The organism is Ruegeria sp. BG6 (genome assembly GCF_056538465.1).
In genome coordinates, this window is record NZ_JBQFTB010000009.1 from 56952 (window position 1) to 114622 (window position 57671).

Annotated in this window: 53 protein-coding genes (2 of these 53 cut by a window edge); 20 read left to right on the forward strand and 33 right to left on the reverse strand. The window is 57.0% G+C overall.

The genetic code is table 11. The features are described 5' to 3' along the window. From xylA to xylF, 4 genes are all read right to left on the reverse strand, one after another. A protein-coding gene (gene xylA / locus ACR0JW_RS15905) for a xylose isomerase (protein WP_480714171.1) crosses the window boundary here: on the reverse strand, positions 1–121 show its beginning. Its footprint begins 1187 nt before the window's first position; 121 of the gene's 1308 nt are visible here — the first part of the coding sequence; it begins with the start codon at positions 119–121; the stop codon falls past the left edge of the window. A gap of 9 nt (positions 122–130) precedes the next feature. Then, positions 131–934, reverse strand: a complete 804-nt coding sequence (locus tag ACR0JW_RS15910; RefSeq protein ID WP_170680399.1) for an ATP-binding cassette domain-containing protein — start codon at positions 932–934, stop codon at positions 131–133. After that, positions 934–2232, reverse strand: coding sequence for a sugar ABC transporter permease (locus ACR0JW_RS15915; protein ID WP_170680401.1), 1299 nt, complete (start codon positions 2230–2232; stop codon positions 934–936). The genes ACR0JW_RS15910 and ACR0JW_RS15915 overlap by 1 nt, the downstream gene beginning before the upstream one ends. Positions 2233–2294: 62 nt before the next feature. Further along, complete coding sequence (xylF, locus tag ACR0JW_RS15920; RefSeq protein ID WP_480441309.1) at positions 2295–3278, reverse strand: D-xylose ABC transporter substrate-binding protein; 984 nt, start codon at positions 3276–3278, stop codon at positions 2295–2297. Between the two features lie 187 nt (positions 3279–3465). Between xylF and ACR0JW_RS15925 the strand changes: the two genes are divergently transcribed. Both ACR0JW_RS15925 and ACR0JW_RS15930 read left to right on the forward strand, forming a co-directional pair. Beyond that, complete coding sequence (locus tag ACR0JW_RS15925; protein ID WP_480714172.1) at positions 3466–4683, forward strand: ROK family protein; 1218 nt, start codon at positions 3466–3468, stop codon at positions 4681–4683. After that, a complete protein-coding gene (locus ACR0JW_RS15930) occupies positions 4673–6184 on the forward strand; it encodes a CRTAC1 family protein (protein ID WP_170680405.1) in 1512 nt (503 codons plus the stop codon). The genes ACR0JW_RS15925 and ACR0JW_RS15930 overlap by 11 nt, the downstream gene beginning before the upstream one ends. On the opposite strand, the gene ACR0JW_RS15935 is transcribed toward ACR0JW_RS15930, so the two are convergent. From ACR0JW_RS15935 to ACR0JW_RS16000, 14 genes are all read right to left on the reverse strand, one after another. Then, on the reverse strand, positions 6185–7486 hold the full coding sequence (locus ACR0JW_RS15935; protein ID WP_170680407.1) for a cytochrome c peroxidase: 1302 nt from the start codon (positions 7484–7486) through the stop codon (positions 6185–6187). Then, positions 7476–8435, reverse strand: a complete 960-nt coding sequence (locus ACR0JW_RS15940; RefSeq protein WP_480714173.1) for an aldose epimerase family protein — start codon at positions 8433–8435, stop codon at positions 7476–7478. Before ACR0JW_RS15940 ends, ACR0JW_RS15935 begins: the two co-directional genes overlap by 11 nt. Further along, positions 8432–9889, reverse strand: a complete 1458-nt coding sequence (gene xylB, locus ACR0JW_RS15945; protein WP_480714174.1) for a xylulokinase — start codon at positions 9887–9889, stop codon at positions 8432–8434. The genes ACR0JW_RS15940 and xylB overlap by 4 nt, the downstream gene beginning before the upstream one ends. A gap of 264 nt (positions 9890–10153) precedes the next feature. Then, the gene (locus ACR0JW_RS15950; RefSeq protein WP_480714175.1) at positions 10154–11248 is read right to left on the reverse strand and encodes an alpha-hydroxy acid oxidase; all 1095 of its coding nucleotides are present in this window, start codon (positions 11246–11248) and stop codon (positions 10154–10156) included. Next, positions 11248–11802, reverse strand: a complete 555-nt coding sequence (gene comE, locus ACR0JW_RS15955; RefSeq protein WP_480714176.1) for a sulfopyruvate decarboxylase subunit beta — start codon at positions 11800–11802, stop codon at positions 11248–11250. The genes ACR0JW_RS15950 and comE overlap by 1 nt, the downstream gene beginning before the upstream one ends. Next, complete coding sequence (comD, locus tag ACR0JW_RS15960) at positions 11799–12305, reverse strand: sulfopyruvate decarboxylase subunit alpha (RefSeq protein WP_170614597.1); 507 nt, start codon at positions 12303–12305, stop codon at positions 11799–11801. The genes comE and comD overlap by 4 nt, the downstream gene beginning before the upstream one ends. Before the next feature lie 62 nt (positions 12306–12367). Then, entirely contained in the window at positions 12368–12778 is a 411-nt protein-coding gene (locus tag ACR0JW_RS15965) for a universal stress protein (protein ID WP_170680417.1), read from the reverse strand. A 27-nt stretch (positions 12779–12805) separates the two neighbouring features. Beyond that, positions 12806–13786: an alcohol dehydrogenase catalytic domain-containing protein gene (locus ACR0JW_RS15970; RefSeq protein WP_170680418.1), complete on the reverse strand. Its 981-nt coding sequence runs from the start codon at positions 13784–13786 to the stop codon at positions 12806–12808. Further along, on the reverse strand, positions 13783–14544 hold the full coding sequence (locus ACR0JW_RS15975) for an SDR family NAD(P)-dependent oxidoreductase (RefSeq protein WP_480714177.1): 762 nt from the start codon (positions 14542–14544) through the stop codon (positions 13783–13785). The genes ACR0JW_RS15970 and ACR0JW_RS15975 overlap by 4 nt, the downstream gene beginning before the upstream one ends. Continuing rightward, positions 14537–15844, reverse strand: a complete 1308-nt coding sequence (gene hisD / locus ACR0JW_RS15980) for a histidinol dehydrogenase (protein WP_170680422.1) — start codon at positions 15842–15844, stop codon at positions 14537–14539. The genes ACR0JW_RS15975 and hisD overlap by 8 nt, the downstream gene beginning before the upstream one ends. A gap of 12 nt (positions 15845–15856) precedes the next feature. Then, the gene (locus tag ACR0JW_RS15985; RefSeq protein ID WP_170680424.1) at positions 15857–17185 is read right to left on the reverse strand and encodes a TRAP transporter large permease; all 1329 of its coding nucleotides are present in this window, start codon (positions 17183–17185) and stop codon (positions 15857–15859) included. An 11-nt stretch (positions 17186–17196) separates the two neighbouring features. After that, positions 17197–17709 carry a TRAP transporter small permease gene (locus ACR0JW_RS15990; RefSeq protein ID WP_170614591.1) on the reverse strand — a complete coding sequence of 171 codons (513 nt, stop codon included), beginning with the start codon at positions 17707–17709 and terminating at the stop codon, positions 17197–17199. Between the two features lie 112 nt (positions 17710–17821). Next, complete coding sequence (locus tag ACR0JW_RS15995) at positions 17822–18967, reverse strand: TRAP transporter substrate-binding protein (RefSeq protein ID WP_170614590.1); 1146 nt, start codon at positions 18965–18967, stop codon at positions 17822–17824. Between the two features lie 22 nt (positions 18968–18989). After that, the gene (locus ACR0JW_RS16000) at positions 18990–19175 is read right to left on the reverse strand and encodes a hypothetical protein (RefSeq protein WP_170614589.1); all 186 of its coding nucleotides are present in this window, start codon (positions 19173–19175) and stop codon (positions 18990–18992) included. Between the two features lie 130 nt (positions 19176–19305). On the opposite strand from ACR0JW_RS16000, the gene ACR0JW_RS16005 reads away from it, so the two are divergent. Then, a complete protein-coding gene (locus ACR0JW_RS16005; protein WP_480714178.1) occupies positions 19306–20340 on the forward strand; it encodes a LacI family DNA-binding transcriptional regulator in 1035 nt (344 codons plus the stop codon). 504 nt (positions 20341–20844) lie between these two features. On the opposite strand, the gene ACR0JW_RS16010 is transcribed toward ACR0JW_RS16005, so the two are convergent. The 4 genes from ACR0JW_RS16010 to ACR0JW_RS16025 form a co-directional block, all read right to left on the reverse strand. Further along, positions 20845–21894, reverse strand: a complete 1050-nt coding sequence (locus tag ACR0JW_RS16010) for a hypothetical protein (RefSeq protein ID WP_170680428.1) — start codon at positions 21892–21894, stop codon at positions 20845–20847. A 22-nt stretch (positions 21895–21916) separates the two neighbouring features. Beyond that, on the reverse strand, positions 21917–22228 hold the full coding sequence (locus tag ACR0JW_RS16015) for a MocE family 2Fe-2S type ferredoxin (protein WP_170680430.1): 312 nt from the start codon (positions 22226–22228) through the stop codon (positions 21917–21919). Further along, complete coding sequence (locus ACR0JW_RS16020) at positions 22228–23388, reverse strand: fatty acid desaturase family protein (protein WP_480714179.1); 1161 nt, start codon at positions 23386–23388, stop codon at positions 22228–22230. The genes ACR0JW_RS16015 and ACR0JW_RS16020 overlap by 1 nt, the downstream gene beginning before the upstream one ends. A gap of 78 nt (positions 23389–23466) precedes the next feature. Next, entirely contained in the window at positions 23467–24495 is a 1029-nt protein-coding gene (locus ACR0JW_RS16025) for a LacI family DNA-binding transcriptional regulator (protein ID WP_170680434.1), read from the reverse strand. A gap of 175 nt (positions 24496–24670) precedes the next feature. On the opposite strand from ACR0JW_RS16025, the gene ACR0JW_RS16030 reads away from it, so the two are divergent. The 13 genes from ACR0JW_RS16030 to ACR0JW_RS16090 all read left to right on the forward strand — a co-directional run bounded on the left by ACR0JW_RS16030 (position 24671) and on the right by ACR0JW_RS16090 (position 39994). Next, positions 24671–25399 (forward strand): SDR family NAD(P)-dependent oxidoreductase, encoded by a 729-nt coding sequence (locus ACR0JW_RS16030; RefSeq protein ID WP_480714180.1) that lies wholly within the window; start codon positions 24671–24673, stop codon positions 25397–25399. Between the two features lie 12 nt (positions 25400–25411). Further along, positions 25412–26566, forward strand: a complete 1155-nt coding sequence (locus tag ACR0JW_RS16035; protein ID WP_480714181.1) for a Gfo/Idh/MocA family protein — start codon at positions 25412–25414, stop codon at positions 26564–26566. A 10-nt stretch (positions 26567–26576) separates the two neighbouring features. Further along, complete coding sequence (locus ACR0JW_RS16040) at positions 26577–27491, forward strand: sugar phosphate isomerase/epimerase family protein (RefSeq protein WP_480714182.1); 915 nt, start codon at positions 26577–26579, stop codon at positions 27489–27491. A gap of 45 nt (positions 27492–27536) precedes the next feature. Further along, positions 27537–28574, forward strand: coding sequence for an ABC transporter substrate-binding protein (locus tag ACR0JW_RS16045; protein WP_480714183.1), 1038 nt, complete (start codon positions 27537–27539; stop codon positions 28572–28574). Positions 28575–28649: 75 nt separating this feature from the next. Further along, the gene (locus ACR0JW_RS16050; RefSeq protein ID WP_170680444.1) at positions 28650–30134 is read left to right on the forward strand and encodes a sugar ABC transporter ATP-binding protein; all 1485 of its coding nucleotides are present in this window, start codon (positions 28650–28652) and stop codon (positions 30132–30134) included. Beyond that, on the forward strand, positions 30131–31072 hold the full coding sequence (locus tag ACR0JW_RS16055) for an ABC transporter permease (protein WP_170680446.1): 942 nt from the start codon (positions 30131–30133) through the stop codon (positions 31070–31072). Before ACR0JW_RS16050 ends, ACR0JW_RS16055 begins: the two co-directional genes overlap by 4 nt. Then, positions 31069–32076, forward strand: a complete 1008-nt coding sequence (locus ACR0JW_RS16060; protein ID WP_480714184.1) for an ABC transporter permease — start codon at positions 31069–31071, stop codon at positions 32074–32076. The genes ACR0JW_RS16055 and ACR0JW_RS16060 overlap by 4 nt, the downstream gene beginning before the upstream one ends. A 12-nt stretch (positions 32077–32088) precedes the next feature. Then, positions 32089–33165 (forward strand): Gfo/Idh/MocA family protein, encoded by a 1077-nt coding sequence (locus ACR0JW_RS16065; protein WP_170680448.1) that lies wholly within the window; start codon positions 32089–32091, stop codon positions 33163–33165. Beyond that, a complete protein-coding gene (locus ACR0JW_RS16070) occupies positions 33162–34277 on the forward strand; it encodes a Gfo/Idh/MocA family protein (protein ID WP_170680449.1) in 1116 nt (371 codons plus the stop codon). Before ACR0JW_RS16065 ends, ACR0JW_RS16070 begins: the two co-directional genes overlap by 4 nt. 232 nt (positions 34278–34509) lie before the next feature. Then, positions 34510–36042, forward strand: a complete 1533-nt coding sequence (locus tag ACR0JW_RS16075; RefSeq protein WP_480714185.1) for a phospholipase D family protein — start codon at positions 34510–34512, stop codon at positions 36040–36042. Positions 36043–36099: 57 nt separating this feature from the next. Next, positions 36100–36465 (forward strand): cupin domain-containing protein, encoded by a 366-nt coding sequence (locus ACR0JW_RS16080; protein ID WP_170680453.1) that lies wholly within the window; start codon positions 36100–36102, stop codon positions 36463–36465. A 168-nt stretch (positions 36466–36633) separates the two neighbouring features. Then, a complete protein-coding gene (locus tag ACR0JW_RS16085) occupies positions 36634–38028 on the forward strand; it encodes an alpha/beta fold hydrolase (RefSeq protein WP_170680454.1) in 1395 nt (464 codons plus the stop codon). 76 nt (positions 38029–38104) lie between these two features. Next, complete coding sequence (locus tag ACR0JW_RS16090; RefSeq protein ID WP_170680456.1) at positions 38105–39994, forward strand: amidohydrolase; 1890 nt, start codon at positions 38105–38107, stop codon at positions 39992–39994. A 146-nt stretch (positions 39995–40140) separates the two neighbouring features. On the opposite strand, the gene ACR0JW_RS16095 is transcribed toward ACR0JW_RS16090, so the two are convergent. The 8 genes from ACR0JW_RS16095 to ACR0JW_RS16130 form a co-directional block, all read right to left on the reverse strand. Then, a complete protein-coding gene (locus ACR0JW_RS16095) occupies positions 40141–40593 on the reverse strand; it encodes an SRPBCC family protein (RefSeq protein ID WP_480714186.1) in 453 nt (150 codons plus the stop codon). Positions 40594–40699: 106 nt separating this feature from the next. Beyond that, positions 40700–41512, reverse strand: a complete 813-nt coding sequence (locus ACR0JW_RS16100) for an XdhC family protein (RefSeq protein WP_170680461.1) — start codon at positions 41510–41512, stop codon at positions 40700–40702. Positions 41513–41524: 12 nt separating this feature from the next. Continuing rightward, on the reverse strand, positions 41525–42712 hold the full coding sequence (locus ACR0JW_RS16105) for a vWA domain-containing protein (RefSeq protein ID WP_480714208.1): 1188 nt from the start codon (positions 42710–42712) through the stop codon (positions 41525–41527). Next, entirely contained in the window at positions 42712–43578 is an 867-nt protein-coding gene (locus tag ACR0JW_RS16110) for an AAA family ATPase (protein WP_170680463.1), read from the reverse strand. The genes ACR0JW_RS16105 and ACR0JW_RS16110 overlap by 1 nt, the downstream gene beginning before the upstream one ends. Positions 43579–43631: 53 nt before the next feature. Then, positions 43632–46049, reverse strand: a complete 2418-nt coding sequence (locus ACR0JW_RS16115) for an aerobic carbon-monoxide dehydrogenase large subunit (RefSeq protein ID WP_170680466.1) — start codon at positions 46047–46049, stop codon at positions 43632–43634. Next, positions 46046–46540, reverse strand: coding sequence for a (2Fe-2S)-binding protein (locus ACR0JW_RS16120; protein WP_093963851.1), 495 nt, complete (start codon positions 46538–46540; stop codon positions 46046–46048). The genes ACR0JW_RS16115 and ACR0JW_RS16120 overlap by 4 nt, the downstream gene beginning before the upstream one ends. A gap of 14 nt (positions 46541–46554) precedes the next feature. After that, positions 46555–47388, reverse strand: a complete 834-nt coding sequence (locus ACR0JW_RS16125; protein ID WP_170680468.1) for an FAD binding domain-containing protein — start codon at positions 47386–47388, stop codon at positions 46555–46557. Between the two features lie 139 nt (positions 47389–47527). Beyond that, positions 47528–48628, reverse strand: coding sequence for an MHYT domain-containing protein (locus ACR0JW_RS16130; RefSeq protein WP_170680469.1), 1101 nt, complete (start codon positions 48626–48628; stop codon positions 47528–47530). Positions 48629–49234: 606 nt separating this feature from the next. Between ACR0JW_RS16130 and ACR0JW_RS16135 the strand changes: the two genes are divergently transcribed. Continuing rightward, entirely contained in the window at positions 49235–50455 is a 1221-nt protein-coding gene (locus ACR0JW_RS16135; RefSeq protein WP_170824837.1) for an amino acid permease, read from the forward strand. A 45-nt stretch (positions 50456–50500) separates the two neighbouring features. Beyond that, positions 50501–52117: an MFS transporter gene (locus ACR0JW_RS16140; protein WP_170680472.1), complete on the forward strand. Its 1617-nt coding sequence runs from the start codon at positions 50501–50503 to the stop codon at positions 52115–52117. Here ACR0JW_RS16140 and ACR0JW_RS16145 read toward each other — a convergent pair whose 3' ends face one another. After that, entirely contained in the window at positions 52118–53710 is a 1593-nt protein-coding gene (locus ACR0JW_RS16145) for a S1 family peptidase (RefSeq protein ID WP_170680473.1), read from the reverse strand. Positions 53711–53929: 219 nt separating this feature from the next. Then, positions 53930–54433, reverse strand: coding sequence for an Hsp20/alpha crystallin family protein (locus tag ACR0JW_RS16150; protein WP_321253913.1), 504 nt, complete (start codon positions 54431–54433; stop codon positions 53930–53932). A 292-nt stretch (positions 54434–54725) separates the two neighbouring features. On the opposite strand from ACR0JW_RS16150, the gene ACR0JW_RS16155 reads away from it, so the two are divergent. Then, the gene (locus tag ACR0JW_RS16155; RefSeq protein WP_170680486.1) at positions 54726–56030 is read left to right on the forward strand and encodes a ferredoxin reductase family protein; all 1305 of its coding nucleotides are present in this window, start codon (positions 54726–54728) and stop codon (positions 56028–56030) included. Positions 56031–56340: 310 nt separating this feature from the next. Beyond that, the gene (locus tag ACR0JW_RS16160) at positions 56341–56892 is read left to right on the forward strand and encodes a flavodoxin domain-containing protein (RefSeq protein ID WP_170680487.1); all 552 of its coding nucleotides are present in this window, start codon (positions 56341–56343) and stop codon (positions 56890–56892) included. 83 nt (positions 56893–56975) lie between these two features. Here the strand turns inward: ACR0JW_RS16160 and ACR0JW_RS16165 are convergent, their stop codons facing one another. Beyond that, positions 56976–57671 carry the 3' portion of a universal stress protein gene (locus tag ACR0JW_RS16165; protein WP_480714187.1) on the reverse strand. It continues 150 nt past the right edge of the window, so 696 of the gene's 846 nt are visible here — the last part of the coding sequence; its start codon lies off the right edge, out of view; it ends in the stop codon at positions 56976–56978.

The following is a 57671-nucleotide window of genomic DNA, read 5'->3' on the forward strand; positions in this document are numbered from 1 at the left end:
CTTCCATGCGTTTGCCCATGACCATCTCGTCCGGATCATAGTGCCGGAAGGCCAGCGGGTTCGTGCTGCCTACGCCTTCAAACTGGATCCGCTCGATCCCTTCAAAAAATCCGCTTGGCATTTCTGCCCCCTACTCTGCTTTTTGTGCTGGCTGCTTGCCGAGAATGATCATCGACAGAAGGTCGTCATCGGTGACATCTGCGATATCGACCGTTCCAACCAGTTTCCCATTCTTCATGACCGAGGCGCGGTCACACAGCTCCATGACGGCATGAACATCGTGATCGATCAGGAAGATACCGATACCTTGCGCCTTCAACTGGTGGATCAGATCCGCCACCATCTGCGTTTCATGCGGCCCAAGAGCCGCTGTTGGCTCGTCCATAATCAGAATGCGTGCGTTGAAGTAGACGGCCCGGGCAATTGCCACGGATTGCCTTTGCCCCCCCGACAACGCGGAAACCGGGTCATTGAACTTCTGAAAATTGGGGTTCAGCTGCGCCATGATCTTGCGGCACTCGGCCTCCATGGCTGCATCGTTGACCAACCCGAAAGGCGTCGTCATCTCGCGCCCCAGGAAAAGGTTCGACGTTGCATCCAGATTGTCGGCCAAGGCGAGCGTTTGGTAGATCGTTTCGATGTTGTTCGCGCGGGCATCGCGGGGGTTTCCGATCTCGACACGTTTACCGTCGATCAAAATTTCGCCCTGATCCATTTGATAGGCACCGGACAGAACCTTGATCAAAGTGGATTTCCCGGCCCCGTTATGCCCGAGCAAACCAACCACCTCACCGGGATAGAGATCGACAGACACATGGTCGACGGCCTTGATCCCGCCGAAGGAGATCGAGATATCGCGCATCTCGACCAAGGGCGGCGCGCCGGTTCCACGGCCAGCATTGGTTGGTGTTTTCTGCGTGTCCTGAGCTTGCATCACTTTGCCCCCAGTCGCTTGCGGTAGACGATGTCGATATAGACGGCCAGTACAAGAACGCTACCGACCACGATGTTCTGAAACGGTGCATCGACGCCAACCATGGCCATGCCAGATTGCAGCGCTTGCATGATCAATGCGCCAAGGATCGCGCCGTATATGGTGCCGATGCCACCGGACAACGCGGTTCCACCGATGACGGCGGCGGCAATGACCCTCAGTTCATCCAGCGTGCCAATGTCGTTCGAATGGTTGGCCAGACGGGCCGAGGCGACCACGGCCGAAACAGCGCACAGAAAGCCCATCAGTGCAAAAATCTTCACGGTCAGCAGACGTGTATTGATGCCCGAAAGTTCTGCCGCATCCGGGTTGCCACCAGTGGCAAAGATGTAGCGCCCGAACCGGGTTTTTCGCGCCACGACCGTAAGTGTCACCGCCACGATGATCAGGATGAGGACAGAAATCGGTATGCCGTATCCGACGACCAGCCCTTCGGGCATCGTCTCTCCGCGCGCTTCGAACATGCGCTGCAATCGGCGCGTCGGAATGGCGTAGCTGTTGACGATGTAGACGTAGCCAAGGATGGCAATTGCGATTATCCCGGCCAGGGTGGCCTCGGCCCAAACAGGCTTAACGGGGAAGCCATGCGCGGCTTTTGCGCGACGGCCGCTCCACAAGGCCCAGATGGCGATCCCGGTGGCAAACAAGCCAAACAGCCAGCTTGTCGTTGCCCCCAAGGTTCCGTTGGTTCCGCCAAACATCAGGAACGTACTGTCCAGAGGACCAATGGTCTGGCCGCTGGTCAAATACCATGCCACGTTCCTCCAGACCAGAAACCCGCCTAGCGTGACGATGAAGGCCGGTATCGTCAGGTACCCGACCATCCAGCCGTGAAAAGCACCGATCAATGTGCCGACAAACAACCCCACGACTATGGTAATCGCCCAGGTTGCCGGGTTGTTCAAACCCATCCCGAGGACCTGTGGCAAAAGTTCGGTTTGCGTCATTGCCATCACGGCCGAAGTCGTTGCCAGCAAGGCGCCGACCGACAGATCAATGTGACGCGTAACGATGATGAACACCATCCCGCAGGCCATGATTGCCACCGAAACCGTCTGAATTGACAGGTTGAACAGGTTGCGAGGTGTCAGGAACCGCCCATCGGTGACGATGTTGAACCCGATGCACAGGATGACAAACGCGCCGATCATTCCCAAAAGCCGCATATCCAGTTCCAATTGCTGGAACAGGCTGGGTTTCGCTTTTTCAGGTACCGGCTGAGACGAAGTTTCGGTCATTTCCGATCTTTCATAGTCAGCAATAGTCCCCGGCCCCCAAAAAGGGCCAGGGACTTTAGGTTTTAGTTACAAGGAGCCGGGCCGTTTTCGACGCCCTGGCACAAGTCTTCCAGCGGAATCCATCCGGCATCCACCACGACAGTCAGGTTGTCTTTGGTGATCGGTACCGGCGCCAGGAAGACCGAGTTCATCGCAGTGCCACCCGGCGAAGTCCAGCTGACCGCGCCTTCAACATCTGCAGGACTTGTGCCACCGCTCAGCGCCAATGCGATTTCACCAGCCGCTTTACCCAATTCACGGGCATCTTTCCAAACCGAAACAGTTTGAGTGCCCAGTGCAACCCGGTTCAGCGCTGCGTGGTCGCCATCCTGTCCCGACACCGGAATGCCTTCCATGCCCTGTGCCGTCAGGGCCGCAACAACACCGCCTGCAGTTCCGTCATTCGAAGCGACAACCGCGTCCACCTTGTTTTCATTTGCGGTCAGGATCTGCTCCATGTTCCGCTGTGCGTTCGCAGGAAGCCAGCCATCCGTATAGGCTTCGCCGACAATTACGATGTCACCACTGTCGACGGCCGCTCCGATGATTTCTTGTTGGCCGCCCCGCAGGAAGTCAGCGTTTGGATCGGTCGGCGAACCTTTGATCATGACGTAGTTGCCCTTGGGCATGGCCGCAAAAACGGCCCGGGCCTGCATTCTGCCAACCTCGACGTTGTCAAAGGTCAGGTAAAACGCACGGTCGTCCTCGATAAGGCGGTCATAAGCAATGACCGGGATGCCTTCGTCAGCTGCCGCCTGAACCGCCGGTCCGATAGCCTGTGCGTCCTGCGCCAGAATGATAAGGGCGTCGACACCCTGGGCGATCAGGCTTTCGATATCCGAAAGCTGCTTTGCGGAAGACGATTGCGCATCTGCCGAAATGTACTCGGCGCCCCCTGCTTCCAGCGCCGATTTGATGGCCGCTTCGTCCGTCTTCCAACGCTCTTCCTGAAAGTTGGACCAGCTTACACCGACCACCGGCTCTGCGAATGCAACCGTGGCCAGCATAGTGGCCGCAGCTGAAAAGCTGAGAATTCGTTTCATGATTTCCTCCCATATGCCGAGCAATCGCTTCTCGATTCGCGGCTCTCACAATTTTGAATAGCATATTTATTTCAGTCGGTAAAATATTTACTCTATTAGACGAACTGAAATTCAAATAAGTTGAGCCAACGGTGAGATTCGCGAGGACAAGATGCTGAAAAGCAAAGCCTCTCCGGTTTCTTTGGAACAAAGAAATGCAACCCGGCTACGGGTGTTGGAGCACATCAGAACAAAAGGATCCGTCTCGCGGATCGATATCGCTTCGGCCCTGCAAACCAGCCCTGCGACGGTAACGGCGGCGACAGCAGATCTCATCTCGGCCGGATTGATCAAGGAAACCCAAAGTGAAGCGCAGCTGAAATCCGGGAAAAGAGGCAGACCAAGGGTTTTGCTGCAATTGGACGGTCAGTCTTACCTTGTGGCAGGGCTCAAGGTCGCGCGTCAGGTGATCTCGGTCATTCTGGTCGACTTCCAAGGCAATGAGGTGGCTTCACACAAGTATGCGCTGGAATCCGCCAGAATGTCGTCGACGGATTTTGTGCTGGCGATCCGCGAGGCACTCGAGGAGACCTGCGGAAAGATTGATGCCTCTATCGGCGACCTTGCTGGCGTCTCAATCGGGGTGGCTGGTCTCGTTGATGCCAGGGGAAACTTCGTGCACTGGTCATCTTCGATTGCCGAAAGAAACATCGATTTCAATCGCCTGCTGTCAAAAGAACTGTCCTGCCCTGCTTTCGTGGATAACGACGCGAACCTTGTTGCAAAGGCTGAACAGTTGTTCGGACTTGGCAAGGGGCTGAGCAACTTCCTTGTTGTCACGATCGAACATGGGGTCGGTCTGGGTATTGTTCTGGACGGAAAGCTATATCGAGGAGAGCGCGGCTGCGGAGCTGAGTTCGGGCACACCAAGGTACAGCTTGACGGCGCATCGTGCCAATGCGGTCAACGCGGATGTCTGGAAGCCTATGTCGGAGATTATGCCCTGATCCGTGAAATGACGGTTACAGGTCATTCCAATGAAATGCAGGCTGTTTCCGACATTCATGATCTTGCCGATTCTGGAGATGAAAGAGCGTCTTCCGTGTTGGCCCGTGCTGGTCAGATGTTTGGCCTTGGGGTTTCCAATCTGATCAACCTTTTTGACCCAGAATGCATTATCGTCTCGGGCACGCAAAAAAGCTTTGAGCATCTGTGTTCAAGCGAGGTTATGACCCGCATCCGAAGCGGCGTCGTGAATGTCGATGCGCCGCTGCCGGACATCAAAGTTCACCATTGGGGCGATTTGATGTGGGCCAAAGGCGCCGCAGCATACGGAATCGAACAGATTTCGATCCTAAAGGTCAAGGAACTCTCGGCAAATGCGTCCTGAGTTTGCTGCCCTCGTGGTTCTTGCCACCACTGCAAATGCCGGGCCGAACGTGCCCGAGTTCGTTGGCATCGAGGTGCCGGAACATATTTACGATGGCGGCTGGGAGCATTTTGTCGGCGGCGGTGTCGCCGTGTTCGATTGCAACGGAGATTCTTTGCCCGAACTGTTCGTGGCCGGCGGATCGAACCGGTCGCAACTGTTCCACAACACCTCGCAGGGCACGATTTCTTTTAAGGTCGAGACGCCTGATGAATTGTCCCTGACCGGCGTAACCGGCGCGTACCCGCTGGACATAGACAGCGACGGTCTGATGGATCTGGCGGTTTTGCGTGTTGGTCCGGACCTTCTTCTCAAAGGCCGCCCAAATTGTCGGTTCGGCCCTTTTGATAACCTTGGCTTCTTGTCGGAAGACCACTGGACCACAGGTTTTTCAGCCACTTGGGAAGATGGGCAGTCCTTGCCGACGCTGGCATTCGGGACTTATGTTGATCGGTTCGATCCCGACGGCCCTTTTGAAACTTGCGGACCTACCCTCCTCTACCGCCCCCATGGCAGCGGCTACCAGCAGCCGCTGCACCTTGAACCCGGCCACTGTTCGCTTTCAATTTTGTTTTCCGACTGGGCCCGGACCGGACGCGCGGACCTTCGCGTCAGCAATGACCGCCATTACTACGTCAGGGGTGGACAAGAGCAATTGTGGGCCATGGAAGCCGACCCGCGGTTGTATGATCTGGATGAAGGCTGGTTACCTTATTCGATCTGGGGAATGGGGATCGCATCAAGGGATCTGACCGGCGACGGCTTTCCCGAAGTTTATCTGACGTCCATGGGCGATCAGAAGCTTCAGGTTTTCGACCCAAGCGCCAACGGCCCGACCTGGCGCGATGCGACCTACGAAAAGGGAACAACAGCCCATAGACCGCATAGTGGCGGTGACGGAAGACCGTCGACCGGGTGGCACGCTCAATTTGGCGACGTCAACAACGATGGTAAGGACGACATCTTCGTTGCGAAAGGCAATGTCGAGCAAATGCCCGACGCCGCGCTGAACGATCCCAACAACCTGCTCATGCAAACCCCGGAAGGTCAGTTCGTCGAAGCCTCAGTCGATGCCGGGGTGGCGTCGATGGCAAAGTCTCGCGGTGCGGCCATGGCAGATCTGAACAATGACGGAAGATTGGATCTGGTGGTCGTCAACCGTGGTTCGACACTCGAAGTCAGCCAGAACATCTCGCAGGGTGGCAATTGGCTGTTGGTTGATCTTACTCAGGACCAATCTAATCGAGCCGCGATAGGAGGGTTTGTCGAACTCAGAACCTCGCAAGGTGTTCAGACCCGCGAAATAACAGTTGGCGGCGGTCATGCCGGAGGCATAGCCGGGTTCCATCATTTTGGCCTGGGGAATGAGGACCGCGCACAGATTCGTGTGATCTGGCCGGATGGAAAGAAAAGCAAGTGGCTGGAAACCCACGCCAACCAGATCTTCCGAATTCGGCGTTAGTTACTTGTCAATGGGCAGGCCGCTGGGGACCTGATCGGGCACACCGAGCCGCTCCGCCGGATGTTCAAGGCTTGCCAGAAAGCTCAGCAGCGCCTCAATCTCTTGATCTGTCAGGGTGATTTTCGGCAAGCTGGTACTTTCGGCAATCGCATCCACATTTTTCTGGTCCAGCATTGGATTTTGATCTTCGGAACCCGGGAAGTCTGGCAACCGGGCCATTTCAATCGAGTAGTTTTTCAAGGACGTCACCGGATCCAGATGGTGGCGCACCATGTCCTCAAGACGGGCAAAAGCTCCGTTATGTCCATACGGAGCAGTCAGTGTCACGTTACGCAGTGAGGGCGTTCGAAAAGCGAATGTATCCTCCGCGCGACCAGTCACGCGGAGACGCCCGTCGTCCCGATTGTGGCTCTCAAACCGCGCCGCTTTTCCGGGGCCGATTTGCGGCATCGCGATTGAATGAAACTGGTGATCCGTCTGGAACCAGCCCGAATGGCAACTGCTGCACTCAGCCTTACCGTAGAACAGGCTCATGCCGATTGTGGCCTTTTCCGACAACTCACCTTCACCTCTCATCGCGCGGTCGAACGGGCTGTTATCCGCGCGCCACTCGAACGCGATGAAATCCGCGATTGCGTTGGCAATATCCGTGAATGTGATCTCTTTGCCCGGCGTGATCTCATCGAACCTTTGCCGGTACTCCGGAACAGCCGCGACACGGGCTGCAATCAGATCCCATGCGCCGCCTGGTTGTGTCAAAAACCCAAGTCGCACCGCTTTGCTGACGTCATTCTCGGAATAATGACCTGCCATTTCGTCCGCCGACAAAACCGGGAACATGGCTTGTGCCGCCAGTGCCGACTGGAACCCGGGCCTCATATGCGTTCCCAGCGGCGTCCTGATGCCATTGACTTGGCTTGGGTCCGTCTCAAGCCGTCCGTCATGAAAGAACGTCGTGAATTCAATGGCTCCGAGGTTCCAAAGACCTGGCGAGTTTCTGGGAATTCTTTGTTCGGGCGTGTTCACGGCATCCAGCGTGCGATCCGTACCCAGCCCTATTCCCCCTTCCCCGATGCCAAGGGAAAGACCATCTGACGTACCCAGCCTGGGATGATGACAGGTCGCGCAACTGATGTTCTTGTTGCCCGACAAGATCGGGTCGTAGAAAAGAAACCGCCCCAACTCGACGCTGTCGAAACCAGGCTCAAGGAACTCCGGCCTCGGCCCAAGCTCTTGAGCACATATGCCACCGGCGCCCCACATGGACAGGCTGAAAACTGTGACTAGCGACTTAGCCCTCATGCCAACCCTCGGAGATCTCTAAGGCAAGCACCTGACGGTACGGGTTCTGAGGTGTACAGATAATCGACGGAAACGACGGGATATTTGGGGCGTTGGGGTATCCCGATGGCTCGATACAGAGACCAGACGAACCACGAGACGGTTTTGCCATCTTCGCCCCTGAATACACCTGCGCTCCAGGCTGGTCAGAATAGACTGTCAAAGCAAGACCAGAAAGTGCCGAAAATACCGCTACCGGAGCCTTTGGATCACGGTTTTGGTCGAAGCAAAAGTAGTGATCGATCCCTGCAGAAATACTTCCAATCGATTTTGACTCTTCAAAGTCCAACTCGTTTTCCGTGGTTGAACAGACCCGACCGGAAGGAATTCCTTGATGGTCGATTTCCAGATACCGGTTTGAGGCAAGTTTCAACCTGTGCGCGTCGACCCCGTATGAGCTTCCCAAGGTGTAGTAGTTGTGTTGCGTCAGACTGATGGGCGTAGGCCGGTCCGGATTGGCTGTGAACGAATAAATCAATCGCGGAAGCTGCAGCGAGATCCGGACTTCGAACCTAACCTCCCCCGGAAAGCCGCTTTCCCCGTCGCGTGAAAGATAGCTCAGCAAGACCTCGTTTGGCGCCATCTTCTTGAGATCCCAGAATTGACTGGAAAGTCCCTTCTCTCCACCATGAAGGGTGTTTTCACTTTCATTGGCGCTCAGTTCGAAACCAGTGCCTTCCAGATCAAAGCGCGCACCGCCAATCCGGTTCGCGACGCGTCCGACAATTGCACCCGTATAACTTGTATCTTTGAAGTACGCGGACAGGTCATTGAACCCCAGAATGAGCGGCCTGTCCTTGTACAACCACTCTTGCGTGATTGCGCCGTAATTCAGGACCGAGGCCCGCATTTCCCCATCCGTCAACACAGCTGTTTCGACCCGAGAGAGCTTTTCCGTGTCCGGTGTCATCTTGCCGCCAACGGCGCGAGCGCCTTGTAGTATTGCCGGTATCGCCCGTATTCGCTTTCATAAAGGTCGATCAGGTCACTACGCGGCTCTATAGTTTCCTCGATCTCCGGCGGCGTCATGACATCTGCCGGATTTGTGTTGTTGGCAGCACAGATGGCAAGGCGCGCGGCGCCCATGGCCGCTCCGAATTCGCTGCCTTTGGGCACGTCCAGCGGCACCTGCAAAACGGTGGCGAGTGTTTCCAACCAAAACCTCGACCGCGCGCCCCCTCCTACGGCCATCAGGCTGTTTGGTTCTGTTCCCGTACTTTTCAGGGCTTCAAGGCAATCTCTCATCGCAAATGCAACACCCTCCATCACCGCCCGGGTCAGATCGACAGGTTCGGATGCCACGTCCACGCCCAGAAATGCGCCCCGGATCTTGCTGTCGTTGTGCGGGGTTCGTTCGCCGGACAGGAAGGGAAGGAACGTAACCGACGAAGGCCCAGTCACCCCGTCAGGCAACGCCGCAACCAGTTCTTCCACTGGTTTACCGAGGTTCCGTGACAGCCAGTTCATGCTGTTTGTGGCCGACAGGATAACCCCCATTTGTATCCACTTGTCCGGGATAGCATGGCAAAAGCAGTGCACAGCAGTTTCAGGTGCGGGCGCATAGGTATCCCTGGCAACAAGCAAAACGCCGGAGGTTCCCAGTGAGACAAAGCCTGCACCGTCCCGAATGCTGCCGATACCGCAGGCTGATGCGGCGTTGTCCCCTGCTCCTCCGGCTACGACAACACGATCGGAAAGCCCCCACTCTTGCCGCAACTCGGCTTTCAACTCTCCACCAGGCTCACTGCCTTCAACCAAGCAAGGCATTTGGTCCGTGCGCATGTGGCAAGCGGCCAGCGCGGTTTCCGACCATTGCCGAGCGCCAACATCCAACCAGGAGGTCCCCGCACTGTCTGACACATCCGAGACATATTCGCCCGTCAGCCAGAATCGAAAATAGTCTTTTGGCAGCAGAACTTTAGCGGTCTTTGCGAATACCTCCGGCTCATGTGAGCGCACCCATTCCAATTTTGGCGCTGTGAACCCCGGGAACACGATATTCCCTGATATGGCGCGCATCTGCGGTGTCTGATCCAACATCCTCGCCTCATCAGCGGACCGTGTGTCGTTCCAAAGAATACATGGTCGCAATACATTGCCGGCTTTATCCAGAAGGGTGGCACCGTGCATATGTCCGCTAAGACCGATACCCAGCAGTTTTGCGAAGGCACTTTCGTTGCTGACGCGGATTTGCCTGACAACTTCTTGGCACGCATCAATCCAATCTGATGGGTTCTGTTCGGACCATCCAGACTTTGGCGTCGAAGTTGAAACGCTGACCTCGGCGCTGCTTACGACCAAACCGTTTTCATCTACCAAAATCCCTCTGAGACCAGATGTTCCCAAATCCAACCCAAGGTACATTCGACGCAAATCCCCATTTTTATTTTAGTTGATAAAATTAATTGAACCCGAGATCTTGTCAAGGCGCTGATCAAACCACTCCGTGTGGGGCGCGACATGAAGTCCCTTCTATCCCGCAGTTCCGCAAAAGAGGTGGTGCAGTACTGGCCCGAGCTGAACTCAACGGCCTACCCCAAGCGTCGCAGTTCCGCAAAATAGGTCAAGCCGTAAGCGACCGCTATTTCAGCCGGATTGTCGGGTGTTTTACGCGCGCAGTGCTCGCAGTCAGGGGCCGGTCAGAGAGGTCTTCCCGGTCTGCGCCATGGCAATGCTCAGTTCTTCGCTAAGCGCGTCCCACAATTGCTCCAAACCGGATTCACCCGCGGCCGCAATGGCATACTGCAGGATCCTTCCGACAAATACGTAGTCCGCCCCGACCGACAATGCCTTGAGAACATCTTCGCCTGACCGGATGCCGCTGTCGTAGAACACGGGAAAGTCTGGCCCAAGATCGGCACGGATCTTTGCCAGCATGTCAATCGGCGCAGGCGCAGAATCCAACTGCCGCGCGCCATGGCTTGAAACCTGGATGGCATCCACGCCTGCCGACATCAGGTTGCGGGCATCTTCGACGTCCAGCACGCCCTTGACGACCAGTTTTCCAGGCCAAAGGTCGCGCAATTGCACCAAAGTGTCCCATGTGGCACGCGCCCGGCTTTCGGTACGATCGAAGTCATAGCCTTCCATCTCGAAATTGGCCATCACAGGCTTGCCCTTCAGAAGGGTGTTCAATGACCAGTACGGGTGCAGTGCGAAGTCGATGAACTGGCGCGGGCCGATGCGGAACGGCATCTTGAACCCATGGCGCAATTCGCGCGGGCGACGGCCGACCTCGGGGACATCGACGGTCAGGACAAGGACGTCATACCCGGCCTGTTTCGCACGCTCGGCCAGTTTGAAAGATCCCGTCCCGTCTCCGCTGAAATACAACTGAAACCAGGCATTGCCTTCGGCCTCGGTAATGATCTCTTCCATCGGCGTCGAGGCCACGGTCGATACGACATGTGGCACGCTGTAGCGCGCCGCAAGCCTCGCAAGCATCAAATCAGCGCCCGGGGCGGCAAGGTTGCACATCCCCATGGGGGCGATACCGAAGGGCCTGTCTGCCTCGACATCAAAGACCCGAGACGCCATCGACCGTTGACTGACATCGCGCAGGATACGGGGTCGCAAGGTTATGGCGTCCAATGCGGCACGGTTGCGCGCCGCGCCGGTTTCGGCCCCGGCGGAGCCGTCGATATAATCGAACACCATCCACGGCAGACGCCGCCGAGCCAGACGGCGGGCGTCTTCGGCGCTATGGATGGTGCCTGCGGCCATCAGGCCTGTACGGCCTTCATGAAGCGGTCGCGGATGACGACCGGGTCCATCGTGATCGGCGGCATCTTGGCATTTCCGCTTTCGCATTTGCTGACGATGATGGTCATCTGTTTGACATCCAGTGCCTCTTGCAGCACACGGCCCGTGTCCTGGGCGGCACATTCGATCACCCGCTCGCACCCGGCGGCCTCGGCCATTTTCGTCAGGGACGTTTTCTGCCCGGCATAGGTTGGCTGATCCCCGGTCGACCCGTATGAGCCATTGTCCACGATCAGCAGGATATAGTTGTCGGCCACGTTGTTGGCGATGGTCGGCAAAGTACCAAGATTGGTCAGGATCGAGCCGTCACCATCGATGACGATCACCGGCTTCGGCTGCGACAGGGCGAGCCCCAGACCGATGCTCGAGGCCAGTCCCATGGTGCCCAGCATGTAGAAGTTGGTCGGCTGATCGTCGATGGCGTGCAGTTCCTGGCTGGGGATGCCGATATTGCAGACAACCAGCTGATCACGCAGGATCGGGGCGATTTCCTTCAGGATTTCAGAGCGGATCATTGGTCGCCGTAGCCTCCCCAGAAGTTGGCGTCGGTCAGGATGGCGACCGGCTTGTTGCACATGAAGGTATATTTCAGGATCGCGTCCAGTTCCTCGACATCCGACTGATGGTGGAAATGATAGGTCGGGATATTGAGCTGGGCCAACAGTGCCTTGGTGTGCACCGCCATCTCGACCTGACAGGCGATGGGTTCGCGCAACTCACCGCGATACGAGATCAGCATGGGCAGTGGCATCCGGTAGTACTGGATCAGGGTGGCCAACGTGTTGATCGTAACGCCGATGGCGGTGTTCTGCATGATAATCGCAGGGCGCTTGCCGCCCATCCATGCCCCGGCGCACAGGCCCATGCCTTCGTCTTCCTTGTTCGAAGGTATGTGATAGATGCCGTCGCGCTGGTCGATTTCTTCGATCACGCCCGCCAATTGCTTGCAAGGGACGGTGGTTACGAACGAAACATCGTTCGCAACCAGGTCGTCTGTTATCTTTTTGTCTATGTCCATATCCGGGATATCAGTCCTGTCTGTGGCGCATAACGCGCGGTTGGATGTGTCAGTATCTGGGTTCAGGCGGTGCGGCAGACATGCACCGCGCACGGAGCATGGCGAACAACGCGGGCTGCCGTTGTGCCCAGAAAATAGTCGCTGAGGCCGGGCTTGTGAGAACCAACGACAATGCAGTCCGCGCCGTGTTTTTCCGCGTATTCGACGATGCCGCGATACGAACGGCCCTTCACGATCTCGGCTGTTACGTTGTCATGGTCTGACGTTTTCTGGGCCAGCTGGCGGCGGGCCGTTTCAAACCCTTCGCGCACGACGTCTTCGTCCAAATAAGTGCCGACTGAGCCATGCGGCGCTTCGTAGACGTGCAGAGCAATGATCTGCCCACCCGGATTGCATAATGTCGTGGCGGCCCTGAGGGTGGTGCCGGAAACTCCGTGATCCAGGGCCATGGGAACCAGGACTTTGTCATACATGGGTTCTCTCCGTTTTATCGCAGGCGTTCAGGCCCACGGGTCGAGGATAATCTTGGGCGCAGCCACCGAACCGGACCGCAGGTCGTGAAAGGCGGCAGCGCCGTCAGACAACGGGCGCAATTCGGGCCAGTCGAGCGGGCCCAGGCGACCTTCAAAAATTGCCTGTGCGGTGTCACGGAAATCCTGCGCGGTATAGGTATAAGTGCCGATGAATGTGATTTCCTGCAAGGTCATGCGGCGGATATCCAGACCGCCTGCATCCTCACCCAGACCGACATGCGTAATTACTCCGCCCGGCATTGCAATCGCCGAGGCTGCGGCACGGGTGGCAGCATACCCCACCGCATCCACCACCAGCGGCACCATGCCCTGAAACGCGTCGATTGTCTGTTGGCCGCAGCGCTCTGTCAGAAAGGCACGGCGGGCGGCGTTGGGTTCCTGTATCGTCACATCATCCACACCTATGGCGCGAAACGCCAAGGCAGCCGCCAGCCCGATCGCGCCGCCGCCGATGACAAGCGCGCGGCGTTCCATCTGTGGATTCAGCGCTTCGAGTGCAAGTCGGGCGGCATGCCAGCTTACGGCCAGCGGTTCACTCAGCGCCGCCTTTTCCAGCGGCACGTCATCCGGCACCGTTACCAGATTGCGCTCGGGGATTGCCACGAACTGCGCAAAGGCCCCCTCGCGCGGGGGCATTGAAATGATCTCGCGGCGGGCGCAGAGGTTTTCGCGCCCGGACACACAGGCGGCACACTCTTCACAGGTGACCAACGGATTGATCGCTACCCGTTGACCATCACGCGGCCCGCCGACGATTACTCCAGCCGCCTCGTGCCCCAATATGAGCGGCGCAGGACGCCGGGCGTCATGACCCATATAGGCATGCATGTCGGACCCGCAGATGCCCGAGGCATGGATGCGGATCAGGTGTTCGCCTGCCTGGGCCGCAGCCATCGGCACATCGCGAAAGCCAAGCTTCTCAACCCCTTCATAGACAAGCGCTTTCATTTTGCCGTGAACCCTCCATCAACCATCAGGACTTGCCCGGTGACATAACCCGACGCTTCGGAACACAGAAACAACAGCGGTCCGTCGATATCCTCAAGCCGGCCATTGCGGCCGATACAGGTTTGCGCCGCATTGCCCGCAGCGCGCGCCTTGTCGCTGAACACGGCCTGAGTCAGCTCGGTCGGGAAGAACCCGGGCCCGATCGCGTTGGCGGTGATGCCGTAGGGCGACCAGGCTTCTGCCATGGCGCGGGTCATCTGACCGACCCCGCCCTTGCTGGCTCCGTAGGCGATGCCACCGGGAAAAGCCCGAAAGGTCTGGAGCGACGCGAAATTGACGATCCGCCCCCACCCCCGTTCCTTCATCGCAGGCACAAATGCCTGGCTGATAAAGAAGGGCGCTGAAAGGTTCAAAGCCAGCGTCTGGTCCCAATCCGCAATCGTCACTTCGTCCGCTGGCTGTCGTGTATTGATCCCGGCCGCATGTACCAGAATATCCGGCATTCCGAAGGGGGCTGAAATCGCTTCTGCCAGCGCCTTCAGCCCGCTGCGGTCCGCCACATCCGCCACCACATGGGCAGCGCCAGCCCCGATTTCCGCACACAGACCTTCCAATGCCTCGGTACGCCGTGCGACCGCCACAACCTGCGCTCCGGCGGCAGCGAGCGTCACTGCTGCTTGCCGACCCAAACCGGAACTGGCGCCGGTGACACAGGCAGTTCGGCCTGACAGATCAAACAGAGCACGCGGGTCAGCCATTTGCGGTCAGATCAAAGACTTCGTCCGGGAAGTACTTGGCCAACCGGACGTCGGCGGCACGCGCGTGCCCCTCCATCCCTTCCAGCCGGGCAATCCGCGCGGTGGCCTCGGCCACTGGTTTCGAACCCTCGCGAGTTGCGCGCTGCCAGGTGACGATCTTCATGTATTTGTGAACCGACAGCCCGCCAGTATAGCTTGCCGCGCGCGAAGTCGGCAGCACATGGTTGGTCCCTGCGGCCTTGTCGCCGTAGGAAACTGTAGTCTCTTCACCCAGGAACAATGAGCCGTAGCAGGTCAGCCGCTCAAGCCACCAATCCAGATCCGCGGCCTGCACTGTCAGATGCTCGGGCGCGTATTCGTCGGAACAGGCGGCCATGTCCTCTCGATCCGCACAAAGGATCACCTCGGCATAGTCACGCCAGGCCGCTGCGGCGTTCTCGCGGTTCACCTCGGGCAGGTCGTTGATGTAATCCGGTACCAGCCGCATCACGTCTTCCGCCAGGGCGCGGTTGTCGGTAACCAGCCAGACCGGAGAGTTGTAGCCATGCTCTGCCTGGCTCACCAGATCGGTAGCGACGATGTGGGCGTCCGCTGTGCCGTCAGCCAGGATCAGGCTGTCTGTCGGGCCTGCGATCATGTCGATGCCAACGCGACCAAACAGGATGCGCTTGGCCTCGGCAACAAACTGATTTCCAGGGCCCACCAGGATGTTTGCCTTGGGCAAGCCAAACAGACCGAATGTCATTGCCGCAACACCCTGAACACCACCCATTGCCATGATTTTATCCGCACCGCAGATGTGGGCGGCATAGATGATGGCCGGGGCCACGCCTACGCCGGGGCGTGGCGGCGAACAGGCGGTGATATGCTTGCACCCTGCCACCTTGGCGGTGGTCACGGTCATGATGGCGCTGGCAATATGGCTGTAGCGCCCGCCCGGCACGTAGCATCCGGCCGCGTCCACCGGGATCGCCTTTTGCCCGGTCACGAAACCGGGGGAGATTTCCATTTCCACGTCATGCACGGTGCCTTTTTGCAGTTGGGCAAAGCGGCGAACATTGTCGTGGGAAAACCGAATATCGGCCTTCAGTTTCTCCGGGACCAGTGCACAAGCCGCTTCGATCTCTTCCGGCGTCAGCAGCACGTTGCCCTCGTACTGGTCAAACTTTGCGGCATATTCCAGAGCCTTGGCATCGCCTCCAGTCTCAATGTCGTCGAGGATGCCCTGCACGATCTTATGAGTTTCAGACGCGTCCGACTTAGGGGTCAGGGTAGCCTTTTTCAGGTATTCACGGGTCATTTCCAGGGGGTCCTACTTGTAGATATCAGGAAGCAAAGTGGTCGAGATCGGCGGGAAATAGGCGATCAGCAGCACGACGATCAGCATTGTCAGAACAAAGGGCACGGCACGGGCAGCGATCTTCAGGATCGACTCGCCGGTAATTCCGGAGACGACAAAGAGGTTCAGCCCCAGGGGCGGTGTGATGAAGCCAACGCCCAGCGCGGTGATCATCATGATGCAGAACTGGATCTCGTTCATGCCGATGTTGTCGGCCAGGGGTTTCAGGATTGGCGCCAGGATCACGATGTTGGGCGTCGTCTCCATAACGCAGCCCGCTGCGATCAGGATGCAGATCATCAACAGGATCAGCATGGCCGGATCATCGGTCAGCCCGGTTACGGCCGTGACAAAGCCCTGCGGCACGCCCATGATTGCCAGCGCCTCGGCCAGCGGGGCTGAAAATGCGATGATCGGCAGGATCACCCCGTTCACTTTGGCAGAGCTGACAAGCATCGCCGGAAAGTCCGACAGCTTCAGGGTGCCCAGTATGAAACCCATCACGATGGTTACGACCACCGCCGTTGCACCGGCTTCGGTCGGGGTCAGACGGCCCGAGAAGATGCCGTAGAAAATGATTCCCGGCACGATGAAGGCATACCAGCCGGATTTTAACGATTGACCCAGATTGCCCATCCACTCGCCCAGCCCCATATTGCCGCCGGTCTCATAGGTATAAAGGCGGTTCATGATGATGTTGGTGATCAGGATCGACACCAGGATCGCCAGTCCGGGGATAAGTGCCGCCAGGAACAGGGTTGAGGCTGAGATGCCCAGCACGAGGCCGATAATGATGTATGCGATTGAAGGTGGGATAAGGATGCCGGTACAGGCCCCGGCTGCCACCAGGGCGCAGGCATAGGGTCGGGGGTAACCGCTTTCGACAAGCCGCGCGATTGTCATCCGCCCCACGGCAGCGGCACCCGCCGCGTCCGAGCCCGAGATCGCCGCAAACATCCCGCAGACCAGAACGGTCGCTGATCCGAAACCGCCGCGCGTCCAGCAGGTCAGCGCCTCGGCCACATCCAGAAATTTCTTACTGAGGCCGGTTCGCACAAGCACATCGCCGGTCAGGATGAACAGCGGCACAGCTGTCAGTGCAAATGCGTCGATACCGGTGAACAGGCTTTCACCGATGGCGCTCAGCGGCAGGTCGCCCGACATAATCAGCATGACAATCGCCGCGGTGCCAATGGCGGCCCAGACCGGCACCGCCAAAGCGATCAGGCCCACGAACAGGATCACCGGCAGGTAAAAATCCCATCCAAGCTCAACAGTCTGATTGAGGGAGTTCCAGAGCATTCGAGTTCTCCTCAGTCAAACAGCTTGTCGCCTTCGAAGACGGGCGTGCCGTCACGAAGGGATTTCAGGTCGCGCAAAAGGGATTGGATCAGCCGCCATATCATCAGCGCAAATCCGGTCGGCACAGCCATCAGGAACCAGACCTTGGAGACCCGCAACCCGTCCGTGACCGAACCGAACTTGGCCGAGACATGAACCGCCTCATACGACCAGTAGAGCGCGATAACGGCCACCACGAACATCACCAAATCGCCGAAGATGTACAAAGCCGCCTTAGGGCGTGGCCCCAGGTAATGCATGATCACGTCGATGCGGATATGGGCGCGTTCCTTGACGGCCGCCGCCGCGCCGATCCAGGCGAGATAAATGAATGAGTAGCGGACGATCTCTTCGCCCCAGATCGAGGAGAAGGCGAACACTTCCCGCCGCAACACCTCGATCGCCATGGTGATGACAAGCATCACGTAGAACACCAGTAGCAGCCAGCGCTCGGCGTCTCGGTCGATTTTTTGCAATATGGTCATTTCCGGCCCCGGTCCCTGGCAACATTAGACCTGCCGGTCCGCTTGGACCGCCGCCATCAGGTTGCACGTGGTAAAACGGGCGAGAGAGGTCAGCCCCCTCGCCCGTCGGATCTTATGCGTCGTGGACGTAGTACTTGCCCTGCGTTCCAGCCGCCTCGACCAGTTTCTCGAAATTGTCCATCGAGCCAGCAAGTTCGGTTTTGAACGGATCCCATTCCGAACGCTGGTAACCACCGGCATCCTTCCACTCGGCCAGTTGATCATCGGACAGCGAATGGAATTGCACGCCTGCCTTGTTCAGTTCCGCCATGGCATAGGCCCGCGCCGACGGTACTTTGGACAGGTTCTGGTGGCTGGTCATTTCCGACCCCCACATGATGCCCTCCTGCACATCGGATGGCAGCGAGTTGAACCATTCCAGATTACAGGAATAGACCTGACTGTCCGGCACGGCCTGCGTGAAGGTGACGTTGCTGAGAATGTCTTTGAAGCCAAAGACATACAACGCGCCGACGGACGGATCCAGCGCATCGGCCACGCCCTGTTTGATCGCCGATGGCGTCTCGCCCCATGCGACAGGTGTCGGGTTGGCACCGACCATCCGATAGTATTGCTGCAGCATCTTCGAGCCGGGCACGCGGAATTTCACACCGCTCATGTCCGACGGGGTAAGAATGGCGTTTCCGCCCTGACGCACCGCGACAACCCTTGGATCAATCACAACGTAGAACAGGGCCTTGAATCCGGCGGCTTCGACCTTGGGATGCACTTCGTTCTTCCAAGTGTCGGAATGCACCAGATTGGTGAACCGCTGGTTCGAGCCGCACAGATACGGCATGTTGATCAGATCGACGGTCGAGGCAAAAGGCGCAAAGTTCGACAGCGAATGCTGTGCTGCCTGAATTGTGCCGCCCTGCACCTTCTGAACCAGCGCGCCTCCCGCACCCAACTGCCCACCGGGGGCCAGCTTGACGTAGATCTTGCCGTTGGTCGCGTTCTGGATGTTTTCCTTCAGATCCAGTTGCATGATCGGATAACTACGCGACGCGCCCAGCACGTAAGCCGTAGCGACGGTCATCACATGCTCGGCTGCATTCTCGCGCTCTTTCTCTTCTTTGGCGGTTTGCGCTGCGGCCTCCGAAGACCACAATACGCCGCCAGCTCCGGCCACCACCGCCGCTGTGAACGAGCCGGTTGAAGCCAGCTTCAGAAAATTCCGGCGCTCAGCAGATTTGAGGCCATCCTTGCCATTCGTCATTTTCTTCCTCCCATTGAATCCGTCAGCTGCCGTTGTTGTTTTCTTGGTCAGCCTCTCGCTTGAGAATGGCCGCCACGAACAGGATCGAGGCAGCAAACAGAACCAGCATCTCACCGACATCCCCCAGGAATCCGCCACCTCCAAATGCGCCCAGCGCCACATTTGTGAAAAATACGGCAAAGACGACAGCGGCAGCCCAAAGGAACATCGCAAAACCCCGGATTGTTTTCTCAACTCTATTTGTAAGCGCTTACATTAATAATGCAAGCGCTTACATCAGCAGATGGCAAGACCGGTTTTTTGTGGTATGACGGTGCCAAAGCAACAGCAGGCTCCGCATGGGAAAAACCCGTTCAGCTCCGACACTTAACGACGTTGCAAAGGCGGCAGGCGTTTCGACCGCCACTGTGTCGCGATGCCTGAATTCGCCGGAACAGGTAATCGAGCAAACCCGGCATCGGGTCATGCAAGCGGTCGAATCGTTGGGCTATACGCCGAATTTTGCAGCCCGTGTTATGGCTGCGAATCGCAGCTTCACCATCGGTGCGATTATTCCCACAATGGACAACGCAATCTTCGCCCGCGGATTGCAGGAGTTTCAGGACCAGCTTCGTGAAAGCGGATATACCCTTCTGGTATCCAGTTCCGCTTACGACCCCGAGGTGGAGAGAGAGCAGATCCGCACGCTTGTCGCCCGCGGTGCGGACGGGTTGCTTCTTATCGGACATGAGCGTGACGCAGACATTTATGAGTATCTGGAGCGCCACCAGGTTCCATCACTTGTTGCCTGGTCCTATGAGCCGGACGTCAAGCGGCCGTCCGTCGGTTTCAGCAACAAGGATGCTATGGGGGAACTGGCGCGAACCGTGATTGCAGCAGGCCACCGGCGGATCGCCATGATTTCGGGCAAGACAAAAGGAAACGATCGGGCGCAAAACCGCGTCGAAGGTGTCAGGCAGGCTATGTCACAGAGCAACCTCGACGCCGATGCCTTGACCTTGATCGAAACCACTTACGAAATTGACAAGGGCGCTGAAGCCTTTCGGCAACTGATGGCCCTCACCCCAAGGCCAACAGTGGTCATGTGCGGCAACGATGTTCTGGCCGCAGGTGCACTGTGCGAGGCCCGACGACTTGGAATACAGGTGCCGGAACAAGTTTCGGTAACGGGTTTCGATGACATAGAATTGGCCGAGATCGTCAGCCCGGCCTTGACGACCGTACATGTTCCCCACCGGGAAATGGGTCGCAAGGCCGCGCGTGAATTGACTGCAATGGTTGAGGGCAAATCGGAAGGCCATTCAATCTGCATCAATACAAGGCTGGTCAGCCGACATTCGCTGGCAGAACCCGACTGCCACACATCGCAATAGACGCGTAGGGTTTGCATCCTCCGTTTTCGCCCCAGTGAAGTCAGACATTTGCGGATAGCCAACTGCCCGACCAAAGCGCACTGCATCCAACGCACGGTCGACAACCTTCGCAGCAACGTTAACTTGACCGGCAGTGATGGGCGTAACCTGTCGCAGCTGTTCGGTCTGGGTCTGCATTCAGAGAGCTTTGCCTGCGCTGGCTTTAACTCACCACCCTAACACCCCAAAATAGATAAGAAATAATCGCTGTAATCTTCGTGCCTTATTCTGGCAATCGTGGTCCACTGTCTTGCCATCTATACCGTCCGAACTCTGGCGAGTTTCTGGATGGTCGAGCGCAAAGCCTCATGCCGGACCAGTGCAAGGCCTTTAGGGATCAGTGCGGACGCTCGGTCAAAAAGGCCGGCTCGCCGCAATGCGGATGAAGCAGACTTAGAGAGTGAAGCATTGAGTGGCGCCTTTGATGTCGTGCATCAATTGTGTGGATGCGCAGCTTTAGTCCAATCAAATGCCGAGTGCTTGCAGGTCAAACGGCAGAAGGAACTCCTCGCTTTTCGTATTTCGGATCAGGAGTTGGTCTTTCCCGGTCTCAATGGCGCTCACCCCACCCCCATCACGCCAACGAAACGCGCCGACGACATGACTAATCTCAACTTGGCCGTCGGGATCCAGTTGAATGACTCCACGACCTTTGGGAAAACCGTTTTCATCAGCGCCCAGAACGGTCGACGCGGCCCCTTCCTCGACCCCAAGGCAGGCAAAGTGCCTACCCGACCACGGAGCATAGTAACGACCTCCGTTGGAATGCCACAACATTGTCATCGGCAAAGCCTGTGCCGATTTGAGTGACAGGAAAATGTCACCTTCCTCAGGGCGAAAAACCGCAGTCCACCCCAATTCCGCTTCAGGGGGCTCCAGCCCAACGACAAAATCTTCGCTTTTTGAAGACCATGGATAGTGTGACAGGTCCAATTCGTCTTCCATACCGGGGAAAGACGTCAAAGTATCACCGTCAGCCGGGTATTTTAGCGCTGAATGGCCCAATGACGGATCAACTTCCAGCGGGGTCTCAGGTGTTCTCCAACACTGCTTTCGAGAGGTTTGAATGATCCCGCCATTTGGCAAAGATACGTTCGCGTGATTGGCTACCGGCACCAACCCGTCGCCACCAATGAACGTATGACGCTGATAGACAAATGGATGCCCCGGGCGCAGTGTGATCTCTTTCTGCAGCCTTGCCCCATAGACCGTTTTTTCGAGCTCGGCTCGCAAGTAGTTTTCGGACTTTTTCTTCAATACCCAGCGTGAATTGGGCGGCCATCCATGCAGCGGCGACGCGCCCTCGGTTGCCCCGAAAGGCGCGCAGAAAAAATCACCACCGAGCTTTTCCAAATGAGGCGCAATACCCTCAGGCATGGCTTCGCCCGTTCCGACCCAAGGTGCGCGATGCAGCGGCGAGATCTCGGTACCGCCGTCATTTACGCAAAAGCTCTCGATCAACCCCAACTGCAAATCGAAGGAAAGCCGGATACCAGTAGCGGACAGGTTGATCACAATTGATACCTCACCCAAAACATCATTCCACCAGAACCATCACACGACTATTTCCGACTTTGGTTTCGTAGGTACGAAGGTCTTTACATGCAGGCGCTCGTAGAGCTTTGCCCGAACGGTAGTCGAATAGCCCGTTGTGCTTGGGGCACTCGATCTCATAATCCATCACCAGGCCGTCCGATAAGTGCACCTGTTCGTGTGTACAGAGACCATCAGTGCAGTAGAACTCATTATCCTGACTACGGAAAATTGCGTATGTACGGCCCTCGTGATCCCAACGAATGACGTCCTCTTCGTCAACATCGTATACGGCGCACGCGTCGACCCAAGGCACTACACTCTCTCCCGGTCGCTGCTTGCAGTTTCCGTTTTTCGCTCGGGAACAGCCGTGTGCAAATGCTCTCGATAAGGTCGCGCCGTCGTTGGAAGTGTTTTTCGAATTGCATAGTTCGGATCAATGCGTTGCTTCATGACGGAACCCATCATTTCTTTGTAGCCATCCCAAATCGAGGTGTTCGGGGGTGGCAGGTCATCCTTGATCAACTCATGAAGCGCTGGAAGTGAGTAATATGGCACCATAGGGAACATATGATGTTCGATGTGGTAGTTCATGTTCCAGTAAACCCAACGGCTGATTGGGTTCATGTAGAGCGTTCGGGAATTCAACCGGTGATCAAGAACATTCTCGGCCAATCCTCCATGCTGAAGCAGCCCCGTCATAACAAAATGCCAGCATCCATAGACCCGGGGGCCGCCGATCAGGAGTATCGGGATCAGGGACTTCCAAGCTGCCCCAGAGACAAACAATACCAATGAAACCAATAAAACAGCGGCGTAGATTGCGACGTGAACCCGTGCCCAGAATACTGCTTTCGGCCACTGGCTTTCCGGAATGTAGTCCCGCTCGTCCTGCGACAGGTTCCCCATAGCATTTCGCATCAGAACTTTGAGCGAAGTCCAGGTCTCAACAATCCCTACAAATGCAAGCGTCTTAAGGATCAGGTTGATCGGATGCATCCACGCTATTTCGGGATCGCGGCCAACAATAAGTGTTTCGGTGTGATGCCGCGCGTGGCTCCAGCGCCAATTGACCGGGTTTCGCATGATCTGGAAGGACGCGATGTGGTACACGACATCGTTCATCCACCGGGTTCGAAACGCTGTTCCGTGACCACACTCGTGCCAACGGCTGTCGCAGGCAGAACCGTACACAACCCCGTAAGCAAACCAGAAAGGCACGCAAAGCCAGCTACCCCAAAAGTAAAGCCCGCCAGCCGCAAACACAAAATGCAAGGCGATCCAGATCACTGTGTCACGTATGGCAGGCGCATCCCGACGCTTCATTAGAGACTTCAGCTTCTTTCGGGGAACCTCGCTATGATACCACTCGGCGGCCGACAGACCGGCCTCTATCGCCTGGCGCGTACTCGTACCGGTCAGGGAATAGTCCCGAACAGCGAAATCCGAGCCAGTGGATGCGGTCGACTTACTCATATCCCCTCTCTTCATCGCTCATGGCAGTTCGTACGCAGCTTCCTTGACCATAGCAAAGTCGCCTCGAATTTTGGCCCGTCAACTGGGCGGCGCTGTGCTCGCCCGCGTGACAAGTTCCACGGAAACTGCCGTTTTTGTCGGAAGGTTCCGGCTTGTATTCGCCAACTGGCCCAGCAACACCTCGGCTGCACGGCGTCCCAGTTGATGCCGGTCTTGTCGGATTGTTGTCAGCGCGGGAACGTAAGAACCTGACATTTCGATATCGTCAAAACCGACAACCGAAATGTCTTCGGGCACCTTCAGCCCGCCTGCGACGAGCCCGGAGATCAACCCAAAGGCAACCATGTCCGCCGCGCAGAATACAGCCGTTGGGCGGTCATCCATCGCGAGTATTCTTCTGGCGGCCTCATGTCCGGATTCCAGCGAGAAATCGCCCCTGATGATCCACTCCGGCTGCGCTGGAAGCCCCAGCCGCGTCCGTTCTTCGACCATGCCCTCACGCCGGGCCGTTGTCAGAACATTCCCGTCGGGGCCGGTCACATGCGCGATTTTCTTGTGGCCCAAATCATGCAGATGCCTGATCGCCAATCGCGCACCTTCGGCGTTATCACTGGAAATCACCGGAAAGGACGCACCCTCGACCCATTCGCACAAAAAGACAATGCGGTCACCCGCCCCGTATCTGACGCATTGCTGTAACGCGGCCGACGATATCCCGCCGTCCAACGAAATTGCACCGTCGATCCGGCCATCCCGAAAGTACCCGGCAAGAGTTTCATCCTGCAATGGATTGCTTTCTGTATCAGCAATCAGAACTGCATAGTCCGATCCGGCAAACCCCTCGCTGATACCAGCCAAGATGCCCGAGTAGAAAGGCTTGCCTAGATTGGGGACCAGGATCAGTACAGCACCGGCCCTTTGCATGCGCAGGTTTCTGGCGGCCTGGTTGACCCGGTAGCCTGTCTCATGAATGGCTTCCTGTACTGCCAAACGCGTTGCTTCCGACACCAGACCAGGATTGGACAAAACACGGCTGACCGTGGCCGTAGACACCATCGCGGAACGGGCAACATCCTGTATCGTGGCGGGTTTGGGCTTCTTGTTCATGACCAGTCAGAAAATTTCCAGCTTGACTCGAATCTATTGTGATGCCGATTATGTAATCGATTACAGTTTTTGAAAAGCAGGTTTTTTCGAAAATGTAATCGATTGCAGAAGAAACTCGCCGATTGAGGGAAGTGATGACATCCGAATTCAAAAGCAGCGGAAGCCGGGCTCTTTGATGACTTCGAAGACCTCCTTCGACTTTACTGGGGCAAAGGTCCTGGTGATTGGCGCCAGCCGGGGCGGTATTGGCGCAGCTGTTGCCAGAGCATTTCAGGACGCGGGCGCCGAAGTGGAAATTACCGGCGTGGAACCGGATTGCATCGAAGAGGACGCAACCCGGTTTGGCTACAGTCAACTGGATGTAACCAACACAGACGAAGTCTACAAATTCGCTGGAACGCGGAACCATATTGACGTGCTGATCAATTGTGCCGCGATCACGCGGCGCGGCGAGGAGATGGCGCCCGACTTTTTCTCACACGTGCTGGACGTCAATCTGACCGGGTCGTTTCGCTGCGCCGAGGCGTTGCACCCTGCCCTTTCGGCCGCAAGAGGGCGCGTCATCAATGTGGCCTCGATGTATGCGCGATTTGGTTCACCGCAAAACCCGGCCTACGGCGCCTCGAAAGCCGGTGTGGAACAACTGACAAAGTCGCTGGCAATCGCCTGGGCCAAGGACGGTATTCGGGTGAATGCAATCGCACCCGGGTTCATCGTGACCGAACAATCGGCCCGGGCGAGGAAAGATGCAAAATTCACAAAAGCGGTCGAAGCCCGCACACCGTTGGCACGCTGGGGTCAACCGGAAGATATCGCAGGATCAGCCATGTTTCTTGCATCAGATGCCGCGGCTTTTGTGACGGGTACATGCCTGACCGTGGACGGAGGGTATTCGGTTGTTTGACAGGAGCACACGATGAGTGACTTCGCAAAAATTGGCGCGGCAGTGATCGGGACCGGATTCATTGGAACGGTGCACGTTCAGGCCCTTCGGCGTCTGGGCGTGGACGTAAGAGGCGTTCTTGGATCATCGCCAGAGCGCGGCCGGGACCGGGCGCGAGCGATCAGCGTGACGCACGCCTACACATCTCTGGACGACCTGCTGGCGGATGAAAGCGTCGATGTGGTGCACGTAACGACCCCGAACCACGCACATTATCCGCAGGTGAAGTCGATCCTGGCGGCAGGCAAACACGTCATCTGTGAAAAGCCACTTGCCATGACGTCCGCCGAAAGCGCTGAAATGGTGGACCTGGCCAATGCGTCAGGAAAGGTAGCGGCGGTTTGTTACAACATCCGGTTTTACCCGCTGAACCAGCAGGCTCATGGCATGGTTCAAACAGGCGATCTTGGTGATATTCGTTTCATAACAGGGTATTACCACCAGGACTGGCTGGCAAAATCAGATGACTGGAACTGGCGGCTGGAAAGCGAAATGGGCGGAGCGCTGCGTTCAGTCGGTGACATTGGAACGCACTGGGTTGATCTGACTAGTTTCGTCACCGGGTTGAAAGCTGCTTCTGTCTTTGCAGAGCTGACAACCTTCATTCCGGAACGCCAGAAACCTCTCGGCTCGGTCGAGACGTTTTCCAGCGGAACCGGCGAAACCGAAACTGTGCCCATCGATACCGACGACGCGGCGATGATCCTCATCCGTTATGAAAACGGAGCACGGGGCGTGATGAGCACATCTCAGGTGAACATGGGCCGAAAGAATTCATTGCAATGGGATATCGCCGGGGCGAAGGCCAGCGCCGCCTGGGACAGCGAAACTCCTGACCATCTGTTCATTGGGCACCGCGACGCGCCGAACCAGACCCTGATGCGCGACTTTACATTGATGAACGGCCCCGGGGTTGCCGCCGCCACATTGCCACCCGGACATGTCGAGGGCTTCGCGGATTCCTTCTTCAACTTTTTTCGGGCCGTCTATGGCGATGTCATCGCAGGCGGGCGTCAGCAAGGCAGCACATGGGCCACATTCGAGGACGGCCATTACGAGATGCGGTTCTGCGATGCCGTCGTGAAATCGGCGAAAGAAAGCCGCTGGGTGGATTTGAGCGAGATTTGAGGGCGATGACATGAAACTGGGCTTACTGACTGCACCATTCGAAGACTCTCAACTGGCCGATGTGGCGTCCTGGGCCGGTGCCAATGGGTTTTCAGCGATGGAGGTCGCGTGCTGGCCTGCATCAGGTGGCGAGCAACGGCGCTATGCGGGAACCAGCCACATCAACGTGGACGACCTTTCTGCAGATCAGGGGAATGAGATTATCGCGGAACTTGGCGGTCATGGGATTGAGATTTCCGGTCTGGGATACTACCCCAACCCACTCCATGCCGATGCGGATCATCGGGCAGAAGTTATCGGGCACCTCATGAAGGTCATCACCGCTGCAGGGGTGATGGGTATCAATGTCGTCAACACATTCGTGGGCGGTGTCCGGACGCTGAACCTCGACGCGAACTGGGAACGCGCGACGGAAATTATCGATCCGATCGTCAAGCACGCACAAAACTCTGGCGTGCGCCTGTGTTTTGAGAACTGCCCGATGATCTTCAGCTATGACGAATGGCCCGGGGGTCACAACATCGCCTATTCGCCCAAGATCTGGCGACGGATATTCGAGCAGTGGGGCGATGCGGTTGGCATGAATTTCGACCCTTCGCATCTGATTTGGCAATTCATCGATCAGACGCGCTTTATCAAGGAGTTCGGCCCTCACATGGCCCATGTCCACGCCAAGGATGTGATGGTTGATCAGGACGGGCTGTATGAGAACGGGGTGATGTCAACCGGCATGGGGTGGCAAGTCCCCCGGCTTTGCGGGCTGGGTGACGTGGACTGGTCTGGTTTCTTTTCCGGACTTTACCGCGTCGGATACGACGGTCCCATCATCATCGAGCATGAAGACAGGCTGTTCGAAGGCACAGACGAAAAGGTCAAGCGGGGGTTCCTGCTGGCCCGGGATGTCCTGTCGCCATTCATCAAATGAAACAACATCAAACGTGAACCGATTGAAAACTGGGAGGAAAACGAAATGAAAGACCTACTTTATGGCGTTGCTGCGATTGCAGTATCTGCTTCTCTTGCAACTGTGGCGATTGCGGACGGGCACAAGCAATACACTATCGGCGTGTCCAACACCGTTCAGGGCAACGGCTGGCGTGAACAAATGATCTGCGCCATGCGCGCGCAGGCTTTGGTTGAAGCCGATGTCACAAACCTGATCGTTGCGCATCGCAACACGGATTCTGCCGGGCAACTGGAAGACATCAACAACCTGATCGAAGCGGGTGTCGACGCGATTGTTCTGAACCCATCCAATCCTGACGCCTTGAACTCGGCGCTAGAAAAGGCGATGGCGCAAGACATCGTCGTTGTGGCTGTGGATGCAGGCGTTTCGGCTGACGGCGCGTACATTCTGTCGAACAATCAGGAAGAATACGCCTACCTTGGTGCCAAGTGGCTGTTCGAGCAGCTCGGCGGGAAAGGTGACGTCGTTTACATGCGCGGTATCGCCGGGGTTTCGGCGGATACGGACCGCGACAATGGCTTTAAGCGCGCACTGGCTGAACATCCCGAGATCAACGTGGTGCACGAGGTTTTCACCGGATGGCAGCAGGACCAGGGCAAGCAACAGATCTTTGATTTCCTTGCCACCGGCATCCCGTTTGACGGTGTCTGGACCAGCGGCATCGACAATGTAATCGTCGACGCCTTTACGGAATCCGGCGCACCTTTGGTACCGATCGTCGGAGCGGACAATGCGGGCTTTGTTCAATACCTGACCGAGGTTGAGGGATTGAATGGCGCAGCGGTGACAAACCCCGGCTCGGTTGGCGGCGCGGGCATCGCTTTGGCCGTCGACATCCTGAACGGTGAGGCCCCTGACAGTAACACCGTCCTTGTCGACCCCGTGCTTTGGGAAAACGCGACAGATGCTGGCCGCGAAACGATCAAGGCCGCTCAGAATCCTAATCTGGATCCTGAATGGCCCGTTTCCGTGACGGTTCCCGGATGGACTGACTACACGATGGAACAGATCATCGACTGCAAGGGACCCGGCGAAGGCTGATCCCAACAGACTGGCCTTCCGCCCCCGGCGGGGCGGAGGGCACACACAGTGCATCTCCAGCATTCAAGGAACTCCATGAGCCGCACAGCACTACTCGACGCGTCTGACGTGGCCAAAAGTTTTGGCGCCGTACATGCCCTGACCAAAGCCCAGCTTACGGTCGCCGAAGGCGAGATTGTTGCATTGATGGGTGCAAATGGTGCCGGGAAGTCGACTTTTGTCAAAATCATAACGGGTGCCCTGAAACCTGATGCTGGCCAGGTGCTGATCCGGGGGAAACCGGCGCATGTCGGAAACCCGGCCGAGGCGCGCCGTTCCGGTCTGGTGCCGGTTTACCAGGAACCGTCGCTTATTCCTGATCTCGACGTGTCCGACAATCTCAGGCTGACCGACACACCGATCGATCAGTTCCGTGACTGGGTTTCGGAACTTGGGATCAAAGACCTGAAGTTGTCGGCAATGATCGGCGACCTGCCTCTCGCCACACTTCGCATCCTCGATCTGGCCCGCGCATTGGCAGTAGAACCTGATGTTCTCCTGCTGGACGAAATGACCGCTGCACTGCCCACAGATTTGGTTGAACGTGTTTTGAAAACCGTACGACGCAAGGCAAATGACGGGATGGGGGTGATCTATGTTTCCCACCGCTTCACCGAGATTTCGGAACTGTGCGATCGGGCGACGGTGTTGCGGGATGGCATGTCCGTCGGGGATCTCGACATAGAACCCGGTGTCGAAGAACGCGTTGTCGAGTTGATGCTGGGTCAAAAGATAGACATCGGACAGCGCCAGATACTTCAAGCAAACGGACCACAAACACAGACACCCCGATTGCACGTTCAGTCGCTTGCGTTCGAGCCCAGTTTCTCGGACGTCTCGTTCGACTTGTACCCCGGCGAAGTACTGGGGATAGTCGCGCTTGAAGGTCAGGGACAGGATGAGCTTTTCGAGGTGCTCGCGGGTTTTGACCGACCAACGTCAGGGTCAATGGAAGTGGACGGAATGCCTGTTCATTTCGCCCACCCCGCCGATGCCATTGCGGCCGGGCTGACCTTCGTGCCGGGCGACCGTTCTGATGCTTTGATGGCGCAAAGGTCCGTCAGGGAAAACATTGCCCTACCATTCTCGGCACGTCTTAGAAACTGGGGGCCGATAAAACTCCGTCACGAGCGGGACCGGGTCGCTTATGCGGTCGAAAAGCTGCAGATCGACACACGCGCGCAGGGCGAAGTGCAACGACTTTCAGGTGGCAACCAGCAGAAAGTCACCATTGGTCGCTGGCTGGCGACCGGTGTCGAATCCTTGCTTTTGTTCGACCCGACCCGTGGCATTGATGTCCGCACGAAACGCCAGATTTACCCACTGGTTCGCGAGTTGGCTGATCAGGGCGCGGCGGTTCTGTTCTACACATCCGAGTTGGAAGAAATCCCGCTGGCCTGCGATCGTGCGGTCGTAATCTTCAACGGGCGGGTGGTTGACGTGATAAACGCTGCCGACGCCGATGAACAAACACTGATGCGCGCGGCTTATGGCCTGACCGAAGCGGAGGGCGCAGCGTGAGCGGGACCATCCGAAAACACTCCTGGGTCATGGGGCTTGTTTTACTTCTTGTGGTTCTTCTGACCATCACAAAGGTGATACAACCCACTTTCGGCGCGTCCGGGCTTGAGAGTATCGCCCGTGCCGCCCTGCCCTTTGCTTTTGCAACCGCCGGTATGGCCATCGTCGTGATCGTCGGCGGCATCGATTTGTCCGTCGCATCGATGATGGCGGTATGCGCCGTGACGGCTGCCGTTTTGATGGAACGCATGGCCGGTGTGCCCGCCCTGCTCATAGTTCTGGGTGTCGGGCTTTTGATGGGGCTGATCAACGGGCTACTGATTGTCGTGACGCGTGTACCCGACATCGTCGTTACACTCGCCATGCTTTTTGTTTGGGAAGGCGTTGCGTTGCTGATCCTTGAAACACCCGGTGGCGCGACGGCGGACTGGCTGGAACAATCGATCCGAGGGCATTTTCTGTTCGACGGGCTGCCAAAGGCGCTTGTCGTCATCGCCGTCGGCATCGCGGTGGTCTGGCTACCGATCCGGCGCTCCAAACTTGGGCTGTCGATTTACGCAACCGGGTCGGACGAGCTGGCTGCCTTCCGTTCAGGCGTTGCGGTCGGAAGAACGAAAGTTATCGCCTACGCCTTATGCGGTCTGTTTTGCGCCATGGGCGGATTAAGCCTGGCCGCCCTGACCGGAATAGGAGAGCCGGTGCCTGGTCCGTATCTTATGGCCTCTGTCGCAGCGGTGGTTCTTGGCGGTGTCGTTCTAGGTGGTGGCAAAGGCGGCCTTCTTGGCCCGATCATCGCCGTTTTCATTCTGCGGATCATCCGAACGATCCTGACTTTGCTGGCCGTCGATCCAAACGTGACAACCATTATCGAAGGAACAATCATGGTCCTCGTTGTCATGCTGGGCACCGCGGCGTCACTAAGGGGGGCCCGCCGATGAGCATGGACACCACTGACCTGCCAATGGTCCGCTTTGGGCGGTATCTTCGTGACAACCCGATCATCCCGCTATTGGTTTTCCTGTTTCTGATGATCGCTGTGCTCGAGGTCTTGCGGCCGGGTATCGTCACCCCGTTCCGGGCCGGTCGGGACGGGCTGATTTCAACCTTTTGGGTCGGCAACCTGATCAAGTTCGCAATTCCGCTGGCGATGCTTGCCGCTTGTCAGGTACTGACGATGCTGACCGCAGGAATTGACCTGTCGGTCGGAGTGGTCGCCACCGTTTCAGCTTTCGTCTGCGCGACACTCAGCGCAATATGGGGCGTCACACCCGCAGTCCTGATTGCTTTGTCCGCGGGCCTTGTTGTTGGCGTTGTAAATGGCATCGGGGTTGGACTGGTGCGTGTCCATCCTTTGATCATGACGCTTGGAACGGGATTGATCGCCACCGGATGCCTGCAGGTCTACCAACGCCTCGTCATCAATGCGGGCACCGAGATTCCCGCTTTCCTTTCATGGCTCGGGACCGGTCGAACCGCAGGAATGCCGAACGGACTGTTCGTGTTCGTTCCGTTCGCGCTCTTTATCCTGTGGCTGATGCGCTATACCGGGTTTGGCCGGTTGCTGTTTGCACTTGGCTCCAACGAACAGGCCGCCAAATTATCCGGTGTACGGGCCTGGCAGGTCTATCTGGCGCTCTACGTGCTATCCAGCTTTATCGCCGCACTGGCTGGTTTGCTCTATCTCGGCATGATCCGTCAAACCTCACTGAGCCTTGCAAATCCGTTGTTGTTGCCCTCGGTCGCCGCGGCGGTGATTGGCGGCACATCAATCTTTGGGGGGCGTGGCAGTTTCGCCGGTGCGATCGTGGGCGCACTTATTCTGCGTGTGCTGGATACCATGCTAACATTGATGCAGATGCCGGAAGGCGCACGCACGGCCCTGTTTGGGCTGATCATCCTCGCGGTTACCGCGCTCTACGTCAGGATCACCGGCACGCGCTAAAGGAGGTTTCCAATGGCAAAATTCCGGATCGTCGGCATCAGTTTCGATCACATGCATATGGGTGATTTGCTTCGGATGGTGCACGATCATCCTGACGCCGAAATCGCCGCGATCTTCGATCCGGATCGGGACAAAATGCAGGCGGCAGTGAAGGCATTCGATATTCCCGATGATCGGGTATTTACGGACTTCGACGCATGTATGACTGCGGGTCATTACGATATGGCCATTCTATGCGCGGCGACAGCGCAACATGCGAACTACACGGAACGGCTGGCTCTTCATGACATGCATGTTTTTGTCGAAAAACCCTTTGCCGCATCTGTTGACGATGCCCGCCGGATGATGACGGCAATGAACGAAACCGGAAATCAGCTGGTCATCAACTGGCCCTTGCGATGGGTCGAAAGCCACGTGACGGCCAAGCGGTTGATCGACGAAGGCATGATCGGTGACCTGCGTGAGGTCCATTTCTATGACGGAAATCGCGGACCGTTGTACCATTTGGCCGATAAGGTCGAAGTAACCCCCGAGGAAGTCGAGCGTCAAAAGCCGGACTCCTGGTGGTACAAACGGTCATCAGGCGGCGGTTCGCTGCTTGATTACCTGGGATACGGCGCGACGCTTGGAACCTGGTTCATGGGCGGCCGTGCACCGATCGAGGTCACATGCACGGTTGACGAAACACCAGGTATCGAGGTCGATCAGCATGCAATCGCCGTGTGCCGTTACGAAACAGGCCTGTCGAAGATGGAAACGCGCTGGGGTACGTTCACCGATCCTTGGACAACGCAGCCGCAACCCACTTGCGGGTTTGTTTTTGTCGGCACCGACGGCACCATTTCGTCGCCCGACTATGCCAGCCACATAACGGTTCAGACCCGCGCAAAACCCGAACGGCACGAGATACCGGTGACCCCGTTGGCTGCTGGCGAACGAAATGCCATCGAATACGTCCTTGGCTGCTTGTCCAATGGAACCCGGGTCGAAGGGCCGCTTGATCCGGCCCTGGGTCTGACAGCACAGCGGATCGTCGATACCGCGCTCCGTTCAGCCCGCGAAAAACAAACTCTCAGGTTGCTGTCATGAGCGAGGACAGTGCCAAAACCGACCAGTATGCCTTAAAGTCAGCCCAGTTGCCCGAAGTCCCTGCCCCGGACCTGCCGTATTCTCCACCGGTGCCTCAAAACTACAGGCCTAGGATCGGAATAATTGGTACGGGCGGAATTTCCGTAAGCCATCTGGATGCCTACCGAACGGCCGGCTGGGACATTGCCGCAATCTGGAACCGGACGCGCGCGAAAGCCGAAGAAAAGGCCGCCGAATACTGCCCGTCGGCGCGCATCGAAGATGATTGGCAGGCGCTTCTTTCCGACAGTGAAATCGACGTTGTCGACGTCACGCTTCATCCGGAACACCGAATGCCAATCCTCAAGGCTGCTTTGCAGGCGGGCAAACACGTGCTCAGCCAGAAGCCGTTTGTTACCGACCTCGATCTTGGCAATGACCTTGTGAAGCTGGCAGATGATCAGGGTGTGAAACTCGCGGTAAACCAAAATGGCCGCTGGGCTCCGCACCTATCCTGGATGCGCGAGGCGGTTTCAGTTGGATTGATCGGCGACGTTCTGTCTGCACATGTTTCAATTCACTGGGATCACGGCTGGACCGCAGGTACGCCGTTTGACGAAATGGAGCACCTGATCCTTTACGATTTTGGTGTGCATTGGTTCGACTTTCTTGCGTCTCTTGTTGGCGACAGGGCGGAAAGCGTCTTTGCAACCGCGACACCGGCACGTGGCCAGGCCAACAAGGTCCCTTTGATGTCACAGGCGCTGGTGCGTTTGGACCAAGGCCAAGCAAGCCTGATTTTTGACGGGGGCGTTCCTTTTGGCCCGCGTGACACAACATATGTGGCTGGCACAACCGGAAGCCTTACATCAAGGGGACCGGATCTTTCATCGCAATCTGTGACGCTTGAGACAGCGCAGGGCATCGCGCGCCCAGCGCTCAAGGGACAATGGTTCAACGACGGGTTTCGCGGAACCATGGGCGAGCTTCTTTGTGCGATAGAAGAGGACCGAGTGCCCTCGGTATCCGCAAAGAACAACCTAAAGTCGTTGGCCATCGTTTTTGCGGCAATTGCCTCGTCCAAACAAAATCGAGAAATCGAGATCGGAAGCATCAGAACAGTCGACGCCTGAACGGGTATTTTCAGGCAAAACGGGTACGAATTCAGGCCTTTGCCAATATCCTTCGACCAGCCTCGCCCCCTAGTCCAACACGCTAATAGGTGGCTTTTAATGGTCGCCATACTGCGATCCCTACCACACACCGCCCGGGGACAGATGCGAAACAACCAGACGCTGCAAAGAAGAAACTTGCATTCGCGCCCTGATACGTAGTCACTTGGTAACGGATGGTTGGAGGAAGACTATGAAACCATGGGCTATCGTGGTTTGTGTCGTTTGCACGTTGGGCCTTGTTGCATGCTCTCCCCGGGTTCGTACATATGAAAAGACGGTATCAAGTGCTGTTCCTGCAAGCTCGGGCAGCAATCTTGCGCAGACCGTCAACCGTCTCGGAGACCCAAAAGACGGTCGTTCGGGTGTAAAGCTGATCAGCGACGGCGAAGAAGCTCTGGTCTCACGGCTATTGATGGCCGCAGCGGCAGAGCAAACGATCGACGCCCAATACTATCTTTTGCACAACGATCCGACCGGGCATCTCTTTGCGGCCAGTCTTTTACAAGCGGCAGATCGGGGGGTGCGTGTCCGGTTGCTGTTGGATGACATGGATACATCCGGCTACGACGCGATGACCGCTGCGCTTGATTACCACGACAACATCGAAATCCGGCTGTTTAACCCCTTTTGGCGCGATCAAAGCCTGCTGGTTGCGGGGCTGACTGATTTCAAACGCATCAATCGACGAATGCACAACAAATCCATGACGGCGGACAACGTGTTCACGATTGTCGGTGGGCGAAACATCGGTGCGGAGTACTTTCTGGCCCGTAAAGAAATGAACTATGCCGATCTGGACGTTCTGGCCGCAGGTCCTGTTGTAAAAGAGGTCTCCAAAAGCTTCGACGCATTCTGGAACAGCGAATTTGCCGTCCCTGCCCGCGTGGTTGTCGGTGAACCGGAGGCCTTCAGCCTGAGCGACGCGCGAGGCAGGCTCAACGCGCTCGTGGAAGAGGCGAAGCAAACGCAATACGGCGCCGCCCTGCGACGATCAGCCGAAGAAAATTTTGCAGACGGCGCGCTGTCACTGGATTGGCTTCCTGCCCGATTGTATGCGGACCCGCCGTCCAAGGCCGCAGGGCTGGAAAACTCGGATCCAATTCTCGCATCCCAACTTCTGCCCTACTTCGAAAATGCCAAAAGCGAAGTGAACATTATCTCGGCCTATTTTGTACCGCGCAACAATGGCGTGAGATGGATGACCGAACTGGAAAACCGCGGAGTCGAGGTCAAAGTTGTCACCAACTCACTGGCCTCGAACGACGTCGCTCCGGTCTACGCCCACTACGCCAAGAAACGTCGGGCAATGCTGCGCGGCGGGGTCGACCTGTATGAACTGAGGCCCGATGCCTACCAAGTCCAACGTCGCGGTATCAATTGGGCGCAATCCCGATCCGGCCTCCATTCCAAGGCTTTCGCGGTGGATGACCGATATCTGTTCGTCGGGTCGTTCAACTGGGACCCGCGTTCGGTCCACATCAATACCGAAATGGGGATTCTGATGGACTCGCCCGCTTTGGCGAGTCAAACCATGGCTGCCCTGGACCAAGCGCTGCCAGCGTACACTTATCACGTGACGTTGGAGCGTGCAGGCCAACTTAAGTGGCGGACCCGGAACGAGGATGGCACGATCCTGGAATATGACTCCGAGCCGACAGGTACGGCATGGGATCACATCGTCGCCGGCTTTTTGAGCATCTTACCAATTGGTTCACAGCTTTAGGGTTGATGATTTTGACCATCAGCCTGGCTTTGGCAAGTTTCCGGAAGGGTTTTGATCGTGAAGTACTACAACCTGTATGCCGACGCCGCAGGCGAAAGCCGTTGGTCCGAGATCGAAGTTTCGGTGGCAGAGCGAAGCTTTGCGCCACCAGCAAAGGCAATTGAGGTCTCAGAGCCGGAGCATGTCAAACAGACCATGTTCCTGAGGCTTCGATCAGGTTGGAACGAACCGATCCACCCGACGCCAGTGACGCAAAGGCTGGTGTGCCTTGCCGGAACGATCCGCGTTACCGCAAGCGATGGCAATTTTCGGGATATAGGACCCGGAGACGTTTGGCACATGGCAGACAAGTTCGGACGCGGTCATCATACCAAAGTCACAAGCTTCGAGGATTTTGAGGCGGTCATTATTCAGTTCGAGTGAAGTCGGAAAATTCCACGATCTCTTCAAACCTTCACCAGCCCCATCAACAGCCTACATTTGAGAGCACCGTTACGGCCTGAAGATTTCCGGCTATACTGGGGTCATTGTTTCGCGCCAGCACCTGATTGACAGCGATCAAACCACCGCTGGCGCAGAGGGGGGATTGCCATGGAACAACGCCTCTCAGCCATTATGGCGGCCGATATGGTCGGGTACTCGCGCTTGATGGAAGTGGACGAGTTGGGTGTTCTGTCACGTCAAAAGAAACATCGGCGCGAATTAATCGATCCGGAAATAACCCGGCGCCGAGGAAGCATCATCAAAACGACCGGAGACGGCATGCTGGCCTCATTTGAATCCGTTCAGGACGCGGTTCAATGCGCCGTCAGCATTCAACAAGCGATGAGCCTTCGGGAAACCGAACTGGAGGACGACAAGAGAATTCGATTTCGTGTCGGCATCAATCTGGGCGATGTCATTTTCGACGACGGCGACATCTTCGGAGATGGGGTGAACGTCGCCGCACGGCTTGAAGGATTGGCAGAACCTGGCGGCGTGTGCGTTTCGGATATCGTGCATCAGGCGATTCAGGACCGGGTCGACGCGCCATTTCGCGACATGGGCGGCCAACGCGTCAAGAACATCACTCGGCCCATTCGTGTCTGGCAATGGTCCCCTCAGGCGGCGCCCGTGCGAGCAGCTCCTGAGATTTCACTGCAACAGCGCGTGAAGTTCTGCAAATCGGCAGATGGCGTGAACCTTGCTTGGGCTTCGACCGGAGAAGGTACACCTGTGCTGAAAGCCCCGAATTGGCTTAATCACATCGAGTATGAGTGGACCAGCCCCGTCTGGGGGGATTTCCTGTCCGAGATGTCCAAACTCTGTCGATTGGTCCGGTTTGATCAGCGCGGCAATGGTCTTTCCGACTGGGAGGTCGATGATATCTCAGAAGATCGTATGATCGACGACATGATTGCCGTGGCCGATGCGGCCGGGCTGGATCGTTTTGGCCTGTTCGGCATCAGTCAGGGGTCTGCATTTTCAATTCGATTTGCGGCAAGACACCCCAAGCGCGTGAAATTTCTTATCCTGCTGGGGGGCTATTTGCGCGGGCGCATGAAGCGCGGGGACGCCGAAGCCGAACAGTTTTATCAGGCATCTCGCGCCATGGTATCGGCCGGCTGGGGCTCCCCCAACCCGGTGTACCGCCATTTCTTCACGTCTTGTTACATGCCGGATGCCACGCCGGAAGAAGGGGCAAGTTTCGACGAAATGCAACGCATCTCCGCCAGCCCGGAAACGGCCTTGCGGATAATGGAAATGAACAGCTACATGGACGTACGCACAGATGCGCAGTGCTTGAGTGTTCCGACTTTGGTGTTGCATGCCCAAGGCGACATGGCGGCACCCATCAGTGAAGGCCGTGAGACAGCCCGGGAAATCCCGACGGCTGAGTTCGTTGAACTGCCCGGCGCCAACCATTGCATGATACGCGGCCATCCGGGGTTCGATGAGTTCTTTCAGGAAATCGGACCGTATCTGAAAGAACATGGTGATTTTTGAGTACCTTACGCTTAAATGGGTGCTGACGTTATTTGTACCCGCTGTTTCCTCAACAACGTGATTTCCGGAGAACGTAATGACTGATATTTCCAGAAGGCGTTTCCTAAAATTCGCCCTGATCAACTCAACTGCCCTGGCTTTGGCCGGACAGGCAATGGCTCAGGCGACCTCTCTCTCGGACATTGGCGGTGCGATGTTGGGTTTGGAGACCGCCACGATTTTCACCGCGCGCGAGATCGTGACGCTCGACCCGGATCAACCGTCAACTCAGGCCGTTGCGGTGATAAATGATCGGATCCTTGCAACCGGAACGCTGGACGAGGTCAAGGGCATCCTTGGAGATAAACCGTACGATCTGGACACAACATTCGACGACCACGTTATCGTTCCCGGTTTCATTGCGCAGCACGACCATCCGATACTGGCTGGATTGACAATGTCATCCCTGATCCTGTCCATCGAGGATTGGGAACTGCCCGACGGCACCGCGATTGCCCTCAATGACAAGGATGACTTCATGACGCGCCTTGCGGCAGCCGAAGCCGAGCTGGATGATCCGGCTGAACCGCTGCTCACCTGGGGGTATCATGCCGCGTTCTATGGCCCTCTGACCCGCGCCGACCTCGACACGATCAGCGCCGAGCGGCCGATATTCGCGTGGGCCAGATCCTGCCATGAGTTCATCCTGAATACAGCCGCGATGAACGCCGCGGGCGTCACCGAAGACCTGATCGCCAGCTGGTCAGAGACAGAAAAATCGCAATCCAGTTTCGAAGATGGTCACTTCTGGGAACAGGGTTTGTTTGCCGTTTTGCCGAATATAGCGCCGATGGTCGCAAACCCTGACAAGTTCCGTTCCGGCCTGCTGACCATGCGCGACTACATGCACGCCAAGGGTGTGACCTTCGGAAACGAACCGGGCGGTATTCTTGCAAAGCCCATTCAGGATGCGGTCAATGCGGTGATGTCGGCGCCATCGATGCCCTTCCGGTGGACGTTCATTCCCGATGGCAAAAGCCTGGTTGCTACTTACGATCATGATACCGACGTGATCCGCCAAACCGAGGCTTTGGTCGACTGGTACGGCGGCATGACCAGCATGGCAAAGGGCAGCGTAAAACTGTTCTCTGACGGTGCCATATATTCCCTCGCGATCCAACTTCGCGACCCTGCCATCGGTAACTATCACGGTGAATGGATGATGGATCAGGACGCTTTCGAGCGTGCTTTCCGGGTCTATTGGGACGCCGGTTATCAGGTGCATGTGCATGTCAACGGTGATGCCGGTCTCGACCGTGTTCTGAACACGCTGGAAGATAACCTATTGCGCAACCCGCGTTTTGATCATCGTACGGTGATTGTCCACTTCGCCGTCAGCGCACCCGACCAGGTCGAGCGTATCAAACGCCTCGACGCGATCGTCAGCGCCAATCCTTACTACGTCACCGCGCTATCAGATCGCTACAGCGAAACCGGCCTGGGACCCGAGCGCGCGGACCAGATGGTGCGGCTGGGCGATCTGGAGAAATCAGCTATCTCGTGGTCGCTGCACTCTGACATGCCCATGGCACCGGGCGACCCACTGTTCCTGATGTGGTGTGCGGTAAACCGGATCACGAGTTCCGGTCGCGTTGCCGGCAGCGACCAAAAGATCTCTGCCGAACAGGCCCTGCGTGGGGTCACGATCAATGCGGCGTATTCTCACCGCCTTGAAGAAGAACAGGGCAGCATCGAACCCGGCAAGCTCGCAAACTTCACAATTTTGGCTGAGAACCCCCTGACCGTAGACCCGATGAAGATCAAGGATATCGCGGTTTGGGGCACGATTGCGGAGGGACGCATTCAGAAAGTCGGCGATAACTTGCAGGAAGACGCAAGCCGAAGGGGCAGCGACTTTCCAAGCGAGATAGATTTCGCCGAAAGGGCGTTAACCCACGCCCTTTCCGTCGTTCACGCGCATCTTTGAAGTGTGAATCGCACTGCAGAACAACTGGATTTGACCGCATCAAGTTTGGTTACGTCCAGATGGGCACTCAAATGGGCTGGGTTTTGTCACCTCTGAACGATGATCAATTCCCAGCCACTCAATCCCAAGTTCTACTGATACTGGTTCTAAGAAACCGATTGCTCCGAGACAATCTCGCCAAAACGTGTAAAAAACTTGCCCGAGAGCTTTTTCGCGGTGCCCGCAATCAATCGACTACCCAATTGTGCAATCTTTCCGCCGACTTCAACTTTAGCGGTGTATGCAAGAATGGTCTCATCCCCATTTGAGGTAAGCGTTACGTCGGCACCACCTTTGGCAAACCCAGCCGCGCCGCCTTTGCCTTCCCCGGTCAGGGAAAAACCTTCAGGTGCATTTGAAGTATCCAGCGTCACCTCACCCGAGAACCGCGCTTTGACCGGGCCGATCTTGAGGACAACCTTGGCCTCAAGGTGCTCTGGCGAATGCTGGATCAGTTCCTCGCAGCCTGGAATGCACTCGCGCAGGACATCCGGATCGTTCAAAGCGCGGTAAACGACGTCGCGCGGGGTGGCAATGTGGATTTCGTCACTGGGTTCCATTCATGTTTCCTTTGTTCAACAACATCTTGGATAGACCAGAAGTGCGGTCTCGGTAGCCTCTTCCGGCGTTACGTCCGGGCTCACCGGCCACAAACGCCGCGGGCGATTAAGCACGTTTTTCATCATCAGATGCCTCTCTGGATTTGTTCGTGTTTCGCCACAGCACGATCTCGGCAAGGATCGACAGGGCGATTTCATGCGGATCGATCGCATGGATATCCAGCCCGGCCGGGGATTTGAGCTGCGCCGCGCGCTCCGGCGCCAAACCTTGAGCGATGAGTTTTGCCGTAAGCGCATCAGCCTTCCGGCGGCTGGCCACCATGGAGACATGGGCCGCCTCGGTTTGCAGCGCCGCTTTCAGGGCGTCAGCGTCTCCGCGACCCTGCGAGGCAACAACAACGAAATCCTGCGATTCGATGTCCAAATGGTCGATGGTTTCCAGCGTAAACCTATCGTAGTCGCCTTCTGTTTCCGCCTCTTCAGCAAGGCAGATGCGAAATCCAGCCAGCGCCCCATGCGCTGCCAGCGCTGTGGCAATCGGAGATGCACCAAAGATCACCAGACGTGGGGCGTGTTGATACGGCTCGACCAACAGATCGACAGTGCCGCCCGAGGGGCAGCCGCTTTTGAAGGTCTGCACTCCGTCGGGATCTGTCATGCTCACCACCTTGTTCGAAGGTTTGACACGGATCATCTGCGGCTCGCCGGTGGTCAGCGCCGTCCGGGCCGAGGTTCGAACGGCGCGCTGCACGCAAGCCCCTCCGAGATGTCCAAGAATGCGCCCGTCTTTGGTGATCGCAGCTTTTCCTCCGGCCTTTGCGGACGTTGCATCCGCCGTGCGCAGGACCGTAGCCACACAAAAGGCCTCACCGGTTTGGCGCAGCTGTTCAATCGTGTCGAATATGTCGAAGTTTGCCATTTGGGACTCCTTTCACAGCTTACGAAACTGCGGTTCCAACGCCGCCAGCGCTTCCAGCGTGTTGGCTGGCAAATGTGCATCCAGATAGGGTTCCGCCGCCTGCATCGCGGCAGCAATCGGCTGATAGTCACGCCAACCTTTCAAGGGGTTCAGCCATACGATCCGCCGCGCTTTACGTCGGATGCGCGCAAGCACTTCGCCCAGCGCCTGCGGATCGGAACTGCAATACCCATCGGACAAGATCAGCACGATGGTCCGCCCGTTCAAAGATCGCGCGCCGTATCCATTCAGAAAATGCTCAAGACTGCCCGAAATATCCGTGCCGCCGCCAAACCCTTCGGCCATCAGCGACAGCCGCCCTGCCGCGCGCAACGAGTCGTGGTCGCGCAGCGCATCTGTGACGCGCATCAGGCGGGTGTGGAAAAGATAGGCGTCCGCCTCTGTGCCACTGCCGATCAGACCTTTGAGGAAGGCCAGAAAAACCCGCGAATAAACCGTCATCGAACCGCTTACGTCACACAAGGCCACAATCCGCATCGGGCGTGGTGGACGAGCGCGGCGATACAGGTCCATCGGTTCTCCGCCCCTTGCAAGGCTGGCGCGTTGGATCCGGCGCATATCAAGCGAGGGGCCACGCAGCGCTTGCTTCCGCCGGCGCGAGCGGCGGTCGCGGATTGCGCGCGCGATGGCAGTCGCGGCTTGTTCCGCCTGACGTAGCGCGTCTTCGTCCATCAGCTCGCGCAAATCCTGACGCGACAGGTTGGCCGTACGGGTTGCAATCAGCTTCCCGTTCCTCCCCACGGCCTCCCCGTCGCCGGGATCAGGCGCAGTGGCCTGATCCGTGCCCGTTTCCGTTTCCTGAGCAGCCTGGCTTTCCTGCTGCCAGATCATCGGCTTGGCGGATTGAACCCGCACATGCGCCGTTTGGGCTGTTCCCGTGCGCTGCTTTCCGGTATTGAACCAATAGGCTTCGAACAGGTCATCGAAGCGCCGCCAATCGTCGGCGTTGCCGGCCAGCAACACGCAAAGCGCCTGCTGGGCCTGTCTGACATCCGTTGCCTCAACCGCCGCCAGCGCAGCCAATGCGTCCCCCGTTTCAGCCGGCCCAACACGCATTCCGTTCATACGCAGATGTGCGATGAAGCCGGACATGCGATCCGCCAAACCAGACGCGCGAGTGGGGAACCGGGTGACTCGCATCACGCCACCTTTCCGATCAAACGATCCATGACCTCGGGCGGGGCCGCGTCATAGTCGGCGGCGGTTTTCAGAAGACAGACCAGTGTCGCCTGAACCTCTTCGCGGGACTGCGCCATGTCGTTTACACCCAGCCCCGAAAGGGCCGCCGCCCAGTCCAACATTTCGGCAATGCCGGGGGTCTTCTCCAAGTCTTCTTTGCGAAGCGCCTGCACGACGCCAACAATCTGGCGCGCCAGTAGCTCTTCGACTTCGGGCATGCGGGCTTTCAGAATCGCCATTTCCGTTTCACGCGATGGGTAGTCAAGGAAGCTGTACAGGCACCGACGCCGCAGCGCGTCCGACAAGTCCCGAGTCCCATTCGCAGTCAGGATCACAATAGGCCGCGAACGCGCCTTGATCGTTCCGAGTTCCGGAATGGTGATCTGAAAGTCCGACAAAATCTCGAGCAGATAGGCCTCAAACTCCTCATCCGCCCGGTCGATTTCATCGATCAGCAGAACGGGTGGCTCTTCTTCGCTGATTGCTTCCAGCAATGGTCGCTTCAGCAGATAGTCATCGGTGAACAGCTGCGCTTCGCTGGTGCCACCCTGTGCTTCGCTTGCGCGAATAGCCAGCAACTGGCGCTGGTAGTTCCACTCATAAATCGCATGGCTGGCATCCAGCCCCTCGTAGCATTGCAACCGGATCAACCGCGCTGCGCGCTGTGCTGCCAACGCCTTGGCGACCTCGGTTTTACCGACCCCAGCCGGGCCTTCCAGCAACAGCGGACGCCCAAGGGTCTGCGCCAGATGCAGTGCCATCGCCAACCGGTCGTCGGCAACATAGCCCACCTCGGCGAGGCCTTGCTGTATGTCCTGCAAGCTCATGCCATTCTCCCGGATTGCCGCCGCACCGCATTTCAGCGCGGCGGCTTTTCCTGTTAGCCGTGCATTCCCAAAACGTTGGCTATCTTCCAGATACGCCAGTGGTCGTGTGGCATATGGCTCTGAACAAGGCCAAATGGGCGGAATGCATCATGCACCGCGTTCGAGAACGCAGGCACACCGCCGACATTCGGGCTCTCGCCCACGCCCTTGGCACCGATCGGGTGATGTGGGGACGGCGTCACCGTGTGATCAGTGGTGTAGTTGGGCGTCTCCCATGCCGTGGGCAGGAAGAAGTCCATCAGAGTACCGGTCTTCACGTTACCCATCTCATCATAAGCAATCTCCTGACCCATCGCGATGGCCAGCGCTTCGGTCACACCGCCATGGACCTGCCCTTCGATGATCATCGGGTTGATCCGGGTGCCGCAGTCGTCCAGCGCGTAGAACTGCCGGACGTCCCATTCGCCGGTATCCACGTCGATCTCCATGACACAGATATAAGCCCCGAACGGATAGGTCATGTTCGGCGGGTCATAGTAGCTGACAGCCTCAAGACCGGGTTCCAATCCAGGTATCGCCTGATTGTAGGCGGCGAAAGCGATCTCCTTCATCGTCTTGAACCGCTCGGGCGCGCCTTTGACTGAGAACCGGTCCACGTCCCATTCGACGTCGTTGTCATGGACTTCCAGCAGGTAGGCCGCGATCATCTGCGCCTTGGCGCGGATTTTGCGGGCGGCCATCGCCGTTGCCGCACCGGCCACAGGTGTCGACCGAGACCCATAGGTCCCAAGACCATAAGGCGCGGTATCGGTATCGCCCTCCTCCAGCGTGATGTCATCTGCAGGTAGACCGATCTCGCTGGCAATGATCTGGGCAAAGGTAGTGGCATGACCCTGACCCTGACTGATCGTCCCCAATCGAGCGATGGCGGAACCTGTCGGGTGTATTCGGATTTCGCAGCTATCGAACATGCCCAGACCGAGGATATCGCAGTTCTTAACCGGTCCGGCTCCGACGATTTCCGTGAAATGCGTCAGACCAATCCCCAGCAGTTTGCGGGTTTTGCCGGCCTTGAAATCCTCGATCCGCTGCGCCTGTTCCGCCCGAAGACCTTCATAGTCCACGGCCTTCAACGCCTTATCCCACGCAGTGTGATAATCGCCCGAGTCATATTCCCAACCCAGCGCGGACTGATACGGGAATTGATCTTTCCGGATAAAATTGATCCGGCGCAGCTCGGCCGCGTCCATGTTCAGCTTGATGGCCAAAACTTCTATCATCCGCTCGATAAAATAAGCGGCCTCGGTTACCCGGAACGAACAACGATAGGCAACACCGCCCGGTGCCTTGTTGGTGTAAACCCCATCCACAGCCAGATAAGCAGTTGGGATGTCATATGACCCAGTGCAGATGTTCATGAAACCGGCCGGAAATTTGGTCGGGTCGGCACAGGCGTCAAATCCACCATGATCCGCTGTTGTATGGCACCAGAGACCAGTGATCTTGCCATCCTTGGTCGCGGCGATCTTGCCCTGCATCCAGTAGTCGCGGGCAAAGGCGGTGGACATCAGATTTTCCATCCGGTTCTCGACCCATTTCACCGGCTGGCCGGTGACAATCGAGGCAACGACCGAGCAGACATAGCCCGCATAAGCGCCCACCTTGTTACCGAAACCACCACCGATATCAGGGCTGATCACCCGAATGTTGTGCTCGGCCAGACCCGAGATCAGCGACACAACGGTTCGGATCGCGTGGGGGGCCTGGAAGGTGCCGTAGAGCGTCAGCTTGCCGGTTACCTTATCCATCGAGGCAACGCAGCCGCAGGTCTCCAACGGACACGGATGGGTCCGATGGTAATAGACCATCTCTTCAGCTACGACATCGGCCTCACCCAGAACTGCTTCGGTGGCATCCTTGTCGCCTTGCTCCCACGTGAAGATGTGGTTGTGGTGCTTGCGCGGCCCATGTGCGCCCTCTGTCTGACCCGCAAGGTCTTCACGCAGGACAACGTCCGATTTCAGCGCCTCAAACGGATCGGTCAGGACTGGAAGTTCTTCGTAGTCAACCTCAACCAGTTCTGCCGCATCCGCCGCGATATAGCGGTTTTCGGCGACGACATAGGCGACTTCCTGGCCCTGGAAGAGAACTTTGCCATCAGCCAGCACCATTTGCTTGTCACCGGCCAGCGTCGGCATCCAATGCAGACCCAGCGGTGCCAGATCTTCGGCGGTCAACACGGCAACAACACCGGGCACGGCCATCGCGGCGTCTTTGTTTACACTGACAACGCGAGCATGCGCGTAAGGCGAACGAACAAAGGCACCGAACAGCATCCCGTCCAGCTTGATGTCATCGACATAATTGCCCTTGCCTTGGGTAAAGCGCACATCCTCGACGCGTTTGCGTGAGCTTCCCATCCCTTTGAGATTGGCGGCGCGTTCTTCGGGGGTCATGGTTTGATCGTTCATTCCGCGGCCTCCTTCTGAGCGTTCAGCATGTCAGCCGAGGCCGAGATCGCCTTGACAATGTTCTGATACCCGGTGCAGCGGCAAAGGTTTCCGGCCATGCCAAAGCGGATTTCTTCCTCGGTCGGGTTCGGGTTTTCCTGCAGCAGGCGATGCGCACGGGTAATCATGCCCGGCGTGCAGAAACCGCACTGCAACCCGTGATGTTCGCGGAACATCTCTTGCAGAACCCCAAGGCTGCCATCGTCATTGGTCAGGCCTTCGACAGTGGTGATATCGGCACCGTTCACCTGTGCCACGAATGTCGTGCAGGATTTGACGGACTTGCCATCGATATCCACGGTGCAGGCGCCGCAATGACTGGTCTCGCAACCGATATGAGGACCGGTGATTTTCAGATCTTCCCGCAGAAAGTGGATCAGCAGCGTGCGCGGCTCGGCCAGACCTTCGACCTGTTTGCCGTTCACTGTTAGTTTTACGTGCATTTTTGACATTGTTGTTCCTCCCGTCAACTCGCGCGGCTTCGCGCACGGTCGATGGCACGGCGCAGCATCACGGCGGCCACGTGTTTTTTGAATTCGACTGGGCCGCGATTGTCAGCCACTGGATCAATCGCTTCGAGCATTGCTGCGACGCAGCCGTCGACGTCGCCACCGGCCAACGCTGAACTGGCCGTCTCAGACCAGATGGGCGTATCCGCCAGATTGGTCATAGCGACCGAGGCCTGGCCGTTGCCAACCATCACCGCGGCCGCAGCGGTCGCGTAGTCGCCGATCTTGCGCTTCTGCTTTTCATACGCCTGTCCGACGCCCGCACCCGGTACCGGGATCGAAATCCGGGTCAGGATTTCCTCATCTTCACGCGCAGTGAAATAGGCAGCCTCATAGAAATCACGGGCTGCCACGCTGCGGTTGCCGTCAGGACCGGACAGTTCGAACGTCGCGTTCAGACACTGCATCAGGCCAGGCATGTCGTTGCCCGGATCACCGTTGGCGACGTTGCCGCCAACCGTACCCACATAACGCACCTGAGGATCAGCAATCTGCAACGCGGCCTCGCGGATCAAGGGAACGGCCGATGCCAGACCGTCATGCGTGATCAACTCATGCTGAGTGACCATCGCGCCCAGCGAGACGGTATCAGCCCCGATCTCGATGCCTTTCAGTTCATCAATGGCCTGCAGATCAACCAGATGGCCCATCTCGGCCATGCGAAGCTTCATCATCGGGATCAGGCTGTGGCCGCCTGCGATCACGCGCGCCTCATCTCCGTGTTCCTGCAGAATTCCAATGGCCGAGGCGATGTCGCCTGGCCGGTGATACTCAAAACCGGCTGGTATCATGTTTTTCCTCCCTGGGTCCGAGCGGTATGCCTTGGGGGACCTGAGGTAAGGAAAGAACACTGTGTTCAGCCATTCCAGCGGGTGGAAACGGGGCGCGCAGCTTGTTTCACGAAATGCGAATAAGCTGCACGAGTTGCGACTAAAGGCCCAGCGCCTCGCGAATGTCCGTCAGCCGGGATCGGCTGACCGGAACCTTGGCCAACGCGTCAACCCCGTCGAAGTAGCAGGTGCCGTTGTCCTTGTGCCTCTCAAAGCTTGAGACATGTTCGGGATTGACAAGATAGCTACGATGCGCCCGCAGGAAACCATCTGGTTTTAGCCGGCTTTCGGCCTCGGTAATCGACCAGGGGCAGAAAAGCTTATCGGCATCCATATACAGCACGGTGTAATGCCCCTCGGCCCGGATTGCGGCTATTTTTCCGGGTTGGGCAAAGAAGGTTTGGCCGTCACGCTCGTACGGAACACCTGCACGCGGTACGACCGGCGCCGGTTCCGGTTCGGGTTCCACAGAAGGCGCAGCGCCGGTGGCCGCCTCGGGGCCGACAAACGAAATGCCGGTCAGCAGAAAAGCACCACAAATCAGAAAAACTGAAACAGTCACACCCATCGCAAGAACCTGATTGTTCAGGGCCGGTCCGGCTCCGCCTGCGTTGTCCGTCGCGACAAAGTCGGTCAGGCCGGTTGCCACGAAGTGCATCGTGAATACAGCCAGGCCAAAACATGCCGTGCCCAGCAGGATACTGCGCTGGGTTCGATTGTCGTACGCAACCCAAATGGCAGCAACGGAGAGCGCAACCGACGCAAGCGTTGCAATTGCCACATCCCAGGCATTGTAGACAGGGCGGCAAAGCTGCATCCCTGACATGCCAACATAATGCATCACCACAATTCCAAGACCGACGATGACACCGGCGCCGATCATTGTTTGCACCGTCCGGGGACGGAAGTGCAAAAGCAGCAGCGCCAGACCGACCATCAGAATTGCCACCAAAGCTGAAATCAATGTGATCAGCGCGTCGTAATAAAACAGAATTGGCAGTTGCAAACCAAGCATTGCGACGAAATGCATGGACCAGATCCCGCCACCCAGAATGATCGCAGCCAAAGCGACGATGAACTTGCGTCTTTGGTCGTTCAGCTTCGAGGCCCCATGCGTCAGATAGAGCCCGGTAAAACCGGCCATCAAAGCCACGGCAAGCGATGCCGCCACAAGCCAGCCGTTATGCGAATAGTCCAACATGTAGGTACATGCGCCCTCCCTGGCGCGGGGACGACGTTAACAAACCTGTTTTATTGGCACAATCGGCTCCTCTGATCCATCAGTTAAATCTTTTTGGACCCTGCGACTAAGACGGAATTCAACGAAAACGTTCTGTTTCGTGCTGGCCGGCTATTGCGACGTTTGGCGACCACCATTAACGGCACCTCACATATCCAGAACTTCCCAACCAAAGCACCATATCAAATCTAAAGTCACTGGAGATCACTGTCTTTTCCAAGGCAACCAACCGAGGCCCGCAGAACGTATCGATTGACACAGATCAATGCACTTGCAACCTTCATATAGTGAAATGCGAATATTAATCATGATCTACGTTCACTGACCTGTCCCCAAGCAAACATTACAGTGAGCGGAATTTGAATAGCGTGGAAGTTCCACATGGGGGCTCGGCAGGAGTGGTGGCGAGCCCCTCTTCGTTCACAGGCCGCCAAAGAGCCTGAACGTTGAAACGCAAGGAATACGGCGCGAATTTGATCGCACGACCTGGCCGCACAGCCAAATGCGGACAGTGACAACTACGACACCGCTGGCGGCGTGCCAGCAAGACATTCAGTATGAACTCTGATGAGCACCGTTGAACCAGCAGAACAGAAACTCAAACGGGCCCTTACAGCACCGTTGCTTACGCTTTACGGCCTGGGCGTAACGGTCGGAGCAGGAATTTATGTGCTCGTCGGCGCAACGGCGGACATAGCCGGCCCGTATGCCGCGTTTTCGTTTGTCGTGGCTGCACTCGTCGTCTCACTGACCGCACTTTCATATGCAGAACTCGCAACGCGATTTCCGGTCAGCGCAGGAGAGGCAGCCTATGTCGAAGCGGGATTTCAGAAAAACTGGATGGCAATGCTGGTCGGTCTGGCGGTTGCGGCCTCGGGCGTTATCTCGGCCTCTGCCGTCGCGATAGGCGCAGCCTCCTATCTTCACGCATTAACGGGTCTGGCAATACCGTTTCTGACTGTCAGCGTTGTGTTGATTATGGGGCTTATCGCCTTGTGGGGGATCACGGAATCGGTGCTTGTTGCTGCGGCCATCACGATCATCGAGATTGCAGGGCTTCTATTTGTGATCGGCTGGGGCATGTCGGTTCAGGCTCCGCAGGGATATAATGTCAGTTCCATGCTCCCTCCACTTGAGCTTGAAGCGTGGCGAGGCGTCTTCGCTGCATCTCTTCTCGCTTTTTTTGCATTTGTCGGTTTTGAGGACATGGCAAATGTCGCCGAAGAAGTAATTGACCCTGTTCGCACCATCCCGAAAGCAATTTTGCTGACGCTCATACTGGCGACGGTACTGTATCTTGGGACATCGATGACGGTGCTGCTGGTTGTCCCGATCGATGTTCTATCAGCGTCTGCTGCGCCACTTGCACTTGTTTTTGCAAATGCCCCCGAGGTGATCAAACAGGGTTTTTCTGCAGTTGCGATCGTGGCGACGGTTAATGGCGTCCTGATCCAGATGATCATGGCATCGCGGGTGATCTATGGGCTGGCTGACAGGGACCACCTGCCAAAGGCTTTGGCCATTGTGCCTAAAGCAACCCAGACGCCTGTGGTTGCCACCCTGCTCGTTGTCGCAACAATCCTTCTTCTGACCCAAACCGTACCGATTGGGATCTTGGCGGAGCGCACATCACAGATTGTTCTGGGGGTCTTTGTCCTCGTCAATGTCTCGCTGATCCTTCTGAAGGTGAAACCGAACGGGTCTGAAGAGCACTTCCGGGTGCCTCTTTTCGTTCCGATCCTTGGCGTGATCACCAGTGCATTGCTTTTCGGAGCTGGATTTCTCTAACTAAATGCAAAGGCAAACGGGCCATCAGCAATTCCAGGTTGGCATATGACCACTGACCGATCTTCGACAGGAACGCAGCTCTCAGATTGGTGGCACAGAACCTTTGTGGATCTGGCTCAGCAGTTGCAATGGTCCTACCTGCCGCCTTTGATGGTCTACTTCGCGGCTGGCGTCTCCGGTTTGACCTCGGTTGTCGGTGCTTTTTTTCTGAAGGATTACTTGGATTTATCAGCGTCTTTTGTCGCAGGTCTGGCATTTTGGGCCGGTCTTCCCTGGATTCTCAAAATGCCGCTGGGCCACATCGTGGATCTGTTCTGGCGCTGGAAATCCCTGTTGATCCTGTTTGGCGCGTCCCTGATTACCCTGTCCCTGCTCACAATGTACGGGCTTGTGACCGCGCCTGTTCGGATGGCTGGCGTCATGCCGCTGGAAGACTGGTATGTTGTCGCCCTGCTTCTGGCGCCTTCCGGCTATGCCATTCAGGATGTTGTCGCCGACGCCATGACCGTCGAGGCAGTTCCTAAGGTCGACCAGGACGGCCTTCCGTTTACGCCTGGAGAAACCCGCGCCCAGCACACGACAATGCAGACCTTGGGCAGAGTTTCGATCATCTCAGGGTTTGCAGCGGTTGCAGCCGTCAACATCTGGATATTCTCAGGAACGGAAGATCTGCAAAAGTCTGAACGGCTTGCTCTCTACGGCCAGGTTTACCTGATTGCGTTGATCATCCCTGTGCTGTCCGTCAGCGGTGTGGTGCTGCACTCACTGATACAACGTCAGCGGCTTCGTCAGGGTCACCCACTGCATACCCCGGATGAGGTGACCGAGGTCAAATGGTCCATATTGCTGGGTGGCTTCGCGTTTGTTGTGTTCAGCATTGTGTTGGGAACCGCGGAATTCGAGTTCGCACAAGAGGTGGTGTTTACCGTTTCTCTCACGGTGATCCTGTACCTCATGTCCCGTCTTCTGAAAGAACTGGAACCCGCCCAGGCGAAAGCCCTGGTCGGTACGGCAATAATCATTTTCGTGTTCCGTGCAGTTCCGCTGCCGGGGCCGGGACTGACGTGGTTTGAAATTGACGAATTGGGGTTCGACGAGCAGTTTTTGGCAATCCTGGCTCTGCTGACGTCCTTGCTGGCATTGCTTGGATTGATCGTCCTGCGGCCATTCATGGCCAAACGCTCAATCGCTCACGTGGTGGTGGTGCTTACGATCGCGGCTGGTCTGCTCTCTCTTCCAAACCTTGCCCTTTACTACGGCGTTCATGAATGGACGGCAGCGCACACAGGCGGAGTCGTCGACGCCAGGTTCATTGCCATTCTCGACACGGCTGTTGAATCGCCTCTTGGGCAAATTGCCATGGTCCCGTTGCTGGCCTGGATCGCGCGCAACGCCCCGGTCCAACTGAAAGCGACCTTTTTTGCGGTGATGGCATCGTTCACCAACATGGCGTTGTCGGCGGCCAGTCTCGGAACAAAATACCTGAACCAAACATTCGTCGTTACACGCGCGGTGACCAATCCGGAAACGGGTGTCGTTACCTCGACTGCCGACTACAGCCAACTCGGGTATCTGCTGATTGCAGCCGCCCTGATCACTGTCACGGTCCCGCTGGCGGCGGTTTTCCTTGTACAGAAGTCCCGCTTCCGAACAAGCGACTGACTACAGGCCTTCTGCCTCGCTCAACAGTTCTTTGAGGTGCGCAACCGGAACGCCAATGTTGGAGCCGCCAAACTCGGGCAGGATCGCGGCGTTGATGGCGACTACCTCGCCTCGCCGGTTCAAGGCGGGTCCTCCGCTTCCGCCGGTTGTGGTTTCGGCGTCGTAAACGATGGAACCCGGGCTTGCTCTGGCAACGATCCCCCGGCTGGCCAGCGGATGAATCTTGCTTTGCTCGGACAATCGGGACGCTACGGACCAGAAATTGACCGAACCTTCCTTCTCCAGCGTTTGAAGAAAGCCCGGCCCCGCCTGCGCAATCAGCGCCTTCAAGCCTGTCGGGTATCCCAACAGGTAGACTTCTTCCCCTGCGTTTGGCGGTTCATCCGCCAACGGCACGCCCAGCCCCTGAACCCGATCAGGAGCTACTGACAAAAGAGCGACATCGGCCGTTTCGCTGAACTTCTCCAACTTGGCCTCAATCGGATCCGGTTGACCTGGCAAATAGGCCAGCAGCCTCAGCATTTCCGCTTCCAACCCCGCACTTTTCAAAGCGTCCACCCGATCGCGGGACGTCCACGGCAAGGCAACATGGCGATTGGTGGCCATAAGCGGAACACCTTCCAGCAGAAAACCGGTTCCCGTGAACTGGAATTCAGCTGGTTCGCCCGTGCCGTCCGGTTCGATCCAGGGCTGCCCAAACGGGGTTTTCAGGTTTTCTCCGTCCGGCCCCAACATGTGCCGCAAGAGCTTCCCGCTTTCCAGATGACGCAACCCGTAGGCACCCTGAATGAATGCGACAGACTTAGATGAGGCGGTAATTACCCGTGTCGACGCGCCTGCTCGCTGTTCAAGGGTTCCGAGACGCTGCTCGGTCGACGTGACTTGGTTTTCAAAGGCATCCCGCAACGAGGCCAGATCATCCGGGGTCAGCGCATTTTCACGTGTCTGCGCAAGCATCACCGCAACCGCTTCGATTTTGCGGGATTCCTGTTGGATACTGTCCGCCAACCTTTGATCGTTTTGATAAAGCAGAAACACAAGGCCCGCGATCAGAAGAAGTGCGGCGACGACCGTGATCCTGAACAGAACTGTCGTCTGAGACGCTAGCCGACGACTGCTGTCGCGCAGCGCGCCGGACATCCTTTTGGCAAACGGCCGCCGGCTTGTTCGGGCGTAAGCGTAGGCGTCACTTAGGATTTCTTCGACCGTATGACGCGCCGGGTAGGTTTTGCTACATAACCTGTACCGGGACATTGGGCCCTTTTCGCCGAACTCGATCATGTCGCCGTGCCCGAGACTTGCGGACGATATTTTGCGCCCATTCACCCAGACATTACGCCCAGACGACGCAGTTATTGAATAGACACCGTCCGCCCACTGAAGAGTTGCGATATCGTTGTCGTGCGGAGGCATGTCGTCTTTGGGGCGAAGACTCAACGCCCGGCTTTCACCAACCGAAACAGTAAGGGCATTGTCGGCCAGCCAGCTCACGTTCCCGCGCGACGGTCCGGTCAAATTTTCAAGGAGGGCACGCACGTCCCCCTCGTCGGGGCACGGCGATGAGCTTGTGTCAGCCGCGTCTGAGTTCCGCATTTTAGCCCCCTTTTCAAAGGCCACGCAGAGGTACTTTAGCACACGGCTGTACAAAACCTATTGCTTCGTTTTGCGTGCTAGGAAGGATTGGATTTCTCTGTCAGTTTAGCATCAAATCCGTGCCAGCAGGTTCACCAAACCGCACACTCCTTGGATTGCAAATCAAAGAAGGCCGACCGATGATCGGCCTTCAGTTTCAAGCCCCAGCCGAAATGCCACCTATTTGGATGAAACCTTGATCTTGCGGCTGGGATCCCGAGGTTCGGTTTTCGGCATATTGATGCTCAGAACACCCTTGTCGAAGGTGGCCGAGATACTCTCGACATCAACAGTGTCCGGCAGTGTCATTGCCCGTGAAAAGCTGCCATAGCTTCTTTCGCTGACACGCAGGTCGCCCGTCTCATCATGTGTAATCTTCTTCTGGCCTCGCAGGGTGAGGCGGCGATCCTTGATTTCGATTTCAACATCGTCCTCTTCCAGACCGGGCAATTCCGCCGTCAGAACGATTGCCGTATCCGTCTCTTGAACATCAATGGCCGGGGAAATTGCGCCGGACATATCAAGAGATGGCAGACCCGTGCGCTGCGCAGCCGTTTCCAGCGGTAAGAACGGAGAGCCGCCTCCTAAGAACCGCGACATCAGGGTTTCCATTTCACGTCGAAAGTTGTCGGAGAGCGGATGCGTTCCGGTGAAAAGTTGCGGGGACTTTTTGTCTTCAAGCATTTCTGAACCTCCTCCTTTTGTCCGGCTATGCGGACGCCGCATTATCGCAGAAACCCCGGTCAAGGACCTTGATCTTGCGCAAGAGAATGCTCGCATCTTTTTCCCGCCTGGCCGTTCGGACCGGCCAGTCTTCTGCCACCATTTCGGAACATGACAGCACTCCAACGGGCATAGCGTTCCGGACGGGAAAACACCCGATCACAGGAAGCTTGATCGCCAACCGGGGCTCGCCTAGCCTAGCCTCTTGAGACAGCGGGAATGGCCCAACTCTGGCGCAGTGGAGCAAAACCATATGAAATGGCCCTATCTGGCGCTGATCTATGTTCTGCTGATCTTGGCGCCGTTGGGCTTTTCCTGGTCACTTGGCTGGCCACCGCGATCTTTTCACCAAGAACTCGCATCCGGGCTGGGAATGATTGGATTTTCGATCATTCTGATAGAGTTCCTGCTCTCCGGGCGCTTCAGGTTCATTTCGTCCGGTGTGGGCATGGATGTGACCATGCGCATGCATCAGCTGATGGCGCGCGCGGCACTCGTTTTTGCGTTGATACACCCGCTACTTTACCAGGGCACGCCTTCTGGCGGACACCGCCCGTGGGACGTATCACACCAGCTGACGATTACGACAGACTTTCCGGCGCTGGCCTCAGGCATTTGTGCTTGTTTCCTGATCGTCGTTCTGGTCGCCTCGGCGGTCGCCCGAAAAAGCCTTGAATACAAATACGAAACATGGCGTCTTTTGCACGGTCTCGGAGCTCTGGCATTGGCCGTTTTGCTACTTCATCACACAATCTATGCAGGTCGCTACGGTGGGCATCCGTCACTCACATTACTGTGGCTCGCAATGACCGGCATTGCCGTTGGTACTCTACTTTATGTCTATCTCGTCCGCCCCTTGTTTAAGATGCGGAAACCGTGGCGTGTTTCCTCGGTCACTCGGCTGACACCGAAGCAATGGGAATTGCGCCTCAAACCGGACCGTCACCCGGGCCTCAGCTTTGAAGCGGGCCAGTTTGCCTGGCTCAATGTGGGGCACAACGTCTTTTCACAGCGCGAGAACCCGTTTTCGATTAGCTCGGCACCGGGTGAAGGTCCCGAAGTTTCATTTGTGATAAAAGAGCTTGGGGATTTCACAGGCAGTCTCGGGCAGATCGCGCCGGATACGCTGGCTTATCTCGATGGTCCCCACGGGAACCTTTCGGTCGGCAAACGCGCTGAACAAGGCATTGTTCTGATCGCAGGTGGTGTCGGCATCGCCCCTTTGCTCAGCATACTGCGCCAAATTCGCCTGAGCGCAGAGCAACGCGATATCAAGTTCATCTATGGAAACCGGATCGAGGAGCAGATTGTTTATCGGGAAGAACTGACCAGGGACGATACTGTATTTGTTCTATCCGAGCCCCCGAAGAACTGGAGCGGTGAAACAGGTTGGATCGACGGCGCCCTCTTGGACCGAACGCTTTCTTCAGAACATTATGACAACTGGCTTTTCGTGCTCTGCGGCCCCACTGCCATGATGGACACTGTCGAAGATCACCTTGTTGCCCGGGGAACACCTTCGCATCGGGTTCTGTCTGAAAGGTTTGACTATGATTGATCCGTTTAGAAACCTGTCCGCGCGCCGACGGGTCAAACTGGCAGTGTGGTCCGTCAATGTTACTGTTTGCGTCGCAACCTTGTTATTTGCCCTGAGATAGCGTGGACGTCCACTGGGTAGTGTAGAGAAGACCTGCCATCACAGCAGAAATTCTTCCCCGCGTAAGGCGTCGTCATGCAAATTTCAGAAACACGTTCAATGTATTGGAATCGCCAGCCTCAACTTGCGCCTTTGATTAAGATCAAAGGCGAACTCACGCCAATTCATAATACTTGAAACGCTTCTCAGACCGATTTGTGGGAGGATCGGAATGACAGTACTTATCGTCTTTGCCACTGTTGAGGGCCAGACGGCCAAAATCGCGCATTTTATCAGCAATGTCGTGAAGAAATCCGGCTTTGACACAAAGCTGATCAATACCGATCAACTTTCCGGTCAGGTAAAACTGGACGATGTGGATCGCGTTGTTCTGTTGGCTCCTGTTCACGAACGTCGACACCCTGCCTCATTCGAAGCTTTTGTCGCGTCGTTCAAAGACGAGTTGGTGAAACGAAAAACACTCGTGCTTTCTGTGGGTCTAAAGGCGGCCTTTGCATCGGGGCGCGAGGAAGCCCGCGACTACCTAACCGAGATGTTATTGCGAACGAGTTTCGAACCAGATGCGTCAGCATTGGTCGCAGGCGCGGTGAGACCCGACAGCTACGGATATTTTGAGAAAGAGATCGTTAAACACGTCGTCTTGTTGGGTCGGAAAATCGATCCGAGAGATGGCGTGCGGGAATTCACAGACTGGGACGAACTCACGTCGATTGTGAAGGGGTTTCTGGATGGGAACTACCGGACAATATCAGACAATTCCTAACTCAATACACTGAACCCATTCTTTCATAGTGTTTGGACCTGACCATCGAACCCAGACAAACACTGGACGTCCACTTGCGTCAGTCAGTGCGCAAATAGAACCGGAAGACCGGTTTGTTGCAGCATGGCCCTTGTAGTTCCACCAAAAATCGACTCGCGTAGGTATGACTGCCCGTAAGCGCCCATAACAATAAGGTCAGAGCCGGCCTCCTTCGCACGTTCCTGTATGCACTGTTCGATCGGTAGTCCGCCGCTCGGGAATTGCGCTACGGTCACGCTACAGCCGTGGTGTCTGAGCCAAGCAGCGATGTCAGTACCGGGGTCTTGACTTTCCGGATCATGTGCTAACGGCGGATCGAAACAACCAATCACAACTTCCTTGGCTTCCAGAAAATAGGGTAAAGCCAAATGGGCCGCTCTGGATGCAGCAAGACTATCGTTCCACGCCAGAAAAATGCGCTCGCGTTGGGTATATGGGTCTCCGTTGATCATCATGGCGACTGGCGAATGGAACAAGACGCCATGGCAAACCTCGTGAAACACTTCGGGGTCATTGCGCAGTTCCGGGTCCAGGTATGCGACATCACAGCAGTACGATTGGCGCGCCGCCAGAGCCTTTAAGTCCGCACCGGAACCCATGAAAACCGTGACTCTCGCCGATGCGCCCGAGCGCGCAAGCAGTGCTTCAACCTCACGAGCACGGGACTTTAAAGTCGCCTTTTTCTCTTCCAATTGATCCAACCAGTTTGCGGGCAAACCCGCCTCGACGAATTTGCTGGA

Bases quoted from the DNA above. Each gene is read 5' to 3' on its own strand.
- ACR0JW_RS15910 (WP_170680399.1), bottom strand. From the start codon at position 934: ATGCAAGCTCAGGACACGCAGAAAACACCAACCAATGCTGGCCGTGGA.
- ACR0JW_RS15915 (WP_170680401.1), bottom strand. From the start codon at position 2,232: ATGACCGAAACTTCGTCTCAGCCGGTACCTGAAAAAGCGAAACCCAGC.
- xylF (WP_480441309.1), bottom strand. From the start codon at position 3,278: ATGCTGGCCACGGTTGCATTCGCAGAGCCGGTGGTCGGTGTAAGCTGG.
- ACR0JW_RS15925 (WP_480714172.1), top strand. From the start codon at position 3,466: ATGCTGAAAAGCAAAGCCTCTCCGGTTTCTTTGGAACAAAGAAATGCA.
- ACR0JW_RS15930 (WP_170680405.1), top strand. From the start codon at position 4,673: ATGCGTCCTGAGTTTGCTGCCCTCGTGGTTCTTGCCACCACTGCAAAT.
- ACR0JW_RS15935 (WP_170680407.1), bottom strand. From the start codon at position 7,486: ATGAGGGCTAAGTCGCTAGTCACAGTTTTCAGCCTGTCCATGTGGGGC.
- ACR0JW_RS15940 (WP_480714173.1), bottom strand. From the start codon at position 8,435: ATGACACCGGACACGGAAAAGCTCTCTCGGGTCGAAACAGCTGTGTTG.
- xylB (WP_480714174.1), bottom strand. From the start codon at position 9,889: ATGTACCTTGGGTTGGATTTGGGAACATCTGGTCTCAGAGGGATTTTG.
- ACR0JW_RS15950 (WP_480714175.1), bottom strand. From the start codon at position 11,248: ATGGCCGCAGGCACCATCCATAGCGCCGAAGACGCCCGCCGTCTGGCT.
- comE (WP_480714176.1), bottom strand. From the start codon at position 11,802: ATGATCCGCTCTGAAATCCTGAAGGAAATCGCCCCGATCCTGCGTGAT.
- comD (WP_170614597.1), bottom strand. From the start codon at position 12,305: ATGGACATAGACAAAAAGATAACAGACGACCTGGTTGCGAACGATGTT.
- ACR0JW_RS15965 (WP_170680417.1), bottom strand. From the start codon at position 12,778: ATGTATGACAAAGTCCTGGTTCCCATGGCCCTGGATCACGGAGTTTCC.
- ACR0JW_RS15970 (WP_170680418.1), bottom strand. From the start codon at position 13,786: ATGAAAGCGCTTGTCTATGAAGGGGTTGAGAAGCTTGGCTTTCGCGAT.
- ACR0JW_RS15975 (WP_480714177.1), bottom strand. From the start codon at position 14,544: ATGGCTGACCCGCGTGCTCTGTTTGATCTGTCAGGCCGAACTGCCTGT.
- hisD (WP_170680422.1), bottom strand. From the start codon at position 15,844: ATGACCCGTGAATACCTGAAAAAGGCTACCCTGACCCCTAAGTCGGAC.
- ACR0JW_RS15985 (WP_170680424.1), bottom strand. From the start codon at position 17,185: ATGCTCTGGAACTCCCTCAATCAGACTGTTGAGCTTGGATGGGATTTT.
- ACR0JW_RS15990 (WP_170614591.1), bottom strand. From the start codon at position 17,709: ATGACCATATTGCAAAAAATCGACCGAGACGCCGAGCGCTGGCTGCTA.
- ACR0JW_RS15995 (WP_170614590.1), bottom strand. From the start codon at position 18,967: ATGACGAATGGCAAGGATGGCCTCAAATCTGCTGAGCGCCGGAATTTT.
- ACR0JW_RS16000 (WP_170614589.1), bottom strand. From the start codon at position 19,175: ATGTTCCTTTGGGCTGCCGCTGTCGTCTTTGCCGTATTTTTCACAAAT.
- ACR0JW_RS16005 (WP_480714178.1), top strand. From the start codon at position 19,306: ATGGGAAAAACCCGTTCAGCTCCGACACTTAACGACGTTGCAAAGGCG.
- ACR0JW_RS16020 (WP_480714179.1), bottom strand. From the start codon at position 23,388: ATGAGTAAGTCGACCGCATCCACTGGCTCGGATTTCGCTGTTCGGGAC.
- ACR0JW_RS16025 (WP_170680434.1), bottom strand. From the start codon at position 24,495: ATGAACAAGAAGCCCAAACCCGCCACGATACAGGATGTTGCCCGTTCC.
- ACR0JW_RS16030 (WP_480714180.1), top strand. From the start codon at position 24,671: ATGACTTCGAAGACCTCCTTCGACTTTACTGGGGCAAAGGTCCTGGTG.
- ACR0JW_RS16035 (WP_480714181.1), top strand. From the start codon at position 25,412: ATGAGTGACTTCGCAAAAATTGGCGCGGCAGTGATCGGGACCGGATTC.
- ACR0JW_RS16040 (WP_480714182.1), top strand. From the start codon at position 26,577: ATGAAACTGGGCTTACTGACTGCACCATTCGAAGACTCTCAACTGGCC.
- ACR0JW_RS16045 (WP_480714183.1), top strand. From the start codon at position 27,537: ATGAAAGACCTACTTTATGGCGTTGCTGCGATTGCAGTATCTGCTTCT.
- ACR0JW_RS16050 (WP_170680444.1), top strand. From the start codon at position 28,650: ATGAGCCGCACAGCACTACTCGACGCGTCTGACGTGGCCAAAAGTTTT.
- ACR0JW_RS16060 (WP_480714184.1), top strand. From the start codon at position 31,069: ATGAGCATGGACACCACTGACCTGCCAATGGTCCGCTTTGGGCGGTAT.
- ACR0JW_RS16065 (WP_170680448.1), top strand. From the start codon at position 32,089: ATGGCAAAATTCCGGATCGTCGGCATCAGTTTCGATCACATGCATATG.
- ACR0JW_RS16070 (WP_170680449.1), top strand. From the start codon at position 33,162: ATGAGCGAGGACAGTGCCAAAACCGACCAGTATGCCTTAAAGTCAGCC.
- ACR0JW_RS16075 (WP_480714185.1), top strand. From the start codon at position 34,510: ATGAAACCATGGGCTATCGTGGTTTGTGTCGTTTGCACGTTGGGCCTT.
- ACR0JW_RS16085 (WP_170680454.1), top strand. From the start codon at position 36,634: ATGGAACAACGCCTCTCAGCCATTATGGCGGCCGATATGGTCGGGTAC.
- ACR0JW_RS16090 (WP_170680456.1), top strand. From the start codon at position 38,105: ATGACTGATATTTCCAGAAGGCGTTTCCTAAAATTCGCCCTGATCAAC.
- ACR0JW_RS16095 (WP_480714186.1), bottom strand. From the start codon at position 40,593: ATGGAACCCAGTGACGAAATCCACATTGCCACCCCGCGCGACGTCGTT.
- ACR0JW_RS16100 (WP_170680461.1), bottom strand. From the start codon at position 41,512: ATGGCAAACTTCGACATATTCGACACGATTGAACAGCTGCGCCAAACC.
- ACR0JW_RS16105 (WP_480714208.1), bottom strand. From the start codon at position 42,712: ATGCGAGTCACCCGGTTCCCCACTCGCGCGTCTGGTTTGGCGGATCGC.
- ACR0JW_RS16110 (WP_170680463.1), bottom strand. From the start codon at position 43,578: ATGAGCTTGCAGGACATACAGCAAGGCCTCGCCGAGGTGGGCTATGTT.
- ACR0JW_RS16115 (WP_170680466.1), bottom strand. From the start codon at position 46,049: ATGAACGATCAAACCATGACCCCCGAAGAACGCGCCGCCAATCTCAAA.
- ACR0JW_RS16120 (WP_093963851.1), bottom strand. From the start codon at position 46,540: ATGTCAAAAATGCACGTAAAACTAACAGTGAACGGCAAACAGGTCGAA.
- ACR0JW_RS16125 (WP_170680468.1), bottom strand. From the start codon at position 47,388: ATGATACCAGCCGGTTTTGAGTATCACCGGCCAGGCGACATCGCCTCG.
- ACR0JW_RS16130 (WP_170680469.1), bottom strand. From the start codon at position 48,628: ATGTTGGACTATTCGCATAACGGCTGGCTTGTGGCGGCATCGCTTGCC.
- ACR0JW_RS16135 (WP_170824837.1), top strand. From the start codon at position 49,235: ATGAGCACCGTTGAACCAGCAGAACAGAAACTCAAACGGGCCCTTACA.
- ACR0JW_RS16140 (WP_170680472.1), top strand. From the start codon at position 50,501: ATGACCACTGACCGATCTTCGACAGGAACGCAGCTCTCAGATTGGTGG.
- ACR0JW_RS16145 (WP_170680473.1), bottom strand. From the start codon at position 53,710: ATGCGGAACTCAGACGCGGCTGACACAAGCTCATCGCCGTGCCCCGAC.
- ACR0JW_RS16150 (WP_321253913.1), bottom strand. From the start codon at position 54,433: ATGCTTGAAGACAAAAAGTCCCCGCAACTTTTCACCGGAACGCATCCG.
- ACR0JW_RS16155 (WP_170680486.1), top strand. From the start codon at position 54,726: ATGAAATGGCCCTATCTGGCGCTGATCTATGTTCTGCTGATCTTGGCG.
- ACR0JW_RS16160 (WP_170680487.1), top strand. From the start codon at position 56,341: ATGACAGTACTTATCGTCTTTGCCACTGTTGAGGGCCAGACGGCCAAA.